Source organism: Pseudarthrobacter sp. PvP004 (assembly GCF_017876035.1).
Classification (GTDB): Bacteria; Actinomycetota; Actinomycetes; order Actinomycetales; family Micrococcaceae; genus Arthrobacter; species Arthrobacter aurescens_A.
This window is the reverse complement of the sequence record NZ_JAGINL010000001.1, coordinates 4,063,727-4,119,478: the sequence shown is the minus strand read 5'-3', so window position 1 is coordinate 4,119,478 and position 55,752 is coordinate 4,063,727. Positions and strand designations below refer to the sequence as shown.

57 protein-coding genes, 1 tRNA gene and 1 pseudogene (2 of these 59 only partly in view) are annotated in these 55,752 nt (G+C 61.0%); 31 read left to right on the top strand and 28 right to left on the bottom strand.

Annotated elements, in window-relative coordinates:
- Window positions 1-966 carry the 5' portion of a GDP-mannose 4,6-dehydratase gene (gene gmd / locus J3A64_RS18715; RefSeq protein WP_210065321.1) on the bottom strand. It extends 72 nt beyond the left edge of the window, so the window shows 966 of its 1,038 coding nt (coding positions 1-966); it begins with the start codon at window positions 964-966; its stop codon lies off the left edge, out of view.
- 45 nt (window positions 967-1,011) lie between these two features.
- Window positions 1,012-2,238 carry a glycosyltransferase family 4 protein gene (locus J3A64_RS18710; protein ID WP_210065319.1) on the bottom strand — a complete coding sequence of 409 codons (1,227 nt, stop codon included), beginning with the start codon at window positions 2,236-2,238 and terminating at the stop codon, window positions 1,012-1,014.
- 1,328 nt (window positions 2,239-3,566) lie between these two features.
- Between J3A64_RS18710 and J3A64_RS18705 the strand changes: the two genes are divergently transcribed.
- From J3A64_RS18705 to J3A64_RS18655, 11 genes are all read left to right on the top strand, one after another.
- Window positions 3,567-4,001, top strand: a complete 435-nt coding sequence (locus tag J3A64_RS18705) for a DapH/DapD/GlmU-related protein (RefSeq protein WP_307807210.1) — start codon at window positions 3,567-3,569, stop codon at window positions 3,999-4,001.
- A complete protein-coding gene (locus J3A64_RS18700; RefSeq protein ID WP_210065316.1) occupies window positions 3,998-5,332 on the top strand; it encodes a hypothetical protein in 1,335 nt (444 codons plus the stop codon). The genes J3A64_RS18705 and J3A64_RS18700 overlap by 4 nt, the downstream gene beginning before the upstream one ends.
- Window positions 5,333-5,340: 8 nt before the next feature.
- Window positions 5,341-6,693: a lipopolysaccharide biosynthesis protein gene (locus J3A64_RS18695; RefSeq protein ID WP_286176397.1), complete on the top strand. Its 1,353-nt coding sequence runs from the start codon at window positions 5,341-5,343 to the stop codon at window positions 6,691-6,693.
- A 136-nt stretch (window positions 6,694-6,829) separates the two neighbouring features.
- Complete coding sequence (locus J3A64_RS18690; protein ID WP_210065312.1) at window positions 6,830-7,573, top strand: hypothetical protein; 744 nt, start codon at window positions 6,830-6,832, stop codon at window positions 7,571-7,573.
- 32 nt (window positions 7,574-7,605) lie between these two features.
- On the top strand, window positions 7,606-8,853 hold the full coding sequence (locus tag J3A64_RS18685; protein WP_210065310.1) for a glycosyltransferase family 4 protein: 1,248 nt from the start codon (window positions 7,606-7,608) through the stop codon (window positions 8,851-8,853).
- Window positions 8,843-9,940, top strand: coding sequence for a glycosyltransferase family 4 protein (locus tag J3A64_RS18680; RefSeq protein WP_210065308.1), 1,098 nt, complete (start codon window positions 8,843-8,845; stop codon window positions 9,938-9,940). Before J3A64_RS18685 ends, J3A64_RS18680 begins: the two co-directional genes overlap by 11 nt.
- On the top strand, window positions 9,937-10,512 hold the full coding sequence (locus J3A64_RS18675; RefSeq protein WP_210065306.1) for a glycosyltransferase: 576 nt from the start codon (window positions 9,937-9,939) through the stop codon (window positions 10,510-10,512). Before J3A64_RS18680 ends, J3A64_RS18675 begins: the two co-directional genes overlap by 4 nt.
- Window positions 10,509-11,120, top strand: a complete 612-nt coding sequence (locus tag J3A64_RS18670) for a glycosyltransferase (RefSeq protein ID WP_210065304.1) — start codon at window positions 10,509-10,511, stop codon at window positions 11,118-11,120. The genes J3A64_RS18675 and J3A64_RS18670 overlap by 4 nt, the downstream gene beginning before the upstream one ends.
- 229 nt (window positions 11,121-11,349) lie before the next feature.
- A complete protein-coding gene (locus tag J3A64_RS18665; RefSeq protein WP_210065301.1) occupies window positions 11,350-11,622 on the top strand; it encodes a PqqD family protein in 273 nt (90 codons plus the stop codon).
- A 155-nt stretch (window positions 11,623-11,777) separates the two neighbouring features.
- Window positions 11,778-13,352: a polysaccharide biosynthesis tyrosine autokinase gene (locus tag J3A64_RS18660; protein WP_210065299.1), complete on the top strand. Its 1,575-nt coding sequence runs from the start codon at window positions 11,778-11,780 to the stop codon at window positions 13,350-13,352.
- 255 nt (window positions 13,353-13,607) lie between these two features.
- The gene (locus tag J3A64_RS18655; RefSeq protein WP_210065297.1) at window positions 13,608-15,122 is read left to right on the top strand and encodes a hypothetical protein; all 1,515 of its coding nucleotides are present in this window, start codon (window positions 13,608-13,610) and stop codon (window positions 15,120-15,122) included.
- A 173-nt stretch (window positions 15,123-15,295) separates the two neighbouring features.
- On the opposite strand, the gene J3A64_RS18650 is transcribed toward J3A64_RS18655, so the two are convergent.
- From J3A64_RS18650 to J3A64_RS18620, 7 genes are all read right to left on the bottom strand, one after another.
- On the bottom strand, window positions 15,296-16,774 hold the full coding sequence (locus J3A64_RS18650) for a sugar transferase (RefSeq protein ID WP_286176396.1): 1,479 nt from the start codon (window positions 16,772-16,774) through the stop codon (window positions 15,296-15,298).
- A 2,181-nt stretch (window positions 16,775-18,955) separates the two neighbouring features.
- Window positions 18,956-19,507 (bottom strand): hypothetical protein, encoded by a 552-nt coding sequence (locus J3A64_RS18645; protein ID WP_014923283.1) that lies wholly within the window; start codon window positions 19,505-19,507, stop codon window positions 18,956-18,958.
- A gap of 234 nt (window positions 19,508-19,741) precedes the next feature.
- Window positions 19,742-20,995, bottom strand: coding sequence for an ATP-binding protein (locus tag J3A64_RS18640; protein ID WP_014923284.1), 1,254 nt, complete (start codon window positions 20,993-20,995; stop codon window positions 19,742-19,744).
- A gap of 358 nt (window positions 20,996-21,353) precedes the next feature.
- Window positions 21,354-22,007: a GntR family transcriptional regulator gene (locus tag J3A64_RS18635; RefSeq protein WP_014923285.1), complete on the bottom strand. Its 654-nt coding sequence runs from the start codon at window positions 22,005-22,007 to the stop codon at window positions 21,354-21,356.
- Window positions 22,008-22,126: 119 nt separating this feature from the next.
- Window positions 22,127-23,122, bottom strand: a complete 996-nt coding sequence (locus J3A64_RS18630) for a transketolase family protein (protein ID WP_210065295.1) — start codon at window positions 23,120-23,122, stop codon at window positions 22,127-22,129.
- Window positions 23,119-24,012 (bottom strand): transketolase, encoded by an 894-nt coding sequence (locus J3A64_RS18625; protein ID WP_210065294.1) that lies wholly within the window; start codon window positions 24,010-24,012, stop codon window positions 23,119-23,121. The genes J3A64_RS18630 and J3A64_RS18625 overlap by 4 nt, the downstream gene beginning before the upstream one ends.
- Window positions 24,013-24,074: 62 nt before the next feature.
- A complete protein-coding gene (locus J3A64_RS18620; protein ID WP_014923288.1) occupies window positions 24,075-25,412 on the bottom strand; it encodes an MFS transporter in 1,338 nt (445 codons plus the stop codon).
- A gap of 203 nt (window positions 25,413-25,615) precedes the next feature.
- Between J3A64_RS18620 and J3A64_RS18615 the strand changes: the two genes are divergently transcribed.
- The 5 genes from J3A64_RS18615 to J3A64_RS18595 all read left to right on the top strand — a co-directional run bounded on the left by J3A64_RS18615 (window position 25,616) and on the right by J3A64_RS18595 (window position 29,969).
- Window positions 25,616-26,458, top strand: a complete 843-nt coding sequence (locus J3A64_RS18615) for a sugar phosphate isomerase/epimerase (RefSeq protein WP_210065293.1) — start codon at window positions 25,616-25,618, stop codon at window positions 26,456-26,458.
- A 29-nt stretch (window positions 26,459-26,487) separates the two neighbouring features.
- Window positions 26,488-27,261 (top strand): SDR family NAD(P)-dependent oxidoreductase, encoded by a 774-nt coding sequence (locus J3A64_RS18610; RefSeq protein WP_210065292.1) that lies wholly within the window; start codon window positions 26,488-26,490, stop codon window positions 27,259-27,261.
- Window positions 27,262-27,294: 33 nt separating this feature from the next.
- Window positions 27,295-29,031: a dihydroxyacetone kinase family protein gene (locus tag J3A64_RS18605; RefSeq protein WP_210065291.1), complete on the top strand. Its 1,737-nt coding sequence runs from the start codon at window positions 27,295-27,297 to the stop codon at window positions 29,029-29,031.
- A 10-nt stretch (window positions 29,032-29,041) separates the two neighbouring features.
- Complete coding sequence (locus J3A64_RS18600) at window positions 29,042-29,500, top strand: ribose-5-phosphate isomerase (RefSeq protein WP_014923292.1); 459 nt, start codon at window positions 29,042-29,044, stop codon at window positions 29,498-29,500.
- A gap of 85 nt (window positions 29,501-29,585) precedes the next feature.
- Window positions 29,586-29,969 (top strand): DUF1304 family protein, encoded by a 384-nt coding sequence (locus tag J3A64_RS18595; protein ID WP_014923293.1) that lies wholly within the window; start codon window positions 29,586-29,588, stop codon window positions 29,967-29,969.
- A gap of 259 nt (window positions 29,970-30,228) precedes the next feature.
- Here J3A64_RS18595 and J3A64_RS18590 read toward each other — a convergent pair whose 3' ends face one another.
- Both J3A64_RS18590 and dnaB read right to left on the bottom strand, forming a co-directional pair.
- Window positions 30,229-30,951 carry a hypothetical protein gene (locus J3A64_RS18590; protein WP_210065289.1) on the bottom strand — a complete coding sequence of 241 codons (723 nt, stop codon included), beginning with the start codon at window positions 30,949-30,951 and terminating at the stop codon, window positions 30,229-30,231.
- Between the two features lie 99 nt (window positions 30,952-31,050).
- Window positions 31,051-32,439 carry a replicative DNA helicase gene (gene dnaB / locus J3A64_RS18585; protein WP_011776730.1) on the bottom strand — a complete coding sequence of 463 codons (1,389 nt, stop codon included), beginning with the start codon at window positions 32,437-32,439 and terminating at the stop codon, window positions 31,051-31,053.
- A gap of 592 nt (window positions 32,440-33,031) precedes the next feature.
- Here dnaB and J3A64_RS18580 point away from each other — a divergent pair.
- Genes J3A64_RS18580 through J3A64_RS18570 form a run of 3 tightly spaced genes read left to right on the top strand, consistent with a single transcriptional unit; the run spans window position 33,032 to window position 34,543 of the window.
- Complete coding sequence (locus J3A64_RS18580) at window positions 33,032-33,505, top strand: hypothetical protein (protein ID WP_210066246.1); 474 nt, start codon at window positions 33,032-33,034, stop codon at window positions 33,503-33,505.
- Between the two features lie 7 nt (window positions 33,506-33,512).
- The gene (locus J3A64_RS18575) at window positions 33,513-34,088 is read left to right on the top strand and encodes a hypothetical protein (RefSeq protein WP_014923298.1); all 576 of its coding nucleotides are present in this window, start codon (window positions 33,513-33,515) and stop codon (window positions 34,086-34,088) included.
- Window positions 34,089-34,117: 29 nt separating this feature from the next.
- Window positions 34,118-34,543 carry a thioesterase family protein gene (locus J3A64_RS18570; protein ID WP_210065287.1) on the top strand — a complete coding sequence of 142 codons (426 nt, stop codon included), beginning with the start codon at window positions 34,118-34,120 and terminating at the stop codon, window positions 34,541-34,543.
- Between the two features lie 52 nt (window positions 34,544-34,595).
- On the opposite strand, the gene J3A64_RS18565 is transcribed toward J3A64_RS18570, so the two are convergent.
- Window positions 34,596-34,952, bottom strand: coding sequence for a zf-TFIIB domain-containing protein (locus J3A64_RS18565; RefSeq protein ID WP_286139956.1), 357 nt, complete (start codon window positions 34,950-34,952; stop codon window positions 34,596-34,598).
- Window positions 34,953-34,962: 10 nt separating this feature from the next.
- Here J3A64_RS18565 and J3A64_RS18560 point away from each other — a divergent pair, with 10 nt between their 5' ends.
- Window positions 34,963-35,538: a MepB family protein gene (locus J3A64_RS18560; RefSeq protein WP_210065285.1), complete on the top strand. Its 576-nt coding sequence runs from the start codon at window positions 34,963-34,965 to the stop codon at window positions 35,536-35,538.
- Here the strand turns inward: J3A64_RS18560 and J3A64_RS18555 are convergent.
- From J3A64_RS18555 to J3A64_RS18545, 3 genes are all read right to left on the bottom strand, one after another.
- Window positions 35,524-36,150 carry an FMN reductase gene (locus J3A64_RS18555; RefSeq protein WP_043470896.1) on the bottom strand — a complete coding sequence of 209 codons (627 nt, stop codon included), beginning with the start codon at window positions 36,148-36,150 and terminating at the stop codon, window positions 35,524-35,526. The genes J3A64_RS18560 and J3A64_RS18555 overlap by 15 nt on opposite strands.
- A gap of 111 nt (window positions 36,151-36,261) precedes the next feature.
- Window positions 36,262-36,588 (bottom strand): alpha/beta hydrolase, encoded by a 327-nt coding sequence (locus J3A64_RS23780; RefSeq protein ID WP_307807209.1) that lies wholly within the window; start codon window positions 36,586-36,588, stop codon window positions 36,262-36,264.
- Window positions 36,589-36,693: 105 nt separating this feature from the next.
- Window positions 36,694-37,770 carry an alpha/beta hydrolase gene (locus J3A64_RS18545; protein ID WP_210065284.1) on the bottom strand — a complete coding sequence of 359 codons (1,077 nt, stop codon included), beginning with the start codon at window positions 37,768-37,770 and terminating at the stop codon, window positions 36,694-36,696.
- 228 nt (window positions 37,771-37,998) lie between these two features.
- Between J3A64_RS18545 and J3A64_RS18540 the strand changes: the two genes are divergently transcribed.
- The 5 genes from J3A64_RS18540 to J3A64_RS18520 are packed head-to-tail and all read left to right on the top strand — an operon-like array spanning window position 37,999 to window position 43,669.
- Complete coding sequence (locus J3A64_RS18540) at window positions 37,999-39,441, top strand: GntP family permease (protein ID WP_043470899.1); 1,443 nt, start codon at window positions 37,999-38,001, stop codon at window positions 39,439-39,441.
- A 43-nt stretch (window positions 39,442-39,484) separates the two neighbouring features.
- Window positions 39,485-40,735, top strand: a complete 1,251-nt coding sequence (locus tag J3A64_RS18535; protein ID WP_011776738.1) for a CaiB/BaiF CoA-transferase family protein — start codon at window positions 39,485-39,487, stop codon at window positions 40,733-40,735.
- Window positions 40,732-41,709 carry a hydroxymethylglutaryl-CoA lyase gene (locus tag J3A64_RS18530; protein WP_011776739.1) on the top strand — a complete coding sequence of 326 codons (978 nt, stop codon included), beginning with the start codon at window positions 40,732-40,734 and terminating at the stop codon, window positions 41,707-41,709. Before J3A64_RS18535 ends, J3A64_RS18530 begins: the two co-directional genes overlap by 4 nt.
- Before the next feature lie 2 nt (window positions 41,710-41,711).
- A complete protein-coding gene (locus tag J3A64_RS18525) occupies window positions 41,712-42,701 on the top strand; it encodes a D-glycerate dehydrogenase (RefSeq protein ID WP_210065282.1) in 990 nt (329 codons plus the stop codon).
- Window positions 42,698-43,669: a glycerate kinase gene (locus J3A64_RS18520; RefSeq protein ID WP_210065280.1), complete on the top strand. Its 972-nt coding sequence runs from the start codon at window positions 42,698-42,700 to the stop codon at window positions 43,667-43,669. Before J3A64_RS18525 ends, J3A64_RS18520 begins: the two co-directional genes overlap by 4 nt.
- A 9-nt stretch (window positions 43,670-43,678) precedes the next feature.
- Here J3A64_RS18520 and J3A64_RS18515 read toward each other — a convergent pair whose 3' ends face one another.
- Both J3A64_RS18515 and J3A64_RS18510 read right to left on the bottom strand, forming a co-directional pair.
- Window positions 43,679-44,128, bottom strand: coding sequence for an SRPBCC family protein (locus J3A64_RS18515; protein WP_011776742.1), 450 nt, complete (start codon window positions 44,126-44,128; stop codon window positions 43,679-43,681).
- A gap of 80 nt (window positions 44,129-44,208) precedes the next feature.
- On the bottom strand, window positions 44,209-44,502 hold the full coding sequence (locus tag J3A64_RS18510; RefSeq protein ID WP_011776743.1) for a DUF4287 domain-containing protein: 294 nt from the start codon (window positions 44,500-44,502) through the stop codon (window positions 44,209-44,211).
- Between the two features lie 158 nt (window positions 44,503-44,660).
- Between J3A64_RS18510 and J3A64_RS18505 the strand changes: the two genes are divergently transcribed.
- The gene (locus J3A64_RS18505) at window positions 44,661-45,512 is read left to right on the top strand and encodes a hypothetical protein (protein ID WP_210065278.1); all 852 of its coding nucleotides are present in this window, start codon (window positions 44,661-44,663) and stop codon (window positions 45,510-45,512) included.
- Between the two features lie 6 nt (window positions 45,513-45,518).
- Here J3A64_RS18505 and J3A64_RS18500 read toward each other — a convergent pair whose 3' ends face one another.
- The 4 genes from J3A64_RS18500 to J3A64_RS18485 are packed head-to-tail and all read right to left on the bottom strand — an operon-like array spanning window position 45,519 to window position 48,192.
- Window positions 45,519-46,418 carry a diacylglycerol kinase family protein gene (locus J3A64_RS18500; RefSeq protein ID WP_210065277.1) on the bottom strand — a complete coding sequence of 300 codons (900 nt, stop codon included), beginning with the start codon at window positions 46,416-46,418 and terminating at the stop codon, window positions 45,519-45,521.
- Window positions 46,419-46,450: 32 nt separating this feature from the next.
- Window positions 46,451-47,206: a class I SAM-dependent methyltransferase gene (locus J3A64_RS18495; protein ID WP_210065275.1), complete on the bottom strand. Its 756-nt coding sequence runs from the start codon at window positions 47,204-47,206 to the stop codon at window positions 46,451-46,453.
- Complete coding sequence (locus J3A64_RS18490) at window positions 47,206-47,376, bottom strand: hypothetical protein (RefSeq protein WP_014923310.1); 171 nt, start codon at window positions 47,374-47,376, stop codon at window positions 47,206-47,208. Before J3A64_RS18490 ends, J3A64_RS18495 begins: the two co-directional genes overlap by 1 nt.
- 24 nt (window positions 47,377-47,400) lie before the next feature.
- Window positions 47,401-48,192, bottom strand: coding sequence for an IclR family transcriptional regulator (locus tag J3A64_RS18485; RefSeq protein WP_011776748.1), 792 nt, complete (start codon window positions 48,190-48,192; stop codon window positions 47,401-47,403).
- 58 nt (window positions 48,193-48,250) lie between these two features.
- Between J3A64_RS18485 and J3A64_RS18480 the strand changes: the two genes are divergently transcribed.
- Both J3A64_RS18480 and J3A64_RS18475 read left to right on the top strand, forming a co-directional pair.
- Complete coding sequence (locus tag J3A64_RS18480; RefSeq protein WP_014923312.1) at window positions 48,251-48,928, top strand: ABC transporter ATP-binding protein; 678 nt, start codon at window positions 48,251-48,253, stop codon at window positions 48,926-48,928.
- A gap of 1 nt (window position 48,929) precedes the next feature.
- Entirely contained in the window at window positions 48,930-50,462 is a 1,533-nt protein-coding gene (locus tag J3A64_RS18475) for a DUF6297 family protein (RefSeq protein WP_210065273.1), read from the top strand.
- Between the two features lie 6 nt (window positions 50,463-50,468).
- On the opposite strand, the pseudogene J3A64_RS18470 reads toward J3A64_RS18475, so the two are convergent.
- Window positions 50,469-51,320 (bottom strand): annotated as a pseudogene (locus J3A64_RS18470) (PhzF family phenazine biosynthesis protein).
- Between the two features lie 58 nt (window positions 51,321-51,378).
- Here J3A64_RS18470 and J3A64_RS18465 point away from each other — a divergent pair.
- A complete protein-coding gene (locus tag J3A64_RS18465; protein WP_210065271.1) occupies window positions 51,379-51,801 on the top strand; it encodes a DUF1801 domain-containing protein in 423 nt (140 codons plus the stop codon).
- A gap of 77 nt (window positions 51,802-51,878) precedes the next feature.
- Here J3A64_RS18465 and rplI read toward each other — a convergent pair whose 3' ends face one another.
- The 4 genes from rplI to rpsF form a co-directional block, all read right to left on the bottom strand.
- Window positions 51,879-52,331: a 50S ribosomal protein L9 gene (rplI, locus tag J3A64_RS18460; RefSeq protein ID WP_011776753.1), complete on the bottom strand. Its 453-nt coding sequence runs from the start codon at window positions 52,329-52,331 to the stop codon at window positions 51,879-51,881.
- Window positions 52,332-52,349: 18 nt separating this feature from the next.
- On the bottom strand, window positions 52,350-52,589 hold the full coding sequence (rpsR, locus tag J3A64_RS18455; RefSeq protein WP_003800144.1) for a 30S ribosomal protein S18: 240 nt from the start codon (window positions 52,587-52,589) through the stop codon (window positions 52,350-52,352).
- A 128-nt stretch (window positions 52,590-52,717) separates the two neighbouring features.
- Window positions 52,718-53,299 (bottom strand): single-stranded DNA-binding protein, encoded by a 582-nt coding sequence (locus tag J3A64_RS18450; protein WP_011776754.1) that lies wholly within the window; start codon window positions 53,297-53,299, stop codon window positions 52,718-52,720.
- A 50-nt stretch (window positions 53,300-53,349) separates the two neighbouring features.
- Window positions 53,350-53,655: a 30S ribosomal protein S6 gene (rpsF, locus tag J3A64_RS18445; protein WP_011776755.1), complete on the bottom strand. Its 306-nt coding sequence runs from the start codon at window positions 53,653-53,655 to the stop codon at window positions 53,350-53,352.
- Between the two features lie 232 nt (window positions 53,656-53,887).
- Between rpsF and J3A64_RS18440 the strand changes: the two genes are divergently transcribed.
- Window positions 53,888-54,226, top strand: coding sequence for a YnfA family protein (locus tag J3A64_RS18440; RefSeq protein ID WP_014923317.1), 339 nt, complete (start codon window positions 53,888-53,890; stop codon window positions 54,224-54,226).
- A gap of 94 nt (window positions 54,227-54,320) precedes the next feature.
- Here J3A64_RS18440 and J3A64_RS18435 read toward each other — a convergent pair.
- Window positions 54,321-54,403: transfer RNA gene (locus J3A64_RS18435), tRNA-Leu, on the bottom strand.
- Window positions 54,404-54,521: 118 nt separating this feature from the next.
- On the opposite strand from J3A64_RS18435, the gene J3A64_RS18430 reads away from it, so the two are divergent.
- Window positions 54,522-54,668 carry a hypothetical protein gene (locus J3A64_RS18430; protein ID WP_210065269.1) on the top strand — a complete coding sequence of 49 codons (147 nt, stop codon included), beginning with the start codon at window positions 54,522-54,524 and terminating at the stop codon, window positions 54,666-54,668.
- A gap of 66 nt (window positions 54,669-54,734) precedes the next feature.
- Here the strand turns inward: J3A64_RS18430 and J3A64_RS18425 are convergent, their stop codons facing one another.
- Window positions 54,735-55,752, bottom strand: partial view of an amino acid permease gene (locus tag J3A64_RS18425; protein WP_210065267.1) — the 3' portion only. The gene runs 389 nt beyond the window's last position; the window shows 1,018 of its 1,407 coding nt (coding positions 390-1,407); its start codon lies beyond the right edge, outside the window; its stop codon occupies window positions 54,735-54,737.

The following is a 55,752-nucleotide window of genomic DNA, read 5'->3' as shown; positions in this document are numbered from 1 at the left end:
TTTGATATCAGCATCCACCATGAGGCGAGCCAGTTCCGGTGTCTTGACCGTCGGTTCCCAGTCCAGCTTTTCCTTGGCCTTCGAATAATCACCGATGAGTGCTTCAACCTCCGTCGGCCGAAGGTAACGCTCGTCAAAACGGACGTAGTTTTCCCAATTCAAACCGACGTGTTCAAACGCGTTCTCAAGAAAATCCTTGACGGTGTAACCCTCGTTTGTTGCCAGAACATAATCATCAGGCTCATCCACCTGAAGCATGCGCCACATACCCTCGACGTACTCAGCCGCGTAACCCCAGTCGCGGACGGCCTGCAGGTTACCCATGTACAGCTCTGACTGCTTTCCAGCCTTTATGGCCGCGACAGCACGCGTGATTTTGCGAGTCACGAACGTCTCGCCACGGCGGGGCGATTCGTGGTTGAAAAGGATGCCGTTGACGGCAAACATGCCGTAGGCCTCCCGATAGTTCTTGGTCATCCAGTAGCTGTAGACCTTGGCCGCCCCATACGGAGAACGGGGATAGAAAGGAGTTGCCTCATCCTGTGGCGGCGGGGTAGCGCCGAACATCTCGGACGAGGATGCTTGGTAGAAGCGGGTTTCAATACCGGCCATGCGCACAGCTTCCAGAAGCCGGGTAGTGCCAATTCCAGTCGTGTTGCCGGTGTGCTCCGGTTCGTCAAAGGAAACCCTGACGTGCGACTGGGCCCCCAGGTTATAGACTTCGTCCGGGCGGATTTCAGCCAACAAGGTCACCAGCCGGGCGCCGTCGGAAAGGTCCCCATAGTGGAGGAAAAGGCGCGCTTCGCTGTTATGCGGGTCCACGTAGAGGTGATCGATGCGGGACGTATTAAAGGTCGAGGAGCGACGGATCAGACCGTGAACCTCATAGCCTTTTGAGAGCAAAAGTTCGGCGAGGTACGAGCCGTCCTGCCCCGTGATTCCTGTGATTAGCGCTTTCTTGGCCAAAGTTTCTTCCTTCTTGTCGTACAGATAAATGTGGCAAATCTCGTATCAGCGCGATTGCTTCCGTGACGCCAGACCGCCCAACCAGTCGAGGTAGCTCTCGACTGCCACCTCTTCGGTAAGAACTCGCTCGCTGTACTGCTGGCCGGCTACTCCGAAGTCCTTGGCAGAATCAGGGTCCTCGCGGAGACGCTCAATGGCGGCCACCAGGTCCACTGGCGATCCGGAGTCTGCACGGATCCCGGCCCCTGCTGCAGACAATTCGTGTGCTGTCGCACTGTCTTCCTCCGTGGCGGCAATGATCGGAAGACCTGTCACGAAGTAACTTGTCAGCTTGCTCGGCACCGACATTTCTCTTACACCTGGACGCTCGTTGACGAGCAGAACATCGGCCGATCGGAGCGCCTCTGAGTAGTCTCGGTCCGGAAGCGGCTCCAGGAACTGCAGCCTGTCGATACCCGCCCCCTTGGATTCGAGGATGCGCCGCTGGTTGCCATTGCCCAGCAGGACGACACGAACATCGCTTCCGCTACGCCCTGCCAGGTGCGCGGTATCAATCAGGTTCTCCAGCCCCTGTTTGACCCCCATATTGCCCGCATGGAGCGCAACGAAATCAGTGGGGGCCCAGCCAAGCCGTTTGCGAGCCGCCGATCTGTCGAAAGAGTGGTGGTGTTGAACGTGGGTCCAATTTCGAATCACACGGACACGGTGTGCGGGCACCCCGAGGTCATTGACAACGTGGTCGCGGAAACGTTCGTGAATCACGCTTACTCCGTCCGCGGCACTTAGGATCGCGGATTCCATGCGCTTCATGACTGAAGCTAGCGGGGAACGTGCATGGCCCGTTTCCTCGATTCCTTTGCTGTACAGATCCTGAACCCAGATTCCTACCGGGATGCCGAAAATACGTGCTCGCAGAATGGTGAACGCCGCCGAGAACAGGGCGGGACTAACAACGAGAACCACATCGGGCCGCTCCCAACGCTCAAGCATTGCGCGGACCCCGAAGGTGATTTCCATGATGAAACGACCGAGTCCGTTGGGCCGTCGTGGGACCGTCGAGCGTAGTCGTTTGACGGGCACGCCGCCAAGACTCTCCTCCATGGAAAAGCCCTTGTAGCCGTCCGCGATCTTCCATTCCGGATAGTGGGGGTATCCGGTCAGAACTTTGACAACGACCCCGCGGCCCGCCAGCCCTTGCGAGAGTTTGCTCGTGTACGGAGCGTTTCCGCTGGGTTCCGGGGCATAATTCAGGCCAACAATCAGTGCTTTCATGCGTCGTCACCGATCAGACGGAAGCTCACTGCCCGTGCGCACTTTTGGTTCGGCAAATAGTTAAACGTCACGGATCTATTCGTCACAGGGGGACCACTGGCCATCGGCCAAGCAGCAACGGCCCAAACAGGGTGACAACGTGTCCCAAGACGATGCCCGCAATCAGTGCGATCCGTCGTCCCTTTTCGTTAACCCTGAGATGAGGTTCATCCGCAATTTCTCGTCCAGTGTGATGAACCAAGCTTTGAGCCACCTGTTGGTGTTCCAAGGCATGGGCATGGCCTGTACGTGATGGTGAACATGCCAGCGCCCTCGTCGTGGTCTCCATTTGTCCTCAGCATTCTGTCATTCGGGTACCAGTCGATTGTGGTTGGGGCTTACACCCCCTAGGGCCGAAAGGCTGCGCTTCCTAAGTGGTGGGGGCGGCAGAAGGACGGTCAGAATGGGACGGCTGTCATTGCGAGCCGAGGAACTCCGAGACCGCTTCTGCCCAGAGAGCGAAACCGGTCACCGCGCCTGATCGAAGCAGGTCAAAACGTTCGAAGGAAACTGCCCGCTTTGCGCCGTCGTCGCCCGCCAACGGTTTCCAAAGGCATCCGACAAGCGGGCGACTCTGCTTTGTCGGCGGCTCCGCTGAGCCTCGTCCGAAATTCCCTCTTATTCCCGTTCCTCCGTGGAGGTTCACCCGGTATTACGTGTGACAGCCGAGGCCATCTGCGTATGGGGGCAAAGAAAAGACGGCGAAGTCCGGCCCAAGGCGCTGATTAGGGAGGCGCTGCTGATCGTGCGCAATGCGTCAGCGGGCGCCAGTTGAAGCGCCCCAAAGGCATCCTTTTCCTGATACGCAGGTGGTCCAAGCATCCATACGTAATACCGGGTGGACCTCCACGGAGGATCCGTAAAACAACAGTCCTTCGGTCTGCCCTCCGTGAGAAGTGCTGAGCAGCTTCCCTGTTCGAAGGGAGTGCTCGTGGAGGCGCCGGATGCCGCCGCGAATTGTCATTCTTTGTTAGCACAGCGGCTGGTCTCACCACTGAGAAAGCGGGACCTTTCGGATCTAGGGGGTGTGAGCCCCAACCACAATCGAGAGGTATCCGAATGACAGAATGCTGAGGACAAATGAACACCACGATGCGGGCGCTGGCATGTTCAGCATCAATTGCGGGCCTCGTCTATGCCCTGGAACACCACCTAGGATGAGTCGGCTGGATCTTGCTGGGTTTACTGGCGCCGGCTACGACAAAGGACGAGGACTACTCTGGCAAGCCGCCTGGTTCACCGCTCAGAATCTGGTTTTCCGCGCCTGGTGGTGCCCATCATCACTGCGTGTGCGCATTCTCAGGGCCTTTGGTGCATCCATCGGTCAAGGCGTAAAGATCCGCCATGGAGTCAATATTCATTGGCCGTGGAAGCTAACCCTGGGTGACAACGTGTGGATCGGCGTCGATGCTTGGATCCTTAATCTTGAGCCGGTCACCATAGGTTCCGATTGCTGCATCTCGCAAGGCGTCCTTCTTTGCACGGGTAGCCACTCATTCGACTCCCCCACTTTCGAGTTCGATAACGCGCCAATTGTGATTGGTGACGGTAGTTGGATTGGTGCTCGCGCAACGGTGCTGCGGGGCGTGAACGTCGGCGATGCTTGCCTGGTGGGAGCTTCGGCTTTAGTGGTTAAGGACGTACCACCTGGGGCGCGTCTCCTGGCGTCCATAGGAACCAGCAGGCCTGCGCAGACGGCCAAGGCAGGCGGGGAGCCGCTTTGAGCACGCTGATCATCTGGATAGGACTCAGCCTGGTCGTCAGCGTCGTCTTTGTTCGCCGCATGCATGTGGTTTTGGCTGCCGTCATCGTGGTGAGAATCTTGGTTCCCGGTGTGGTTCAGAACGAAATCATGCCCGGGCTTCATCCGTCGACATACCTGTTTCTCTGCTTTGTCCTCGTTCAGCTGGCATTTGCTCCAAGCATCTTCGGTCGGGTGATCCGTTCTGCCGGCGTTTGGCCTCAAGCAATTCTTGGTGGGATCGCAGCAGTCATGATGACCGACGTCGGAAACCCGGGCAGCGCAGGATTGTTGGATACAACCATGTTCGTCCTTGGCATCGTGTGGGCGCCATATTACGTCTTTGTGTTTATGCGATATTCACTTCGCTCAATACCGGGAGCAGGAAGAGTTTTCCTGGTGACATTTACGCTTCTGGCACTCGTGGAAGCAGCGCTATCGCAATTGCAAGTGGCTACGGGCCGGACCATCGTGTGGGAAAGCGATTTTTCGAAAATCACCTATTTGACCGGCAAGCTATCCGAGCTTGGTTCCGCCATTGGCACCTTTGGGCACGGCATCCAAGTTGGTGTCTTTTTTGCCGCCACCATACCCCTTCTTTCCCTGATCAGATCAATGCTCCTGCGCTTCACGCTGGCGGCAGTCCTCCTGGTGACTGTGCCGCTTGCCTATGGCCGCATGGGCCTCATTCTCACCGTCATCGGGTTCGTCTTCCTTGTCATCAGTGGAGGCCGCAAGGTACTTCGAACCGTTCTTTTTGCCATGGTCGTATCCATAGCACTTTTGGCCAGTATCCAAGGAATAGCCGGTGAGAAACTCCTACAAAAGTTCGAAGACGACAACGGCTCCGCGGCTCTGAGAGTGGCCGCCTTCGACTGGTTTTGGGAACACACAGGAGAGTTCCTCGTCGGTGGCTATCCGGGAAGTCGGGACCTCAAGGGAGAAGGCACCTTGGGTTCCAGCCTGGAGAACGGCAACTTCATGATGGCTCTCATGTTTGGAATTCTTGTTGTAGCAGCGTTCTTCATCTTCATGGTTTACCTCCTTCTTAGCCAGATAGACATCAAGGAAAGGGAAAGCTGGCCGGCAGTCGCTGCTGCTGTCCTCATCCTCGTCTCGATTAACGGCTACAGCTCCGTGGGTGCGAACTCCATAGACATTCATCTCTTTTGGTTTGTACTCGCCATGGCGAGCTATCGTTCCTCCCGCCGCAATCCTCATGTGAAGGGCGATCCCCCCGGGGACTTATCGGCTCGTCATGTGTCCCCGAGCGGTTCACCTACCTTTCCTGCACGGCGGGTACTCACTAGGTGAGAGCTCGGATGAGCCCTAAGACGGGCACGAACGTTGATCAAAAGCCAAGCCACGGCAGCCAAATCTTCTATGCAGTGGCAGGCACGGCAGTGACTCCTCTCATTTCATTGGCAACGGCTCCCATCCTGGCCCAAACCCTCGGTGTTGAAGGACGCGGAACTCTTGCTGCCGGCATGGCTCCAATGCTCTTCGCCGTCGCTGTCGGAGCGCTGGGCATGCCGGAGGCACTGACGTTTTATGTTGCACGGCAGGCAAGAGGCGCCCGCAGGGCAGTACGGCGGGCGTTTGGCATCTTGACGTTGCTGGGCGCCGTCGCAGCGGTAGTCGTAGTGCTGAGTGCCCCGATCCTCTCTGATGGCAATACCGAAGTCGAGCAGCTCATCATGCTGACGGCGATACTGACTATTCCCACGTTCTGGGCTTCCATTCCGAACAGCGTCCTAGCCGGTACGCATGCTTGGAAGCGATCAGCTCTGATGGATTTCGCTCTCTCCGCATTGCGGCTGATTCTCTTGTCCGCCTTGGCCATGTCTGGTCTTCTGGTCCCCTTGACAGCAACAGTTGTCATGCTGGGGATTCCCTTGCTGAAGGGACTCCTCAGTGTGCCGTACCTCATCGAATACCGGCGGGGATCCTGGAATGCCACCGCGAAGAGAGTCCGTCTGTTCAGTTACGGGAGTCGGCTTTGGGTCGGCTCGTTGGCCGGCGTTGTGCTTTTGCGGCTCGACCAACTGTTGATGATTCCACTTGCGGGCCCGGCGCAGTTGGGCCTCTATGCCGTTGCGGTCAGTTTGGGCGAGATCCCCGCTGTGCTCGCCGGGGCGGTGCGCAACGTCGTGTTTTCCTCGGACGCGGGAAGCTCCCACGATCGCGAGGACACGAGCCGTCTCCAACAGACGGCACGTCTAACATCAGCGGCGGCAGGCTTGACGAGTATCGGCATCGGTATCCTCCTCCCGTGGGCAATCCCGGTGCTTTTCGGGGCAACGTTTGGCAGCGCGGTCGCCGTCACCTGGGTAATCCTTGCGGGGGTCACCCTAGGTACCCCCGGCTCAGTAGCAGGCGCTGGACTGAGCGCCCGCGGACGCCCGGGCCTCCGGAGCTGGGGAATGGTCATCGGGGCGGTAGCAAACACAGTCATCCTCATCATCACGGTACCCGTGCTGGGTGCAATGGGAGCCGCCTTGTCCACCCTCGCGGGAAACGTTGTTGCCGGGACCATGAATGTCGTATGGCTGCGTACCCACTTCGGGATGGGGATCCGAGGCTTCTATGGGCTTAGATCCCAGGACTTTCAGCTGGTCCTTAAAACGCTAGTAAAAATGACAGGAAAGAAGAACGTAAATGCCGTTTCCAACTAGTCCCGGGCGTCACCTCGCTCTGGACAGTGCGCTCCCCAGAGTGCCTCGCCTGGTATACAAAACAACGCTTATCGCCGGCCTACGCCTCCGGAATCGCTTCTCCCGGCGAGCATTGACAGGACCTGCGGGAGTCGCCGTGAGCATGACCTCATATGGGCGCCGATTGGGAATCGTCGCCCATGCTCTGGAATCCATTGCGGCCGGCTCGGTGCTTCCGTCCCGAATGATCCTTTGGGTGGACGAGCCGGACTTCGACGTATCCGCGTATCCCATGCTCAAGCGTCTGGAACGCCGCGGATTGGAAATCCTGCGTTGCGAGGACCTAGGACCGCACAAGAAGTACTTCCCGTATTGCCGCGATTTCGCTGACCATGGCCTGTCGCTCGCTCTTGCCGACGATGACGTGATGTACCCGCGCCGTTGGCTTGAAGGCCTCATCAGCGCCGCCGGACAGGAACAAATCCCAAGCTACCGGGCGCACAGAATCACCACCGATCCCACCTCCGGCGGCATAACGCCCTACAACACATGGCAACCGGCACCGGTGGATTCAGCCAGCCACGCGAACTTCGTGACCGGGGTGGCAGGGATGCTCCTGCCACCCGGATTTCAAAGGGTGCTGAGGGACTCCGGGACTTCATTCCTGAAGCTGGCCCCTCGCGCGGACGATATCTGGCTGAATGCTTTGGCGATCCGCAGCGGTTTCCGACGGCGGGTGGTTGACGCTGCCGGGCAACATCTCACGATATACCCCCGATCACAGGAGCAGGCCCTGCACAACGAGAACGTGACCGAAGGCAGGAACGACACCCAATTGGCTGCGGTCTTTGGACCTGCTGACATCTCCGCCGTCGCCACCGACGTCACCAACACGCCATGATGGGAACCACGCCAAGCGCACCTTCCGGTCCCATGAAAACCGTCCTAGTACACCCCTTCGGGAACGAGAACGTCCGCCAAACCCTGACCGCGCTCAGCGAACACCGCCTATTGTCGGCTTTTATCACCGCGATCGGCTGGACAGAGCCTGAGGCGTTGTCCTGGCTCCCGCCCGCAAGGTCACTGGTTGAGCGACGGCTGTTTCCCATGATCGAAAACCACCACCTGCACGTCACACCCACGAGTGAACTGGTCCGCAATCTTCTCCTGCGTGCGCAGCCGGCAGCTTTAAGACGACTTGGCTCAGCATCGGGTCCGCTCTCCGCGCACTGGGTTGCCGAGCAAGTGGAGACCAAGGCGATAAAGACCCTCGATCGACTGGGTCAACCTGAAGCCGTCTACGGATACTCAACCTTCGCCTCACGAGTGTTCATTGCGGCCAGAGAACGCAACATGGAGAACATCTTGGAGGTTCCCCATGTGCACTGGGCTACCACCAGGCACTGGGCCGAGCAACTGGCAGGCTTGGCACCCGGATGGGCAATCACGGCGCGCCAGGACCTCACCCGTAGCAAAGTCCATGGCATGGAAGACCTTGAGCTTGCCTTGGCAACCCGGTTGATCTCGCCATCGGCGCAGGTCACGGAGAGCCTGCGGGCGGCAGGCGTAAAGGGCCACATCAAGGAAATTCCCTACGGCTGCCCTCAGGTTAGCCCCGGGCAGGCCCCTTTGACATGGGATGGCAACGGGCCGCTCAAGGTCTTGTTCGTGGGCCGCATTGTTGGAATGAAGGGGATCGCGGACGTGGTGTCCGCGGCAAAGGCCCTCTCTTCCGCCGTGCGCGTTACGGCCATTGGCCAATTGCCTGGCGAGACTTTCCCCGCCCTTGAGGACATGCTCGGAGCGGTGGATTACCGCGGGACCATGCCGAGGAGCGAAATTCTCGTGGAAATGCGAAAGCACCATGTGCTGTTGCTACCAAGCATTGTTGAAGGACGTTCCCTCGCGGCTTTGGAGGGACTGAGCCAGGGCCTACCCGCGGTGGTCACGGCCGGAAGCGGCGTTGACGACCTTGTGGCCCAAGGTGCCGGAGCCGTAGTGGATCGGTTTGCGCCAGACCAGATCGCTGCCGAACTCCAACGATTCCTGGATGAGCCTGGACTTGTTGAAGAGCGGAGTGCCAAAGCGTTGGAAATCGCCTCAGCATCGGGCTGGGGGCCTTTTCGCGAAGGAATTGCGCAATTCCTTCGCGAAATGGGGAGTGGTGTTCGTGGCCAATAGCCCTAAAGCACTGCAACAGCGGCTGAGAATCGCTTTGGTGGCGCACGTGTTCTATCCGAGCGTCGGCGGAGTGGAGATTACCTCTGACATTCTTGCGCGTGGATTCATGAGGCATGGTGCTGAAGTAACAGTCATCACCAACACAGCAGAGCCCGATGACACCCGGACTTTCCCCTACGAAGTCGTCAGGCGGCCGTCCCCACGCCACCTTTTCACCTTGATGAACAGTGCGGACGTCGTCTTTCACAACAACCCGGCTATCTCGCTTTGGTGGCCCCTGGCGTTGATGCGTAAGCCCTGGATGGTCACCCTGAGGATGTGGGTCACCATGCCCGGGCAGACACTGTCCCGCCTCCAGCGGGTCAAGTATGCCGCTAAGTACCGAATAATCAGGCGGGCTGATGTCATTGTGGCAAACAGCAAGGTTCTTGCGAGTCATGTTGAAGGTGACGTTGAGGTCATTCCCAACAGCTACCGGGATGAATTCTTCTCGGTTCTCGACGGCGAGGTTCGGGACCCGTTGGGAATCGTCTATCTAGGCCGTCTCAGTCAAGACAAAGGCGTTGACCTGCTCATCGAAGCAGCAGCGGATCTGGTCGGAGACATCGACGGCGTCTCACTCACCATCGTGGGTGATGGAACTGAACGTGAGCACCTAGAAAAGCTCGCCGAATTGAGCGGCTTGGGCAACGCGGTGAAGTTCCTGGGTTCCCAAGGCCCGGAGGAGTCCAACCGGGTTCTGAACCGGAACTCCATCGTCGTTATCCCCAGCCGGATGCCCGAGCCTTTCGGAACCGTGGCCCTTGAGGCTGCAGCTGCGGGGTGCGTTGTGGTCTACGCAAATCATGGCGGGCTTCCTGATGCGGCGGGCGAGCAAGCAGTGGGCTTCACGCCACTCGATTCGACGTCGTTGGAGGGCCACCTCCGTGCACTGCTGAGCAACCCAGAGGACGTCGCGGCACGGCGAAGAGGCGCATTAGCCCATGCGGAGAGGCATAAAGAAGACGTCATGGTGGACCGCTACTACGCGGCGATTGAGCGCACGCTAACGGAGTCCGGTCGTGCAGGAACTAGAGGAATTCAATGAGAATCATCCAGGTAGTTACGTTGGTCAGTCCGGACGGAGCCTACGGCGGGCCCGTCCGGGTCGCGCAAAACCAAGCCACGGAACTTTCAAAGCGCGGACATCATGTCCAAATATTCGCTGGTTCACGCGGAACTGTGGATCCGTCGTACTTCGGTCCAGGTGTGCAGACCCGACTTTTCAAGGCCCGCCGCATCATCCCCGGTACTGGGTTTGCGGGCCTTTCCGCACCGGCAATGTTGCCGTCGCTGTGGCAAGCGCTGGACGACGCAGATGTTGTTCACCTGCATCTTGCCCGCGACTTAGTGATGCTTCCGGCCGCCCTCCTTTGCGTGATTAGACGCAAACCTTTCGTGGTCCAAACGCACGGGATGATCGACGAATCCGATAAGAAGCTTGCGAAGATCCTGGACAGGCTGGTAACACTCAGGGTGCTGCGAGCCAGTAAGCGTTGCTTTTGGCTGACGCCAGAGGAGCAGACATCTCTGGGAGGGCTTCTGGGCGATAGCCACGGAACGCTCGAACGGCTCGTCAATGGAGTCCCACCGGCAGACGTGACAGTGGGTAGGATATGACGTCCTTCGAATTCCTGTATTTGGCACGGCTACACCGACGAAAACGGCCCACCATCCTTGTGGAAGCCGCCGCTCTGCTCGCCCAGACAATCGATAAGCCCATAAAGGTGGCTTTCGTCGGGCCGGACGAAGGCGAGGAGTCTGAAGTTCGCCGGCAGATTCGAGCCTCGGGATCGTCTAAGTGGATTCGGGTTGAGGGGCCGCTGGAGCCCGGCAGCACTCTTCAACGGATGAGAAGGGCGTCCGTGTACGTATTGCCGTCAGTTGACGAACCGTTCCCCATGAGCGTCCTTGAAGCGATGTCCGTCGGCGTCCCGGTAATCGTGACCGACAGTTGCGGGCTTGCTCCGTTCATTGCGGAGTCCGGAGCGGGGATCGTTTGCGACTCAAGTGTCGAGGGCCTTTCCGCGGCCTTGCGCCGTTTTATTGAAGAACCAGGCCTACTAGCCTCCACGTCGGCAGCCGCCGTCGGACTGGCGAGGGAAAAATTCTCCATGGACGGTGTCACCAAGCAGCTCGAGGACGTCTATCGAAGCCTGAGCAGCTACACCGCCGGGCGGCCTTCCTCCAGGGAGCATTCGGTCGAGGGACCTGGGGATTCCCCATAGATACTGACAATGCCGAGGACAACTACGGAGAGCCATCTGACCAAGGACACGGAACTGGCATTGATCAGCTGCCCTCAAAGCAGCCCCTGTCAAAGAGTTCTCTGTGCTCCCTGTCCGGATTGACTACAAGCGCGGGCCAGGGAGCGGTTGAAGCGCGTCCCCGGGTGAGCCCCGGATTCCAAGGAACAGGTGCAACGAAGTGAATCAGTTCTGGCACAGGGCTAACGCCGTGGCTGAAGTCCCGACGTTCGGCGAAGAGCGCTTGGCCATCTTGAATCTGGAACGAGGCTCGCCCCTCGTCCTTCTGGGGTCGGCTGCTGCGATCTGGGAACTCATCGATGGAACACGTACCGAAACCGACATTCTCAAGGAGTTGACCAGCGTCTACTTGGGAGCGAATGCACATGCCATGGCAGAGCAGGTTCGGAACTTCCTGTCCGAACTTTCCGCCCATGGCCTTGCCGAGGGCAGTGACAATCCCATCGGCGACCCTCCGCGGTAATGACAGGCGATATCCAGGTACGGAGCCTCGCCGCCTTCGAGGCTCTCAGTGCTCCGTGCCATTACCGAGACTGAAAGTGTACGTCTTGGAATAGTACGCACCTGGCATGCATGGAGAGGACCACACAATTGCTGCAGGACGATAAACCTCAAGGGATGTCAGGCAATGACCTCCTTTCCGTAGTCCGCTCACATTGGCTCGGGATCCTGCTCATCACGGTGTTGATGGTAGGAGGCTCGTTGGGGTGGTATGTCCTTCAGCCCAAGGTCTACGCAGCTGAATCAAGCGGCATAGTGGTCACAGCGGGGGCCGAAAACCTCGGCATGTCCCTTGCAGGTGACAGCCTCGCCAAGTCCAAAGCCAAGGGCTACCAGTCCGTTGGAGAGTCCATTTTGGTTGCTGAAAGCGTCATCAAGACCTTGGCGTTGCAGCAGTCGGCCTCTGACATCACAAGATCAATCAGCGTGAGTGTTCCTCTCGATTCAGTTGAGATCCGGATCACCGCACGATCATCTGATCCCCAGACCGCCCAGAATGTAGCTGATGCGTGGGTCGCTGCATTGGCGGCGCAGGTCTACGAACTGGACAAAGAAAATGCGAGTCCCGGGACAGAGCCTGTCACCAAGATCGTCCCGTTGGCCAAGGCCACCCTGCCTTCGGCCCCAATTTCGCCGCTTCTTACAGCCACCCTGGGAATTGGACTGGCTGCAGGGTTGCTCATTGGCCTGGGCTACGCCCTCGCCCGAAACCACTTCGACCGCAGGATTCGCGCTTCCGGCGAAATCGAGCGGCTCTTCGGCCTGGCCGTTGTGGGTACCTTGCCGCTGGACAAACGGCTCAGTCAAAAATCGAGCGTACTCGAAAACACGTCGGGAATTCACCGCGTTCCTGGCGGCCATGCCATGGCGGAAGCGCTGAGGGAACTGCGCACCAATTTGACCTTCATTGATGTGGACAACCCTCCCCGCATCCTGCTGATTACCAGTTCCCTGCCTTCCGAGGGCAAGAGCACAGTGACCAGCAATCTTGCTGCGACCATCGCCGCCGCCGGCAATGACGTCATTGTTATCGATGCAGACCTTCGCCGCCCCACGGTTCATCAAGTTTTCGGTGTTCTGCCGGACGTTGGTGTGACGGATGTTCTCTCAGGCCGGGCGTCCATCGATGACGTACTTCAGGAGTGGGGTCCCAATCCGCGCCTCCGGATCCTCACTGCGGGTCGTATACCCCCGAATCCGTCCGAGCTACTTGGTTCGCGGGCCATGGAACACCTGCTCAAGGATCTGTCCCAACGGGCCATCGTTCTCATCGACGCGCCGCCGCTGCTCCCTGTCACAGACGCAGCCGTACTTTCCCGCGTCGCAGACGGCACGCTTGTGGTTGCCAGGGCGCGCAAGACAACCCGGGACACCCTGTACAGGGCACTCGGCAACCTCACGCGTGTTCGCGGACGCGTGCTGGGGGTCATTCTCAACTGCGTGGCTACCAATGGACCAGGCGATCTCAACTACGGCTACTACGGAGCATATGGGAGCGCCGAAGACCCTCAGGACCACCAACCCCCGGTGCCAGGTAACGCCGCGACATCAGCTTCGCGCAGGACTCTGGACACTTACGCAGTGAATCCCGTGCCCGACAGTCGTGAGGCTTCAACATTCCTGGACTCCGTCAGCAAATGGCGTGCTCCCCAGGACGGCTCCAGAGGCCGGCGTTCGGCCCCTCCCAGCTAGTCCTACTGCCCCAAGGGGGTCGGTTGAGGCCGTGTGAGGACAAGACGTGAGATCCGTCGTGATGCAAGGCCTTCAGGTTCGGGGCGGATCTGATTTTGAATCGCTGGACCGCCAGGAGGCGTCCGCGTCGCACGCTACCGGCATGGGTCCACCGGCAATGCCGACTCGATCACCTCTCCACATCACTAAGAAGCCCTCTCCAAGCCGGGGAAGGCTTACGCCTATTTAGCATGACGACATGGCAAGGAGAGCACGATGGAATCAACGATTCGCCGGCGAGCACTTATCGCTAGTGGAGGGTTTGCTTTGGCGGCCGGGGCAGCTTTCGCCGGGACGGCGCCAGCGGCAGCGGCGACGGCTGTGACGAAGAGCGCCAGAAGGGTTTACTACGCATCCGACTTCGGGATCCTGCCGAAAGCCACCATGCCGTCCACAACCGATTCGGACGGCCGGAAATACAGTGCTGGCAAGCAGGGCCTACCGAATGTCCAGGCGGTGGGCGCTCCGGGGACGGCGGCGACAGACCAGTCTGAGGAGATCAATGCTTTTCTCCAACAAATCGCCAACCTCGGTGGCGGCATTGCTGTCTTTGAAGGCAACGCGAACCAGCTCATCGGCTATGGCGTAAAGAAGCCCATCGTCATGCTGAGTGAGGTGGCAATTTGGGGGCTGGGTTGGAACAAGACCACTTTCATGTTGTTAGACGCAGCAAATTGTTCAGTCTTCGTCAATAAACCGATGAGCAATCTTCACGATGTCCGCGATTTGAGGATCAACGGAAACCGCTGGGGCCAGAGTTTCACAGACGGTTTGAGCTATACGGGTGCTGGAGCCCTGTTGACCGGTAGACATCCTGCAAACCCCGACAACTGGCAGTTCAATTCGCACGGGATACTCATGGTCCCTGACTACACCAACCCTTCTGTCTCCATGTATGGCGACACTTACTCCACCTTTGAGAACATTTTCGTGTTGAATCCCTACGGCAGCGCGGTGATGACGAACAAGATTGGTGGTGAGATCCGTTTTCGCAAGATCATTTCCATGCAGGCCGGGGGAAACGGATTCACCGCCGGTCACGACACGTCCCTCAGCGACGTCACCGTGGCCAACTCCGAATATCACGGGTTTATGCAACAGAGCGGATCGACAAAATTCTCAAATACTAAAGCCTTTTGGTGCGGCCAGGTGCTTGAGAGGTGGCAAGTCGGTGGGGGTGGCGCGAAAATGAGGCGAGCCGCGGCCGGCTACAAAATTGTGAATGGCATCTGCGAGTTTTCATCGGCCGAAGCGCAGAATTGCGGGGCTGAAGGCTTCCTCCTAGACGGCGCCGAGAGTGTCAACGGGCAGATCGCTGCGTTGGCCAACAACATGCTGGCCGACGCGAGTGCGGCGTCGAACGGAGACGGGTGGGGGGCCATTCCCGACAACTACGCCAACGACTCTGTCTGGAAAGGCCAATCCTCCGCGCCGGAGCCAACGCCCGAAGACCATCCGGGTGTGAAATTGAAGGGAAAGTCCAAGTACAACAATCTCTCCATAACTTCGAGGGCCGCTGGGCCGCAGGCAGGGGGGCTCGGCCAGCAGGGCTATGCCCTTGAGATCGACTACGCCAATGGCTCGATCGAGAACAACATCTCCGTGACTCATTCCGACGGGTACAACGGACAGCGCGTCAAAGGAATACTGACACCCGCTACGCCGCAGGGAGCGATTTCGAGCAACTGGATTCTTGCCAATGGCAAACCGTTGAGCGAGGCTCCGCGCTAGATGCCACCCCACTACGAATGCCGTGGATCGCTGGTCAGTGAGAGCTGGAGCCTGGTTCATGAGCTGGTGCCCCGGTCTGCGGTTCGGGCCGGGATGCGGGTGTACTGGATGCACCATTTCGGCGGCGTCGCTTCCTAGCGCCGCATCACACCGCGTCCAGTAGAGCCGACTGCTTAGTAGGCACCGTCTTTGGCAAAGACTGCTCTAACGGTTCGCAGGAGATAGATCATGTCTTGAAACATCGACCAGTTCTCCACGTAGTAGAGGTCCAAGCGAATTGAATCATCCCAGGAGAGATCGCTGCGCCCGCTGACCTGCCATGGGCCCGTGAGACCGGGTTTGACCAAGAGTCGGCGGTGGGCAAACTCATCGTAGGTTTCCACTTCCATTGGAAGTGGCGGACGGGGACCCACCAAACTCATGTCGCCCATGAGCACGTTGAAGAGTTGGGGCAGCTCATCAATGGAGTACCTACGGATGAATCGGCCCACTTTGGTGACCCGAGGATCATCCTTCATCTTGAAGAGGACGCCGTTTCCCTGATTCAGTTCGGTGAGCCGGGCCAGTTGCTGTTCGGCATCGACCACCATGGATCGAAACTTCAACATACTGAAGACTTCACCGGAACGACCTATGCGCGTCTGGCGGAACATTGCCGCCCCTGAGCTATCGAGCTTGACCAACATTGCAACGACGCACATCGGAATCGCCAAGATAATGAGTAGAGCCAACGACGCGCAGATATCGAATCCGCGTTTGGCTACTGCTTTCAGGCCCTCAAGGTTGGGCGTGGTCACGTGGATCAGGGGCAGTCCGGCCAACTGCTGCATATGGATGCGGGGGCCGGCAACGTCGGTAAGGGCAGGTGCCATAAACATGCCGATGTCGCGGGCGGTAAGCGTCCACCCGAGTTGCCGCAGCGTGGGAGGGTCGACGTCGGCGCCGGATATGGCCACAGAGTCCGCGGCAGCAGCTTCCACCGCTGCCAGGATTCCCTCCAAGTCCTTGCCCTTTCCAATGACAGGCAGCTGGAGGTCTTCTGGCCAGGGCTCAGTAGCATCGGAGGTGGTTAGATACGCTGCAACAGGCTGATAACCCGCAGCTGGATAGGCCCCGAGTTGCCGAGCAAGATGGGCTGCACTTTGGGCCCCTCCAACCACAAGGACACGGCGCAGATGCTGGCCGGACTTCCGCCGATGAATCAAGTCTTTCCGCAAGGCCCAACGGCCGATGAGCAGGCTTACGATGCCCAACGGCAGGGCCACCGCCACGTAGCCTCTGGCTGTATCAAGCTGGAACACGTACGAGACGAGGGCTATGCCTCCGAACAACCATAGTGAGGCTGTGGTCACCCTCCGGTACTCCTCAGTGCCGAAGCCCTGTATTCGAGGTTGTCGGGTCCCTAGGGCGCCCAGGCCAACCCACCATAAGACGTCAAGAACCACACTGACCAGAGGATAAGGCGTCGCCACCGACCCAATGTCCAAAGATTGGCCATCCAGTCCGAAGCGAAGGAGCTCGGCGATAGCAACAGCCCAGGTGATGCAAAGAAAATCAACGAGCAGCACCCTCACCCGTCCGTCATGCTCAAGCACGTCCAGCTTGTCATTGGCCTGCCGTGAAGGGCTCACACTGTGGGTGGGTTTATTCATCAATGTCAACACCAAAGAATCTCATGAGGCTAGCTGATAGTTCCGGTAGAAGTGAGGTCCCGGGTTCCGTTTGAACCACCACTGCAGGAGCCCAAACGGGCATGTACACGCTGCACCATTGCCAACGGAAAGACGCCTGAAGACGCAAGGGAGGTTGCCATAGTGGCCTCTCGTACTCGGTGATTCCGTACTTCTGACAACAGCGGGGTTGCTCCGCCTGTCTGATTATGGAAGGGCCCGCGACACGAGGCGATCTGACTGCTCCCAAAGTACTAGGGGTGGGGAACCAAGGTCAGTGTGGTCACGGCGCGCTCTTGCCCCTCGCTCCAACACTGAGCCCGCGCATTAGGGGCCACTGATAGGGCGCCGGAGCGGGCTAGTTTACTCATGTGTCAGATCAACATCACCTTACGGCTGGCGCGGGAGAAACCTGGGCTTGTGCATCGAACGGGGGCAAATTGGGAGCTGTTGCATACACCTTTGATGTCGATTTCGTCCACAGAAATCCGATCCTCTCCACGGCAATAATGTCCGAGTGGAAGACCAGTACCGAAGCCGCAACGCTGGGGAAGTTCTATAGCTCGTGGTCAGCCTTTTCGCTTGATCACCCAAGAGCTGCTCACTGGATAGCCCTGGATGCTTTTTTTGATGATGAGGTGCCCCTTCCACTTAAGGTTCGCACCATCGCGGCAACCGGCCGACGCTGCATTGTGTTGGGAAGGGTTAGCCCGGTTCAACGATCTGCGCTATCCGCAGAGGGTGCCGTTGCAATTCTGGATGATGACTGGACAGCTGCTGAGATTCCCGGGCAGATTGAAGCCATTGTGGTTGGGGCAGTACCCGTCCTTCCAGCACAGTCAAGCATCGGAAGTAGGCTCACCGACCGTGAAATCCAAGTACTGGAGCTCTTCGCGCAACGCAGGGCTTTGACAGCTTCGTCTTTGGCCGCAGCACTTGGACTCCGTACCACCACCGTGCGAGGTCATCTCTTCCGCGGCCGTAGGAAGCTCACTGCGGCCGGCCTCAAGTGTGCCACGCGTGGAGAACTTGCCAACGCACTTCAGGAAATTGGGTACAGCCACACGGACGCTCAGTGGCATGCCGCTGGGAGATGGTGAACCAGCAAGGGACGCTGGTGAGCCAGGACAATGGCGAACAATCCACATGGTTCCCTGGTGGAGCTCAAGGTCGGCTTCCAGATGTGCGCACTGATCGCAACAGGCGGTAACAACCTGCCACTTAGATGTCTGGCCATCTACCCTTAGACCGTCGCAGCAGCCTAACCGATCTCAGGATTCCTTTGACGCGCTTTCCGTCGTTTCCGTCGGAAGGTGTGACCGATATGTTGTTCTCAGTGGAGCCATCCGCAAAGTCAACCCCGAGGCATAGGCCTGTAGGTTCTGCTTGCCAGCACCGTATTTTCGCCCCTCCGAATTGCGGCCGTCTACTCGTCAGTGGGACGGAGGCACCGATCGCGGCGCCGGCATTCGCAACTTGACCCACTTGCCATTCAAATGCCGGGGCTGGGTTGGGGGCCCTGTCAGGCATCCACTCGAGCCGGTCTCTGCGGCCGGAAACCTGTTAGGACGGCCTCGTCGGATGCTTCAGGCAGCTGCGGGTCACAGCGGAGGCTATCGCCAACTACGAGCAATCAGATGTGCGGTGACACGCTGATGGTGCAGCAGCTTCATCGGATCAGTGCTGGATGTCAGCGCAAAGCCGCTGAGAGGAATGCGCTTGGAAGGGCGTCGCGTAGACAATCCCGCGGCAGGGGTCTTCAGGACTCGCGGATCTACGGCAATAGCAGCGAGTAGCGGCATCGGCTCTTGGGCGGCGGAGTCCTTAATGCATTTCAGCTATGCCCTGGCGGAATCCAGGCTGAGGGGAACTTATGGGCTGATGTGGGCGGCTGATTAAGAATGCGCGCAGTAAAATCCACATGGCTTGATGGTGCGGAATAGCGGACTGCACATGGCCCGCGTTCGCGGGGTCGAACTTCCCATCCGGCGCGAATACCGAGACTCGGACCTGTGGGTGGAGAACGCGACCCACGGGTTCGACACGTGGGGGGAACCCGTAGGTACGCTCTCTTCCAATTCAGGGGCAATAACTATCCCCTTGACCCGGCATGGTCAATTGAAAGCGTCCACTGACCAAACCGGGGGACTATCGTTTCAACTTCTAGTCGCTTGAGTTCAGAACTACCTTGATGACAGACACCGTGGTGGTGCCGTTGTAGGTCACCGTCACGGTCATGGTAGCGGTAGATGGCACTTCATCAGAGCTCAGGTTCTGTGTACTCACTGCAAAGAGTGCAACACCATCAGCGCCCGTGACACTCGATGCATTCCGGCTCTGATCTTCCTCGGGGCCGTCATTATCCGGCGCCGGGTACTCGTAGATACCCAGGACGTCGCCGTCCTCATTCTGACCTGAGACCTGGACGGTGACGCTGGCCCCGACAATGGGGTTGCCGTTTGCGTCCGTTACCGTGACGGGGAAGTCGTACGCCCTCTGATCCGCATCTTCTTCATTGCTCCCATAGTGGTGGTCACCCTTCCAATCAGTGATGACGGTTCCGGGTCCAGGCGTCACTACGACAGGAGCGAGTGAGGCGGCGACCGCCGGAGTTGCGGCAGCTACTGCAATCAGTGGAATGCTCCAAGCCGTGCCGATAACAACCTTACGTCGGTCGATATCCGGATTTTTTATCTTGCCTTTATCCAAGGTCATCGTTTGCTCCTTCAAGCCAGTCAGCGCGCTAGCCGACTGAAGTAAATTTGAGGTGGAAATATTGGTGCAAACGGAACTTATCATTGTGCTCATTTGGCACAGTTTTCACTGCTTGGAATGTACTACACGATGTTCTGGTGGATAACGCACAACTGCTCCCGGCGTCGTTCCGGCTTAGCGGCCGCCCTCGGCACCGCCACAACATGCGAGGGGGTTACCCGCCGGGCCCAACCACTAGGCGGCTATCAGAAGGCCATGGGCCTGAAGTTCCTCCACACTACTCAGCAAATGGGACTCGTAACCGGTTGGGAGTCCTATCCGGGGCGCGATCCGCATGGCAAGGCCGTCGATGTCGCAGGGAGTTGCGAGTGCGTGCCAGATCGCCGGCCCTACACCGGATAGCCGGACTACCCCTTCGCCGGTCATGACAATCAGTTCTGATCCATCTCCATCTGCCAGCGGAATCTCAACGGCGTCTACCAGCTCGGCTCTCTTGAGAAGCGCGGGGCGATCACCGTCGTCGCACCCATGTCGTTCGGGCGGCTGCGTCCCCTCCCCCAGGACTGACGTCCACGTCTTGGAGATGGCTGGCCGCTCAAGGAGCGCGGGCAAAAGGACTGCCAAGTCTCCCGCCTCGCGGTAAGTCACCCTGACAGCGCCACCCGTGGCGTCAAGGATCTCGCATAGACGTCTCAGCGGCTGGTGGACGTCACCCAACGATGAGGTGTGCGGTGCCAATTCGATAATCGCTTCCGCATGACCCAGCGCGGTGACCGTGGGCACGCTGGCGTCCGGATTTCGGTCCAACAGGACCACTGACGCCAGCGTCGGCTTGGCCGGCGCCACGAGTAACCCAAGTTCGTCGGGGCCGATCTGATGCTTGGGAGCGGCCAGATCTTCGACTATCACGGAGAGTGGCTTCGCGTACGGAACGATCACGTCCGAGCCATCAACAGCAACGGTCTCATCTGTGACGTAGCCCAGAGCAGCGCCGAGGCGTCTTGTCGCGGTGGTCTTTCCCATGCCCGAACGGCCTACGAGGGCAACGGAACGGCCGGTTTTCCGATCAGCCAGTGCCGCGGCATGCAACATGACCAAGTCACCCCGGCCGGCGGTGATGCCCGCTAAGGTAACGGCGCTTGTCAGTTCCGATGCGAATTCCTTGAATGTACGGCCGGTTACGATGGCGGCGCCAACAGCCGAGGAGACCGTTGCCCGAAATGGACGTTCTCCCGAGTGGGCCAAAACTGCCGTCGGGATTTTCTCGGGACGCGGCATCGACTCGCCCGGAAGATCGAGGCAGCGGGACCAGGCACGCCGCAGCTCCGTTTGAAGGTCCTCGGTCACTCCCGCATGCAGCACCACGGAGACCTCTGCCCCCAGGACACGGAGATTTAATTCCCCCTGTATCGCATCCTTGGCTTGTTTTCCTGCCAACTCGACCCCTGCAATTATTTCGTGATTGCTCTCCGCCGACCCTGTAGTCATCGTGGTCCTCCTCTTCCTGGAAGTGGCCCTTTACTGAGGGCTTCAGCCCAGAGACCACTTACGGCGCACGCGCGGCGCAGTCAAACAGTACATCGGCCTCTTTGATTGCTTGCAATCAATATCACCAAATGATGCTGGCTGCATGGAAATCACTCAGCAAGGGCATTAGTCGGGACCACGTAGAAGCGAAAGGAACCTTCCACTGATAGACGGTATGGGCCGCATATAGTCAGGTTCTGGATTCAATCAAACGGCCTGCTACTTTAATTTCCAAAAGGGCACACATTTTTCCAGTGCAGCTTTTAGTTCACATAGATCAAATCAAGACAAGCATGTCTTTCAGCGAACCAGGGTAAATCTAGCCGACCAGGTTTTCGGCCGCGACGTCCATGTGGGCGATGATCGTCTCCCGCGCTTTCGCAGCGTTCCCGGTCTCGATGGCGGCCACAATGTCGTGATGCCGCCCGACGCTCATGTTCCGGGTGGCGCGTTCCAACCCGGCGAACATGATGGACATCCGGATGGAGCCCTCCAGTGATTCCCACGAGTGCAGGAGGGTTTCGTTTCCGGACAGGCGGCAGAGCGTGCGGTGGAACTCCAGGTCGGATTCGATCCGCTCCTCCAGCGAGGACTTGGCAGCCTTTTCCATAGTATCGACGGCGGCACGCAACTCTGCGAGCGCGGCGTCCTTGTCCGGCATGTCACTGAGGGTCCTGGCGGCCAACGATTCCAGAACCCCGCGGACTGCGAAGATGTCCCGGATTTCCTTGACGTCCAGATGCCGGACGGACATACGGCCCCGTGCTCCCGCGGAGATCAGACCTTCTTGTTCCAGCTGGCGCAGGGCTTCACGAAGGGTGCCGCGGCTGATTTGCAGCATGTCCGAGAGCTCGGTTTCCACGAGGTGCCGCCCGGGTTCGAGTTCACCGCTGGTGATCGCGGTCCGCAGCGCTGCGAGTGCTTGTTCACGCAGGCTCTTCTTCTCAAGTCCCAGCAGGGATGCGGTGGCCATGATGTGTCCTCGGTTCTAGGGGCAACTGCTGACAGTCCGGTGTTAACAGTTGATACTACGGGCAGGAGTGCGGGAGGAGCATTACATCCCCTCCCGCACTCCGGCCGGAAAATATAAGCTCAGCCGAGTTCCGCCAGCACCTTGGCCACTATCCGGTCCACGGACAGTCCGTAGCGCTCGTGCAGCGTCGGCAGCGCACCGGCGTCGAGGAATTGGTCCGGAAGCGCGATGGGAACCACGCGCATGCCGAGACCGGCGGTGACGACGGCGGACGCAACAGTTTCGAACAGACCGCCGACAACGGTGTGGTTCTCCAGCGTGACAGCAAGCCGGTCGGTGTTCAGCTCCGTGAGTACGGTGGCCGAGTCGAAGGGTTTGATGGTGGGCGTGTGCACCACGGCCACATCCACGTTATGGGCAGCCAACGCATCCGCGGCCTGCAGCGCACGCATGGTCATCAGGCCGGAGGAAACGAACACCACATCGTTGCCGCCACGGAGGACTTTGGCTTTGCCGAGCTCGAATGTGTAGTCGTACTCATCCAGGACCGTGGGCACGTTGCCGCGCAGCAAGCGCAGGTACGTGGGCCCATCGGAGGCCGCAAGCTGGGGAACAGCCTGCTCGATGTCCACGGAGTCACAGGGGTCCACGATGGTGAGGTTAGGCATGCCGCGGAAGATCGCCATGTCCTCGGTGGCCTGGTGGCTGGGTCCGTAGCCGGTGGTCAGGCCTGGGAGCCCGCCGATGATATTGACGTTCAGATTGGGCTCGGCGATGTCGAGGCACAGGAAGTCATACGCACGCCGGGCCGCGAACACCGAGTACGTGGAAGCGAACGGGATCAGCCCGGTCTCGGCCATGCCTGCGGCCGCACCGAACAGGAGCTGCTCGGCCATTCCCATCTGGAAGAACCGTTCCGGGAAGGCCTTGGCGAAGATGTGCATGTCCGTGTACTTGCCGAGGTCCGCGGTCAGGCCCACGATCCGGGAATCAGCCTCGGCGGCTTTGACCAGCGCATGCCCAAAGGGAGCGGAGGTGGTCTTTTGGCCGGGATCAGCGAAGGACGCGATCATGGCAGAGGTCTTGAGCTTTGCTTTGGTGGTAACTGTGCTCATGCTGAAGCCGTCCCTTCGTATCCTGCGGTCAGCTGTTCGCGGCAAATCTGCCACTCGTGTTCTTCGATGCGCATGAAGTGCGCCTTTTCACGGGTTTCCAGCAACGGCACGCCGCGCCCAACCTTGGTGTCGCAGAGGATCACGGACGGCTGTCCGGAAGCAGCCGAGCGCGCCGCGATGTTGTCGAATGCTGCCAGCAGCGCACCGACGTCGTTCCCGTCCACGCGCTGGGTGTACCAGCCGAACGATTCCCACTTCTCGGTGACCGGTTCGGTACGGAGCACGGTGTCCGTGGCGCCGTCGGCCTGGAGGGCGTTGATGTCCACCATGGCCGTCAGGTTGCCGAGCTGGTGGTGGTGCGCACCCATGGCGGCCTCCCATGTTGAACCCTCGTCGAGTTCGCCGTCGGAAAGGAAGTTGATCACGCGGGACGCAGAGCCCTGAAGACGCAGGCCAAGAGCCATGCCGACGGCGATGGTCAGGCCGTGGCCCAGCGAGCCGCCGGAGATTTCCATTCCGGGGGTGTACGTGGACATGCCTGACATCGGCAGGCGGGAATCGTCGGAACCGTAGGTTTCCAGCTCGGCTACCGGAACGATTCCGGCTTCGGCCAGTGCCGCGTAGTGCCCGATTGCGTAGTGCCCGGTGGAGAGCAAGAAGCGGTCGCGGCCCTCCCAGTGCGGGTCTTCAGCACGATATGTGAGCTGGTCGGCGTAGACGGCGGCCAGCATGTCTGCGGCGCCGAGCGCCTGGCCAACGTAACCCTGGCCTTGGACCTCGCCCATGGTCAGGGCGTAGTGGCGGATTCGGTAAGCGGCGGCGCGGATGCGGTCGACGCGCTCGGGCGTGGGAGCGGCCACGGGTGCCGCTTCAACTGATGAGAGAGTCACTGGTTTCCTTCCGGAGTCCGGCGCGTACCGATGGGGAGAACGCGCCGACGTCGAGGGGTGCTTTAGGCGTTTATGGTCTGGGGAGTTTTGCTGGCGGCTTCTACGGCAAGCTCACGCTCACGCTTGCCCCAGGTTTCCCGGGTGATGAGTGCGGCCCACAGGCCGATGGCTGCGTAGATGCTGAACAGCAGGGCCGGTCCCATCCAACCCATGCTGACGAACAGCAGGGTGGTGATGAAGGGGGTGAAGCCGGAGACCATGGCGGAGATCTGGTAGGACAGCGAGGCGCCGGAGGAGCGGGTCTTAGCTTGGAAGAGCTCAGGGAACCATGCACCTTGGGCGCCGGCCAGGGAATTCTGGCAGACAGCGTAGGCGATGACGATGGTGGCGATGATCAGGAGGAACATTCCGGTGTTGACCAGCATGAACATTGGGATGCCGAACACCACCGCGAAGGCCGTGGACCAGATGTAAACAGGGCGGCGACCCACGCGGTCCGTCAGTTTGCCCCAGTAGTAGGTGGCGAAGATTCCGATGCCCGCGGCGATGCAGAGTGCCACCAGGGTTTCGGTCTTGTCGGCCAAATTGTTGGTGTGCAGGTAAGAGATCATGTAGGTCACGGACACGGCGTAGCCGGCAGTTTCAGCGATGCGGAGGCCGATGCCCCGGACGATGTTGCGCCAGTCAGTCTTGATGACCTCAACGATGGGGGACTTCACGATGTCGCCCTTGGCCTTGACGTCCTCAAACACAGGGGACTCGGGAACCTTGGAACGGATGATGAGGCCGACTGCCACCAACACGATGCTGGCGAGGAACGGTACACGCCAGGCCCATTCGCTGCCGAGCCCCACGCTGCTGAGGAAGACGAGGTTGGCGAGCAGGAGGCCAACGGGGAAGCCGGCCTGCACGATGCCCGTGAACTGCCCCTTCTTCCGCCATGGTGCGTGCTCGTAGCTCATCAGGATGGCACCGCCCCATTCAGCACCGAAGGCCAGGCCTTGGATGATGCGGACCAGGACTAGGAGTGCTGGAGCGAGCAGCCCCACTTGGGAGTAGGTGGGGAGGAGGCCGATGGCGAAGGTTGCCAGCCCCATGAGGATGAGCGATGCCACGAGGACGGGTTTGCGGCCGAGCTTGTCGCCGAGGTGGCCACCGATGATGCCACCCAGTGGACGGGCAGCGAAGCCGACGCCGAGGGTCGCGAAGGAGGCCAGGGTGCCAGTCACCGGGTCAGCACCCGGGAAGAACGCTGTACCGAAGTACAGAGCGGCGGCGGTGCCGAAACCGATGAAGTCGTAGGTTTCAATGACTGCGCCAACGCCGGAACCGACGGCGACGCGCTTTGCTTCCTTGGTTCCATGAACCGGACCACGCATGGTCAGAGCTTCATTGCTCATAGTGTCTTTCCCTTTCAAAAGTGCGGCGCATCTTCGGCCACCCCACTGTCGACAGTCAACATAATACGTCAACTGTGACCGAGGACACCAGTAATGTCAACAGTCAACTTCAAAGGTTGACTGTTGACAGTCAACGCCGATAACGTGGTGTCCATCACTAAGGTCCCTCTCTGGCGAGGGCCCCAACTTGAGGATCAACGACGATGTTTCATCAACGACTGGGCTGCTCGTCCATCAGCTTCCGCCACCAGGATCTACCCACCGCCCTGCACACCATGCGCGGCCTCGGCTTCGAGGAAATCGATCTCGGCGCGCTCCCGGGCGTCTGCGACCATGTGCCGTACGTACTGGACGCCGAGGCAGTGAAGGCGGTCGCCGCCGTCGTCAATAACTCAGGACTGCGCGTTCGTTCGGTCAACGGCGACATCGGGAACCTGAACGCAACGCTCGACGCCGGTGCGCAGGAAGCGCGCGAACGGCACCTCGAGATGCTGCTCACCTTGGCGGCCAAGACTGGCGCTGACGCGCTGGTACTCCCGTGCGGCGCTATCGACCACGATCCCTTGCAGAGCCTGGAAGAAGACATCGACGTTGTAGCAGCCCAACTGATTCATGCCTCTGTTCGCGCCAAAGAGTTCGGCGTCGAGCTGTGGACCGAATCCCTGCACTACTACCGGCTGTGCTGGAACACCGAACGCGCGCAGCTGCTCGCCGACCGGCTTGCCGGCTCCGACGTGGGAATCGTCATGGACTTCAGCCACATCGTCGCCTCCGGCGGCGACCCCGTGGACTTCGTGGACCGCTTCGCCGCGCGCGTAAAGCACGTCCACCTGCGGGACGCCGTGCCAGCCACTGACAACGAGCCGGGAAACATCAACCTCAGCATCGGCAACGGCAAGGCCGATTTCACTGCCGGACTCGCAGCGCTGAGGGACATGGGCTACACCGGCCACTTCTCCCTGGAACTCGAAACCCGGGACGTCACCCACGAAGAGCGCCCCGCGGCCGCGGCAAAAGCCGCCAGCTTCATCACAGACCTCATCTAAACCTCGTCATCTCAAATTCAAGGAGCACCATGACTACCATCCAGCGCACCGCCGTCCTCACCGGAGCTACCTCCGATCGCGGCATTGGCCTGACCACCGCCCGCCGCTACGCCAACCAGGGCTGGGGCATCGTGATCCTGGACCTCGACGGCGAGAAGTCCGCCAAGGTTGCCGCCGAGATCGCCAACGAATTCAACGTTCCGGCCTTCGGCTACGAGATCGATGTTGCCAACGAAGCGTCCGTCACCACAGCCCAGGCCGCGGTCGCAGCAGAAGTTGCCGCCGCAAACCTCCCGCCCGTTGGGGCCCTGGCAAACATCGCCGGCATCACCTCCCCCGTTCCGTTCCTGGAGACCACGCTTGAGCTCTGGCACAAGGTCATGGACGTCAACGCCACGGGCACCTACCTGGTTACCAAGGCCTTCCTGCCGGACATGATCGCCAACGGCTGGGGCCGGATCGTGAACATGTCCTCAGTCTCCGCCCAGCGAGGCGGCGGCGTGTTCGGCAAAGTTCCCTACTCCGCAGCCAAGGCCGCCATCCTCGGCTTCACCAAGGCACTCGCCCGGGAAATCGGCGAGACCGGCGTGACCGTCAACGCCATCACGCCCGGCGCCGTGGACACCAACATCCGCGTCGGCAGCACCGAAGAACAGGAAGCCGCCATCAACGCAGGCATCCCCTTGGGCCGCAACGCCACCACCGAGGAAGTAGCCGCCGTTATCACGTTCCTCTCCTCCGAGGACTCCGCGTACCTGACCGGCACCACCATCGACATCAACGGCGGCAGCCACATCCACTAATTCGAGCTGCTCGAAGGAAATCCAGGACCCACCATGACCAGAATCTTCAACGATCCCGCCGACTTCGCTGACGAAGCCCTCGCCGGTTTCTGTGACGCGCACTCGGACCTTGTCCGCCACGTGGAAGGCGGTGCAGTCCGCCGCGGCCGCGCAGCAACTCCGAAGGTCGCCGTCATCACCGGCGGCGGCTCGGGACACTACCCGGCATTTGCCGGCATCATCGGACAGGGCTTCGCCGACGGTGCCGTGGTGGGCAACATCTTCACCTCACCCTCGGCCCAGCAGGCCTACTCTGTGGCCAAGGCCGCCAACTCCGGAGCCGGCGTCGTGTTCAGCTACGGCAACTACGCCGGGGATGTCATGAACTTCGGCATGGCCAGCGAACGCCTGAATGCTGAGGGCATCCCGACGGAGAACGTGCTGGTCACAGACGACATCGCCAGCGCCTCCCCCGAGGAGATCGAGAAGCGCCGCGGCATTGCCGGGGACTTCGTGGTTTTCAAAGTCATGGGTGCTGCTGCCGAAGCCGGGCTGGACCTCCACTCCGTGGTTCGTTTGGGGCGCAAGGCGAATGAGTTCACGCGAACCATCGGCACGGCATTCAGCGGCTGCACCTTCCCCGGCGCCGAGCAGCCCTTGTTCCGCCTTCCCGAAGGACAGATGGGCCTGGGCCTGGGTATCCACGGCGAGCCTGGACTGTTCGATACCGAGCTGCCGTCCGCCGTCGAGCTCGGCCAGGAACTGGTCCGACGGGTGCTGGCGGAACCTCCTGCGAGCGATTCAACGCGGCTGGCCGTGATCCTCAACGGGTTGGGTTCCACCAAGCACGAGGAACTGTTTGTCCTCTGGCGTACCGTGGCCCCGCTGCTTCGCGAGGCCGGCTACACGCTAGTGATGCCGGAAGTGGGAGAGCTGGTGACCAGCCTGGACATGGCCGGGGCCTCGCTGACGCTGACGTGGTTGGACGAGGAACTGGAGCAGTACTGGACCGCTCCCGCCCTGACACCGGCATACCGCAGGGGTGCGGTTGGTTTTGACGTGGCATCCGCTGACGCGGATGAAGCTGACGTGGACGCCCTCACCGCTGCCGACTACTCCTCAACAGAGGCCTCGCGTGCCTACGCCGCACAGTGCCTGCGAGCCGTGGACACCACGACGGCCTTGTTGCGTGACTCCGAATCGCTGCTGGGCGACATGGATGCGATCGCCGGAGACGGCGACCACGGCCGAGGCATGGTCCGCGGATCCGCGGCAGCACTCGAGGCCGCGGCTGTTGCTTTTGAACGCGGCGCCGGCGCTGGTTCGCTACTGGCCGCTGCCGGCGATGCGTGGGCGGATAAGGCCGGCGGCACGTCGGGCGTCCTCTGGGGTGCCGGACTGCGCGCCTTTGGCGAACGGTTGGGAGACGCAGAAACCCCGACGCCGGACGTCCTCGCCCAGGCTGTTCGAGCCTTCGCGGACCGCATCGCGAGCCTCGGGAAAGCCGAAATCGGCGACAAGACCATGATGGATGCACTGCTTCCCTTCGCGTCCTCACTGGAGGACCGCATCTCCTCCGGCACTGTTGCGGAGGACGCTTGGGCAGCTGCCGCAGCCGAAGCCACAACGGCTGCTGCGTCCACCGCGGAACTTCGCCCGCTCAAGGGCCGTGCCCGGCCGCTGGCCGAAAAGAGCATCGGCACGCCGGATCCCGGGGCGACGTCGCTCGCCATGGTGTTCGCCGCCGTCGGGCCCCATTTCACAGCCGTTCCTGTCCCCGCTACCAACTAGGAGAATTTTCATGCGCATCATTGTGGGCGCCGACGAAGCCGGCGTTGATTACAAAGACCGAATCATGGCCGATCTTGAGGCCGACTCCAGGATCACCGAAGTGATCGACATCGGAGTGAACCGCGCGGATGAGGACTTCACCAGGCCCTACCCCTACGTGGGCATCGCCGCCGGTGAAATGATCCGGGACGGCAAGGCTGACCGGGCCATCCTTTTCTGCGGCACGGGAATCGGCGTGGCAATCGCGGCCAACAAGGTTCCGGGCATCAGGGCCACGGCAGCCCATGATTCGTTCTCCGTGGAGAGGTCCATCCTGTCCAACGACTGCCAGGTCCTCACCATGGGCCAACGCGTTGTGGGCGTGGAACTGGCCCGTCGCTTGGCCAAGGAGTGGATCGGCTACGCCTTCGATCCCTCCTCGGGGTCGGCCGCCAAGGTGAAGGTGCTCAGCGACTTCGAGGGCTGCTAGAGCCTCTTGAACGGCGCTGCCTCGTCGGCGTATTCTCCACAAACAGGCATTGGGGTTTACTGGCTCCGATCTGGAGGGCGCGCTCATGAATCTACTGAGCCAGATTTTCGCCGGGGGCACTGCCCTGGCCCTGATCAGCGTGGGCTTGTTGGAGATATTCCGGCACGGCGATCAGCGACTCCACCGGATTTTCCTGATCGAACCTGATGATGTTCGGGCCGTACGCATGTGGGCAATGAACGTTGGCGCCTACAACATGGCCTTCGGACTGGGGATCGCCACCGGACTGTGGATGGTGAACGTCGGTGGGCAAACGGCCGGCGGCTCGGCGATTGTGATCTTCTGCTGCGCCAGCCATATCTTTCTAGGTTTCTGGCTGTGGGTCACGGAGAAACGCCTGCTCATCAGCGCCGTTGGACAGGCGCTCTTTCCAGGCCTGGCAGTGATCTTCTATATGTTGTTCGGCTAACCGAACCCTAGCCTCGGTTGGGAGGAAGATTTCCAGGCCACAGGAAACTTGGTTCGCCCGATTGCGCTCGGCATGGCTACCACGCATCTGGCGGCCGGACATTCTGTGATCATGCCGCAGTTTCTCGACGCCGAGGACGAAGTCTTGTTGTTTCGGCGTGCTACTACAGGGGCAGGCGCCGGCTTTAGCCACTTCGTCGGGCACCAAAAAGGGCTCTACTGGCGGATGAATTTACGCCGGTAGAGCCGTCTTGGGTGTACTACTTGATGAGCGCGGCTGCCTGGTCCAGGAGTGCGCCGGCTGCTTCCGGCCCACCGACTGCACCTTCTGTACCGGATGAGGTTGCAGAGATCAGGACACCGTCTTTGATCACGTGCGCGGTGTAGATTGCTCCTGTTTTTCCATCAGGAGTGACCATGAGGGTCTTGAAAGCAGCCGTGCCTGGCACGCTTCCCACGCCATCTACCTTCTCGGTGGAAGTGGTGACTGACTGACCTTCCGCGGTGAATGTCACTTTCTTGCATGCCTCTGCCTGAGATTTGCGTGTGTCCACGTTCTCCTGCAGGAGCGCGACGTCCACGCCTGAGGTAAGCGACACGTTGCTGAAGAAATCGTTGGTTTTGGTCCGTGCCGTGCCGGCAGTGGTCGATCCTGCTACAGGCTGGGGCACTCCTAGGTTGCCGAGGTCCTTGCACCCGGCCGGTTCGACCGCCACTTTGCCAAAGGTGTCCGTGATCGGGTCGAACTGATCCAGAAGCTCCTCACCGGAAAGGACAGCAGGGCTGCTGCCGTCGGAAGCCTTGATCTGCTTGACCAACGCCACGAGCTCTTCATCGGTGTACTGCTTAGCAGGCGTGGGCGTAGCTGTGGCAGTTTCGCTTGCCGGGGCCGACGCTGGTGCTGCCGCGGTACCCCCACCACATGCGGTCAACGCCACGACCATCAGTGTCGATGCCCCAAGTCCGATCAGCGAATACTTCATGTGTGTTCCCCCAAATTAGTTTCATTGATGCGCCCGCAGACACGGACTAAACAACACTACTGGCCTGACTCCTCCCATGAGGGCAGGCCACGCAGCCTGCTAGAAGCCGCCGCCACCAGCACTCGTTTCGCCCGCCATGTTGGCAAAGCGCGAGTAGTGGCCCTGGAACGCCACAACGATGTCCTTGGTTGGACCGTTACGGTGCTTGGCGATAAGGATGTCGGCCTCGCCGGCGCGGGGTGATTCTTTGTCGTACACGTCTTCGCGGTGCAACAGGATCACCATGTCGGCGTCCTGCTCGATGGAGCCGGATTCACGGAGGTCAGAAACCATCGGGCGCTTGTCCTGGCGCTGCTCGGAACCACGGTTCAGCTGTGACAGGGCGATGACGGGAACCTGCAACTCCTTGGCCAGTAGCTTGAGGGCACGCGAAAACTCGGAGACTTCCTGCTGGCGGGATTCCACCTTTTTGCCGGAGCTCATGAGCTGGAGGTAGTCGAGGATGACGAGTTTGAGGTCGTGCTGCTGCTTCAGGCGGCGGCACTTGGCCCGGATCTCCATGAGGGACATGTTGGGGCTGTCATCGATGAACAGCGGAGCGTCGTTCATGCGGCCCATGGTGGTGGCGATCTTGGACCATTGCTCGTCCTTGATGGTGCCCTTACGGAGGTCCTGCAGACCGATCGTGGCTTCTGCGGAAAGAAGGCGCATGGCGATCTCGTTCCGGCCCATTTCCAAAGAGAACATGACGGTGGCCAGGTTGTTCTTGATGGCGGCCGAACGCGCGAAGTCCAATGCGAAGGTGGACTTACCAACGGCCGGGCGTGCCGCGATGACAATCATCTGGCCCGGGTGCAGGCCGTGCGTCAGCTCGTCCAGCTCGTAGAAACCGGTGGGAACGCCGGTCATGCCCTCGCCGCGGTGGCCGGAGGCCTCGATCTCATCCACGGTGGATTCCATGACGTCCTTCAACGCCACGTAGTCTTCCGCCGTACGCTTTTCAGCCACCGCGTACACCTCGGCCTGGGCCTGGTTGACGAGGTCTTCCACTTCGCCGTCTTGGCCGTAGCCCATCTGGACAATTTTGGTTCCGGCGTTGACAAGGCGGCGCAGCACTGCGCGTTCCGCAACAATCTCGGCGTAGTAACCGGCGTTGGCAGCAGTAGGGACTGTTTGGATGAGCTCGTGGAGGTAGGCAGGGCCTCCGATCCGGTTGATCTCGCCACGCTTGGTCAGTTCATCCGAAACGGTAACGGCGTCGGCGGGTTCGCCACGGCCGTAGAGATCGATGATGGACTCATAGATGGTCTCGTGTGCGGGCCGGTAGAAGTCGTGCCCGCGAACGATCTCAACCACATCGGCGATCGCGTCCTTGGAGAGCATCATGCCGCCGAGTACTGACTGTTCAGCAGGGATGTCCTGGGGAGGTTTCCGGCTCGAGTCCGAAGCGCGTGAGCCCTCGATTGAGTCCAAGTGCGTAACTGACAAAGCCGTCCTCCATTTGTGTACCGCTGCAGAGATGTGTTCCCTGGCGGCCCGTAAAGCGCAGTGCGTGGGCTACGGGTCCGTCTGGTGCATCTGACGATGGCAGGCAGGTCCGACAGAATAAGCCGTATCCACAAGTTATCCACAGTCGAATCCGTGGACCCGCTATAAGCACTGACTTTTTTGGAGTCCAAGAAACTCATCGCGGGCTATTCGTGCCCAAAATGGACACTTCAGACACGTTACAGCAGGCGGCTGACACCCCCTGTGGAAAAGCTGTGGAATACCAGTCCCACGTTGTGCACAGACTGTGCGTTACCCTGTGGATAGAGAAATTCTTTTCGAGGAAAATAGGCTCTGACCTGCGCAAACGTTCTTCACACGCTGTGGACTGGAGAAAGTTTTGGAGGGAATTAATCCACAGAGGCCACAGCTGATGGGGTCATTCCAGTGGGCGAAATCATGTTAAACATGCCGCAGATGTGATGCACCTTACATGGAGCGCCTTAATTTGACACAGGCCTCTCAGAAGCCTATGCCGGAAGTGGAATGTGCTGTGGATAACCAACTTCTGGCATAAGCTCTAATCATGGGGATGAACTTTGGTGACGTACTGACGATTGTCCTTCCGCTCCTTGTCTTAGTGGGCTTGCTGTGGGCGCTCACGGCGGCCTTCAAACCGCGCGACACAGGCGTCTCGGACGCTGAGAGGTATCAGCGCGAGCTGGCGGCACGTTCCGCTGCGCACCAAGCTTCCCAGGTGCAGGAGGCGCTGGCTCTCCGCGCGCGGATCGAAGCCACCACCAAGCCGAGCCAGAACGAGGCCAGCCATAGGGAACAGGCGGAGAACACCAGGACGGCCATCCAGGCACAAGCGGCACGGTCTCACGCTGCCGGCCAAACGGGACACCAGCCCGCCATACTTCCCAATGGTCAACTGAACCCTCAACTCGCCTTCGAGCTGCAGAACCTGGTTCGCAGTGGGAAAAAGATCGAGGCCATTAAGGTCCTGCGCCAGGCCACCCACTCAGATTTGCTTACCGCCAAGAACTACGTAGATCGGCTCTGACAACGCCATGGACTCCATCCTCATCCCGCTCCTGATCCTCATTGCGGTCATTGCGGGCGTGCTCCTGCTTATTCGCTCGTTCACCAAGCGCTCGGCGGAAAGCAAAGCCGACATCGCAGCAGCGAATGCCCCCAAGGACCCGGTGGAGCTGGCCAGGGAGTCTGCGGCAAAGCTCAACCAGGAACAGCACCGGCAGCTTTACTCGCTCATTGCCCAGGGGCAGGGCATGGCGGCCATCAAGCTTTACTTGCAGGCCACCGGCGAGGGCCTGCGGGCTTCGCGTAACGCCGTAGGCGCGCTGGCGGCGCACCCGCAGCCATTCACACCGGAAGCTCCGGCCAAAGATTTGCTTGCCGACGATGACGACGAACCCGAACGTTTCCCCTACAGGTACCGGGCAATCGTCAGCAAAGGCGACGTCACCCGCGAAGTGAGCAGCAACATGCTCAACGACGAGATCTACGGACGTATCCGAACGCTGGCAAAAAGCGGTGACGTTGAGGGCGCGGCACTTGCGCTGACGCGCCACTCAGACATCAACATTAAGCAGGCCCGCGAGTTCATTGAACTTTTGGACGACTGACGTAGAGGAAGCCGTCGAGGGAGAGCTGAATGCCGGGGGCACCGATTGTTTACAAGAGCACACACCGGGTCAAGTTCTCAGAGCTCGATCCGTATAACCACGTGAACACGGGCGTCTACGCGTCGTACTACGCAGATCACCGGATGGAGGGCCTACGGGACTATGTTGGCTGGGATCTGGAGACCCTGGGCAAGCTGCCATTCATGGTCTGGGTCCGGAGAATGGAGATCGATTTTCTGCAGCCTGTCCGGGGCGATCAGGAGATTGTCATCACGTCGTTCGTGCGTGAGTTCCGCGGTTCCAGTGCATTTATCGAGTGCTCCATGACCGACGCCCGCGGAAATCCGGTGTCGCGCTGCCTCATGACCGTCGCCTACGTCGACAAGGAAACGAGACGCGCGACGGACTGGCCTGCCGACGTTATGGCGCTGTTCTTCGAGAAAGAAACGTCCTGAGCGCATTCCCTGCCCGCCGTAGCGGAAACCACTTCCGGCCCGTCCACGGAAACTAAAAGTCGAACAGATCCCCCAGGAAGCCTTCCTTCTTCTTGCGCTTGCGGCCGTACTGGTCACGATTGCCCCCGTCGCGGCGATCGTAGTCCCTTCGGTCATAGTCGCGCCGGTCCCTATCGTCGTACCGCGGCTGCTGAGGCCGGGACTCGAAGGGGTTGTAGATAGGTGGCGGCGCGATGGGCGGCTGTGACGGCGCGGCGGCGGGCCGGGCAGGCGCGGGGATGGTTTCAGCCGCGACGCGATCAATGATCTTGTCCAGCTCCCCACGGTCCAGCCACACACCCCTGCACTGCGGGCAGTAGTCGATCTCCACGCCGCTTCGTTCGCTCATCACCAGGTCAATGGAATCCACAGGACACTTCATGTTTGCCCCAACGATCGGACCGGGCAATAAGTTCGGCCTGTCCAAGGTCCGGGATTCAGGAGGTGGGAAGCCCCGCATGCATACTGAACGGATGATGCATCCGGACGTCGTCGAAGCGCAGCGGCTTGTACAAATGCTTGGGAGGGAGTGTTCCCCGCCATCTCCCGAGGCAGACAACGCTGAATACGGAGCCGCAACCGCCACCAGCGGCCCAGGGCTGATCCGCTTCCGGGTTGGAAAGGTCACCCCCACCAAGGTGGGCTTGTTCGTTGCGGTGTGGCGTCGCGCAGCGGCCGGAGGAACGGAACCTTTCCCGGCGGACGGCCCTTCCGCGCACGACACAGACATTCTGGTGGTCTCAGTCCGGGAATCGGAGAACTCCGGTCATTTCCTCTTTCCCCGGTCCGCCTTGGTCACTCATGGAATTTGTTCCGTTAATGGCAGCGGCGGGAAGCGCGGGTTCCGCGTTTATCCTCCGTGGTCGGTGACGCCGAATCGCCAAGCACAAGTGACCCAAGAGTGGCAGGGCGCATTCTTCCACCACTCCCCCGCACGCCCCCTACCTGCCTGCTGAGATCCCGGCGAGCAACTGCTCGAACGGCAGCGACTCAAGTGCGTCATTCTTGCGGTGCGGCTGGGGGCCGCTGAGCAGCTGCACGAGTTCACCCGCGGCCCGGTCCACGCGCGCCGAGAGGGGCGACCCGCCGTCGTCGGTGTTTCCCCAGTCCTGGGGCCCTGCAAAGACGCCGGTAGCCGCGATCCTGGTGCGCAAGTAGCTGAACAGGGGACGCAAGGCGTAGTCGAGGACCATCTGATGGCGGTCAGTTCCGCCCGTGGCACCCAGCAGAACGGCTTTGCCCTCCAGCGACTTCGGGTCCAGGACATCGATAAATGACTTGAACAGTCCGCTGTAGGAGGCGCTGAAGACGGGACTGACGGCGATGATGGCGTCGGAATTCTCGACGCCGGCAATCACGTCCGCGAGGCGCGGTGCGGCATAGCCCGTGACGAAGTTGTTGGCGATGTCCACGGCGAGGTCCCGCAGTTCGACGATGTCGATCGTCGCTTGGTACCCTGCCGCGCGCAGCTGCCGCTCGGCCGAGGCAGCCAGCTGGTCGGCCAGCAAGCGGCTCGACGACGGTACGCCGAGTCCGGCGGAAAGGACGGTGATGCGGCGGGTTTCCATGGCATTCTCCTGTTTCTCGTTCATCCAGCTTACATGCATTTGCATCTAAATCTATGAACAGGGGTATGCTCCGAAGTATTCCCGGGGGCAGTTAGGGAGTCCCGAGCTGCCTCAAGAACGCCACCGTGGCGGCAGAAATCTGCTCTTTCGCCACCTCGCGGTCCACCGTCGCTTCGCCGTCACCCGGCTGCGGGACTCCAAGGGATAGGAGCCATAGAGGAGCAAGCCGCTCACGGCCGAGTGGTCCAACGCGAAGGTGCTCGCGCTGACTCCGCCCAGCGAGTGACCTCCCACTGCCCAATTAGTGACGCCGGGGTGCTCGGTGATGACGCCGAGAGCCTGACGTCCGTCCAGCAGGCTGAGGTTCAGCGGAGTCTTCAGGATGACAACAAGGAATCCGGCATCCACGAGGGAATCAGTAGCGTTGCTGCGGCACACACTGCGGATGCCCAGAAGAGGGTTGGCCTGCGCGGCGCGGGAAGCGCCTCAGGGGTGGAAGTCATACGTCAGATACTTTGAATCACCCTGCTTGGCGGCCCCTGACTACTGCCGTAGAGCGTGCGTGGACAGGAAATCGAACGTCCTGTCCCGCGCCTCGCGGGCCTCGTCAAAGTTCAGGTGGAACTGGTACTCGTGCGGCAACTCAGGCTCATGGGTGGCAGGCCAGAAGAGCTCGGTAACGGGAACCCCGGCATCCTTCAAGCGGTTGCTGTAGGGCACGGATTGCAACCACGTGAGGCCGTCACCATTACCACCGCTGATGAACGTTGGCGGGAAGTCCTCGGTCACGAAGTCAATGGTGGACATGGTGGCACCGGCGTAGGTAGCGGACCAGTCCTTGGTGCCCGTATAGGCCCAGAGTGACGTCTTGAAACCCCAGGCTACGATTCCGCTGAGGTCCGCCATGGCGCGGAGGTCGTAGACACCGCAGTGAAGGATGGTGGCCGCGAGATCCGACTTCTGAAGGGCGGGCTGGATTCCCATCAGATTCGCATACTCAGGGTTCACGGTGAGTGTGGTCATCTGGCTCGCGAGCTGCGCGCCGGCAGAGTCCCCGGCCAAGACGATGCGGCTGGTGTCCACGTTCAACTCAGTGGCGTTGGCTTTGATGTAGGCAAGTGCGTCGTTGATGTCCCGCACCGCCGTAGGATAAGTGGCCTCAGGAGCGATCGGATAACTCATGCCAATAGTGGTGTAGCCCTCAGCCGCGAGTATCTGAAGATACGGATTCACGTCGCGTTGGGCCCCGGAAATCCAGGCGCCCCCGTGAATCCACACCACAGTGGGTAGCGGCGCGGCAGTCCCTGCAGGACTAAAGACATCGAAAGTTGAACCGGGCTTGTAGGCGACACCCATCTCCGTTTGCAACGGCGTGTCCGGAACGTACGGCGTCATCTCGTCGATGGTCGCCTGTGCCCCGCGTTCAAAGACGCTTCGAATCAACATCGCGGAAGGCCACGGCGTAGCGGAAAGCGCCAGGAGGACTACCAGCACCAGCAGGATCGCCAGGTCCAGCTTCCGCAGCCGTGAGGATCGTTTTCGTGGAGGACGTGAACCTGAACCAGTAACCACTGATTCGCCCTGCTTCGTGCTGGCTTGGATCGATTCCAACGGTCTCATCACACACTCCCCCGGTCGGTGTACCTGTGGACCATGCTAAGGCCGCAGGTTCGTTTCAGACGTCAGCCCCTTCCCAGCGCAGCGCAACCGCACAAAGAATCCACTTAGTTTCGGAATAAGCTTGCAATATGAGTTCAAACTCATAATATGGGATTAGTGATGTGGCCTGCCTCACGGTGCGCATCAGATTCCAGCCTTCAGTGCGGAAGGCCCAACGATCGGATTCCCATGTCAGACATTGCTGTTCTGATCAACACAGCTGTCGCAGTTCTAGCGGCTGTCCTGTTGATCGTCCGCTTCCGGGTCAACCCGGTGATTTCCCTGATCCTCGCTTCCGTTTATCTCGGTCTGGCGGTGGGCCTCGGCGTCGAGAAAACCGTCAAAACCATCACCGGCGGCTTCGGCGAGATCATGGTGGACGTCGGCCTGCTCATCGCCTTCGGCGTCCTGATGGGCTCCATCCTCAACCAGAGCGGCGCGATCCGGCGCCTCGTGGAGCACCTTCTCAAGACCTTCGGGCCCAAGCGACTCCCCTACACCATGGGCTTGGCCATCGGAACGGTCCTGCAGTCGATCTTCCTGGACGTCTTGCTGGTCATCTCAGCACCACTTGCCCGCAAGCTGGCCCCGAAAATCGGTAAGCTCGGCACGGCCCGAATGGCTACCGCCATGGCCATCGCGCTGGAGTGCGGCATCGTGTTCACCGTTCCCGGCGTCGCCTCACTAGCCTTGGCCGGCTTGCTGAACGTCCCGCTTGGCAAAATGCTCCTCTTCGGTTTGCTCCTTGTGATCCCCACGATCATCATCTCGATTGCCATCATGACCTTCCTGTTCCGCCGCGGATTCTGGAACGAGGCAAAGGACGAGGACCACACGTTCGTTGCCGAGGAAGACAGCGAAGGCGAGGAACCCACAGACGGTGGCGCAGCAACTGTCCCGCCCACGGCAAACAGTGAGCGTGGCACGGCTGCATCCAGCGCCCAACCCGCCGGCGGAAGCGTCGCCGTCGTCGAACGCGAACGCAAAGAAGCCCCACTGATCCTGCTCTTCGCACCGTTGCTGACGTCCCTGCTCCTCATCGGCGCCGGGGCAATCCTTGAAATCCTTGAGATCTCAATGCCTTGGCTGCAGCTCCTCGGCGAGCCAGTGATCGCCCTCCTTATCGGTCTCATCGGGACCTGCTTGGTGACCCGTGCTGCCATCGGTCAGAAGAAGGTTGAGGAGGCCATCGCTGTTGGCTTCAAGGAAAGCGGTCAAATCCTCATCCTCACCGGCGTCGGCGGCTCGCTCGCCGCGACAGTTGCGGCAGCTGGCTTGGGTGACATTCTGGGCGGATTCTTCTCCGCCAGCACGGTGGCTCCGCTGCTGGTGGTCTGGGCCATCGCAGCAGTGCTGCACATCGCCGTCGGGTCCGTGACATTGTCCGCCATCACGGCTGCAGGGCTGCTGGCACCCATCGCTCCGGCCATTGGCCTTGATCCGGTACTGCTGGCACTCGCTGCCGGCGCGGGATCGCTCTTCATGGTTCACGTCACCAGCAACACGTTCTGGCTCCTGCAGTCACTTTTGGGTCAGAGTGTGAGGGGTGCACTCAAATCGGTCACGGTGGGAGTGTCCGTAGCCTCCGTGGTGGCGATCCTGCTGATCCTGCCCATGAGCCTGCTGTTCTGACCGACCCCGCCAACCGTCTACCCACCACGCACGAAAGAAGACCATGACACACCAAACAATCGCCCCTCTGGACGGCGTCCGGGTCCTGGAACTCGGCAATTACATTGCCGCACCTACGGCCGGCCGGCTACTCGCCGACTTCGGAGCTGAGGTCATCAAGGTGGAACGGCCGGGAACCGGCGACGAACTACGCAACTGGCGCCTGCACAAAGGCAACACGTCCATGCTGTACCGCACCCTGAACCGCAACAAAAAGTCAGTGGTCCTTGATCTCCGGACCGAGGCCGGCAAGCAGGCAGTGCTGGAGCTCGTGGCCAAGTGCGACATCCTTTTGGAAAACTTCCGCCCCGGCACCCTGGAAAAGTGGGGCCTGGGCCCCGAAGTCCTCAACGAAGCGAACCCGGACCTCATCGTTACCCGCATCTCTGCCTTCGGGCAGACGGGCCCGCTGTCCGAGCGGCCCGGTTTCGCCGCCGTCGCCGAAGCCTACGGAGGGTTCCGGAACCTGGTGGGTGACCCGGACCGCGCGCCGGTTCGCGTGGGCGTCTCGATTGGAGACTCGATTGCGGGCTTGTATGCCGCCTTCGGTTCCATGATGAGCCTGTACCAGCGTGAAGCACGACGCCGGGACTCGGCTGGTGCTGTTCCGCTCACCGAGCGCATCATCGACGTCGCGCTGAATGAGGCCATGTTCTCCATGATGGAATCGCTGATTCCGGACTACCAGGCCTACGGCGTGGACCGGCAACGTGTGGGTGGCCGGATGGAGGGCATCGCTCCTTCCAACGCGTACGTGTGCAAGGACGGTGCGAGCATCGTGGTGGCCGGGAACGGTGACTCGATCTACCAGCGGTACATGCAAACCATCGGCCGTCCGGACTTGGCGGAAGACCCTTCCCTGCAGACAAATGCCGGGCGCTGGGCCAAGCGTGAAGAACTGGATCAGGCCATCGGCGAATGGGCCGCCACGCTTTCCGGCGCCGAAGCCCTTGCATCCCTCGAAGCCGCCGGTGTTCCCGCAGGACCCATCTACACCGCGGCGGACATCAGCACGGACAGCCAGTACGCCGCCCGCAACATGATCCAGAAGTTCGACGTTTCCACTGGCGAGGAAATCCTTCCCGGCGTCGGATTCCCCGGCATTGTTCCAGTGATCGGGGACCAGTCCCTGCCCATCCGGAACCTGGGCCCGGACTTGGGCGAAAACACGCAAGAAATCCTTGGCGGGCTCCTGAACATGGATGCCACGCAGATCAATGCGGCCTCAGGCCGCGAGGAGGCCCTCCGACCATGAACCGCTTTGAAAGCCCCCTTGCTGCCACGCTGGGCAACGCCATCCTCAGGGACGTCACCCTGCGTGACGGACTCCAACTGACCGGCAAACTCCTGCCCACTGAGCAGAAGATCGAGACAGTCCGTGAGCTGCTGCGCCTGGGCGTGCCGGCCATCGAGCTCGGCTCCATGGCCCGCGCGGACTTGGTCCCCACCATGGCGAACACGCTGGAAGTGGTCCAAGCCCTCACCCCCGAGGAACTGGACAAGTGCTGGATCTGGGTAGCCACTCCCGGTCACGTCGCGAAGGCATCAGCCGCTGGTGCCCGCAACTTCCAGTACTGCCTGTCCGCCTCGGATTCGCACAACAAGGCGAACATCGGGCGCACCACTGATGAGAGCCTGGCCGCCTTGCCCGAGGCTATTGAGTACACCCGCGCAGTAAATGGCCAGATCCAGCTGTGCATTGCAACCTCCTTCACGTGCCCGTTCGAGGGTTACGTTCCGGAGGAGCGCATTCTTTCGATCGCCAACGATCCCCGCACTGAGGGCACCACGGACATCGTCATCTGCGACACCCTTGGACAGGCAGTGCCAGCGCAGGTATCCCGGCTAATCACCCGGGTCCGGGACGAGTCCCCTGCACGCCGGATCGTGTATCACGGCCACGACACCTGGGGCCTGGGCGTGGCCAACACTCTTGCCGCCATCCAGGCCGGTGCCGCAATGGTGGACGGTGCCCTCGGTGGACTGGGCGGCTGCCCGTTCGCACCCGGCGCGAGCGGCAACACCTCCAGCGAAGACATTCTTTTCGCAACACGTCCCGAGTGGCTGACCCCGGATGTCTTCGGCGAACTTGTAGTGCTTTCGGAAAAACTGTTGGCGGAACTGGGCGAACCGAACCGCTCCAAGGCTGCCCAAGGCGCGCGTTCCAAGGCTGAGGCCTTTGACTGGGTCATGCCATCCGCCCAGCCTTCCGCCACAGGAGGCAACTAGGCATGGGGAACCACTACCTGGTCACCACAGCCATTCCCGAGCCCGGCCTGCAGTTGCTGTCCGACGCCGGTCAGGTGACCGTACTGCCGGAGCCACCGGACTACGCGACGCTCGCCGCGCTGTGCGCCTCCGGCGATTACGACGTAGTGCTCACCCAGTTGCGCGACGTCATTGACGAACCGCTGCTGGCGAACGCCCGGGTGAAGGGTGTTTCCAACTACGCAGTGGGCTACAACAATATCGACGTGGACGCCGCCACCCGGCACGGCATCCTGGTGGGCAACACCCCGGGTGTCCTGACAGATGCGACGGCGGACGTTGCCATGCTGCTGATCCTCGGCACCGCACGCCGCGTGGTGGAATCGGACCGTGTGGTCCGCGATGGGAAATTCCTTGGGTGGGAACCTGAGTTCATGCTGGGCCGGGACGTTTCCGGTGCTGTGCTTGGCTTGGCCGGATTCGGCAGGATCGCCCGCGCCGTTGCCCGACGCGCCCTGGGCTTCGGCATGGAAGTGCTCTTCTCACCACGGCCGCCCGGCGACCGGCCGGTTAGCGATGAGGAACTCGGCGAATTCGCGGGCACGGTCCGGCAGGTACCGTGGGATTCTCTGGTGGAGCGCAGCGATTTCCTGTCCCTGCACGTCCCCCTCAACGAGCAGACCCGGCACCTGGTGGACGCAGATGTTTTGGGCCGCATGAAGTCCGACGCCATCCTCATAAACACCGCCCGCGGCCCTGTGGTGGACGAGTCGGCGCTGGTTGAAGCCTTGCGCAACGGAGTGATCGGCGGGGCTGGTTTGGATGTGTTCGAGGACGAGCCTCGACTCGCGGCCGGCCTTGCCGAACTCCCCAACACGGTCCTCCTGCCTCACGTGGGCAGCGCAACCGTGCCGGTCCGCGCCGAAATGGCCAGGCTCAGCGCCCTCAACGCGATCGCCATCGCCGAAGGCCGCTTGCCGCTCCATCCCGTCGACCCGCTTTCGCGAGCATGACCATACTGGTGGCCCCGGACAGTTTCAAGGGAACATACACGGCAGCAGAGGTGGCGGCGGCCATCGCGGCAGGAATTCACGACGGCGGCGGCTCGGCTACGCAGCTTCCCGTCGCCGACGGCGGCGAGGGGACTTTCGAGGCGCTCTGCCGCAGCCTTCGCGCCTCTCCGGTGAGTGTCGACGTCGTCAATTCCTGGGGTGAGCCGCTGCGTGCCATACTTGGGCTGGCCGCGGACGGAACCGCCGTCGTCGAGGTTGCGCAGGCTAGCGGGTTGTCGGCCGCGCGCACTACTCCGCAGGACGCGATGTCGGCCAGCACCTATGGCACCGGGCTCCTGATCTCCGCGGCAGTCAACCTCGGAGCAAAGCACATCCTGGTGGCTGCGGGTGGTTCGGCAACCACCGACGGAGGTACAGGCGCTGTGCGGGCAATCACCGAAAACGGTGGGCTTGGCGACGCCCGCCTGACCGTTCTTTCGGACGTCACCACTACGTTCTTGGAGGCCGCGCGGGTCTTCGGGCCGCAGAAGGGCGCGGATCCAGCCACGGTCCTTTTGTTGGAGGAGCGCTTGGAGCGCCTGGCTCCCTCACTTCCGCGCAACCCTTCCGGCGTCCCCCGTACCGGCGCTGCGGGTGGGCTGTCCGGCGGGCTGTGGGCGCACTTCAACGCCGAACTGGTATCCGGCGCCGGCGCCGTGTTGGATGCCGCCAACTTCGATTCCTTGCTGGGTACTGCCGAAATCGTGGTGGTGGGTGAGGGACGTTTAGACTCGCAGACAGGAGAGGGAAAGATCATTTCGGCCATCTTGGAGCGTGTGCGTCAATCAGGACGGGAAGTTCCGGTGGTGGCAGTGGTGGGGTCTGTTCACGAGGACCTAGGCAGTTATGCACTGAACTTCGCGGACGTCATGGTGGCAACCGACGTTGACGCCATGCGGGCTGCGGGCACGGCAATCGCGTCGCTTTAGTTCTGGTTGTTAGTTTGTCCTTCCGGCCCCGCCCGCAGCCATGAGTTCCAGGCGCCTGAGGGTCTCGCGGTTTCGTACCGAGATCATGGGATCCCGCAGGGCTTTGGGGACCACTTTTCCCGGGCCGCGCACTGCGTCTTCGGCAATGGAGACGCGGCATTGGGAGCCTCCAAGGTCCTCCAGCGTGATCAGCACCTTGGCCTCGCCCATGGGCCAGCCCCGGGCAAGCAGCTCCAGCTTTCGGCCCGCTTCCATGGCGGTGACGCTGGTGCTGTCATCGATAAGGAAAGGCCACGAGCCTACGGAATGGTGCAGCTTTGAGCCCACTTGTGGCCATTGGTCGTCCACGGCGCGGATCCTCGAGGCACCCACAACCCAGCCCGGATAGAGCCAGCCGTCTTCGATGACCTTCCAGATGTCAGTGGCGGGGGATTTGAACAGCTGCGTCACGGTGGACATGGTATTCCTCTCAGCGTGCTCATCTGGAAGTAACTTAAGACCAAGCTAAGCATGCTTAGTGTTGGCCCGCCACTCTCGCATCAAGTAGCCGGTTTGCTGGCCTTGCCGTCCAACCAAAGCGTGTCCGACTCATCCCGGTGCGTCCCATCCGTTCCTACATGCTTACTGTCGATCTTGGGGCCCTTCTTGATGACATGCACAAGCGCCATACCGTGGCCACGGCCAAGATCGTAATCGGCTTTGAGCCATTCAAGAATGGTCCCCGCCTTCACCGACGGGTCCTTGAAGCCCTTGGCGTCCGCGATTTCAACCAGTTGCCGCGGGGTAAGCCCGGTTTTGTCTTCAATGGCGTCAAGGTAGGCCTGGAAGGACATCAGTGTTGCCTTTCGCTTTTTCTTTCATGGGCGGATCTAATAATTGGTGACTCTACGTGATGGGGCCGACATCAAAAACGCTTCGGGTACCGGCTGCTTGCCTGCGCCCCTACACTGATCGCATGGTGTGCCGAGGGTGGCGTTCTTTCGCGGTAGGCATGGCCGTCGTTCTCGCCCTGCCGCTCCTTGCTGGGTGTAATTCACCTGACTCAGAACCGCAACCCACCACCGGAAATGCAGGCCCCATCACTGTTGAGATCAATCAGTCCAGGGACCAATACGGCAAGCAAGCCATCCAGATTCAGCTCACCAACACTACGGATTCGCCACTGACCGTGACCGGGGCCCGACTGCGCTCCACGCTGTTTGAAGGCGACATCACCTGGGAGCCCACGGAGGGCAGCCTTGAGTTGCCACCCCGCCAGCCCAAGAGCCTTTCTGCGGCCTTGCCGACTGCGGCATGTGGGACGTCATCTACAGATTCGAGCCGAGAAGCGGAGGCCCGGATCAGGTACTCAGAACCGGGCAAGGAACTCGCGGAGGAGTACGCCAGCGCTTCCGATCCCTTCGGCGTCCTGACCAGGAACGCCAGCGAGCTGTGCACCGCAACGGAAGCAACCGCCGTCGCCACCATAGTTTTGGACCCGGAACTGGAAGTGGCCGGAGACGGTCGCACCGCCGTCGTGCGCCTTGTCATCACGCCACGCACGGGAGGGGCGGCTCAAAGCCTGACCATTGAATCGATCGACGGAACCACGTTACTGGCGGAATCCCCCACTGCCCCTTGGCCCAGGAACGTCGCGGTGGGCATGGTGAAGCAGGAACTGCCGCTGACCATCCGACCAGCCCGCTGTGATCCTCATGCTGTGGCTGAAGACAAGGTGGGAACCCTCCTGCCGTTGAGGATCACTGTGGGCGAACGGCAAGGCGTGCTGAAGATTGCGGCGTCGAATGAGTTGCGAGGCAAGATCTACGACTTCGTCACCTCAGCCTGCGCCGGGGCGGGCTAAGCGGGCCTAACCAAGGGTAGCCAAGGCTTGAGGAGCGCTCTCCACAGTGACCTTGACGTTGGCTTCCACGCTCTTCACCTCGCCGTCCATTTGGTACGGCAGCGGCTTGAGCGTGGTGAATTCGTAGCTGCTCACGCTCGGCTGATCGCCCAGCCCCTGCGTAGTGGCTTTGAGGGCCGTCAAAAGAACGCGCCACTTGGGCATGTGCGGAAAGACGATGACTTCAAACTTTCCGTCAGACGGGTGGTCCTCTGCTTCACTGAGCGTGGCGTACTTAGCCATCTCATTGATGTTGGCGAAGACAAGGCCGTCGAACTTGCGGCGCTTCCCATCAGACTGGCGAATGGCGAAGGGCTGGAACTCGGAGAAGGACTTGATGACCGTCACCATCTCCTTCAGCGCGCCCTTGCTGCCCTTTTCAAGCTCAGTGGCCACCACCGGGGTGAGGCCAAATCCGATATAAGAATGTGCGTATTCAAGGGGCTCATTCTCTTTTTGGCCCGTATGAATGCGGAGAAGGTCAATGTTGTGAACCCGGCCTTCGGCAATGGCCTCTTCAAGGGGCTTGGTGCCGATAATCCGGCTATGGTCATTGGCATTGCCCGCGGCCAGTACTGCTGCGACGGCCCGCGGGTTGTCGGCCTGCATCACACCGTTGACAACCTCGTTGTAGCCGCCATCTCCACTCACGGAAACCACAAGAACATCGCCGCCCTTTGAGGCCGCTTCCCGCGCCAAGTCCACCGCATGCCCGGCGTGCTCCGTGGGCTGGAGGGTGATTTCGGGCTGGTACGTGAGCAGCTCCTTGAGCTTGCCATGCAACTGCTGCGCCAGCTCAGGCGCGTCCCCGGTGCTGTTGGGATTGAAGATGATGACAATCGACTCGAAAGTCCGTGCAGAATCCATACGTGCTCCTCCTAGGTGCGCCCTTTTAACCTCTACCCAATTCGCTGGGCGTCAATCAGGTGCCGGGTGGAGTGAGCGATGAAGGGGCGGCCAGCTCTCATCTGTTCATCCAACTCCTTGAGTCTGTCACGATAGCCCTCCACGGAGAAGTCGGGCACCCACCACACACACTTGCGCAGGATCCACACCACAGCGCCAACGTCGAAAAACTCCATCCGGCACCGGGCCGTGCGGAGGTCAGTTATGGTCAGGCCGGCAGCTTCCGCTGCCGCTGACTCGGCCTGCGGGTCGCGGCCCTTCCGTTGTTGCGGCAGCGGACCGAGGAAGTGCTCAATGAGTTCAAACGCCGACGCCGGGCCAACATGTTGGGCGAAATAGTGGCCGCCGGGGGCCAACACTCGGTGGATCTCATCCCAGTCCGGGCGAACGGGGTGCCGGGCTGTGACCAACTCGAATGACTCGTCAGGGAACGGCAACGGTGCGTCCGCGGTCACCTCAACCACCTCAACCCCGCGTGGACCGAGCCTTTCAACAGCGCGCCGTGCGTTGGGCGGCCATCCCTCAGTGGCAGACATACGTTCGGGAAATTCGCCGGCCTCCGAGAGGACCTCTCCCCCACCGGTATCAAGATCAAGGGCGCTCCGGACTGTGGCAAGTCGACCGGCCAGCAATTTTGCGAATCCCCAAGGCGGCCTTTCTTCGGTGGCCCTCCCATCCAGCCAGTGGAATCCCCAGCCTGTCACGTCGGCTTCGGCAGCCTCGTTCACCAAGGTTTCGAAGTCCCTCATCAGTGCCTCATCTTTTTCTCTGCTGCGAGTTGTGCAGCAACTTTGCCCATCAGGCTGTACGGAATCGGCTTGGCCAGTGGAAACTTCAGCGTCCCCTCCTGGAGGACCTGCTGAGTTGGCTCAGGCTGCGCTGAGATATAAGCATCCACGGTGGGATGTTTCTCAGACATTGCATTCTCCCTACGGTTGTAGATTCAGCTCTCGCCGGGGAACCGGCCACCAATCAGCCTTGTCATGTGCTCAGCTGTCGCCAGAAGGGGTTCAACCCAGGCCTCGCACGTCTCCAATGGCATTCTCAGCGTCGGTCCACTGATGGTCACGGCCCCCACCAAGCCCGCGGCGGAGTCGAAAACCGGTGCGGACAGGCCGGACGCGCCGTCTTCCCGCTCACCCACCGTGATGGCGAAACCATCCGCGTGGGTCTTCTTGACGGCTGCCTCAAGTTCCTCGGAGCTGGTGATGGTGTAGTCAGTGATGGATTCCAAGGGGTCCCGCAGGACAGCTTCCATCAGCTCCGGGGACCAAGCGAGCAGTACCCTGCCCGCTGAACCTGCGTGGAGCGGCACGATCTTGCCCAGATGCATCTCGCGACGCAGCGCGTGATGGGTATCGGCCATGGCGACGCACACCCGGTAGTGCTGCTCGGCTTTGAAGAAGCAGGCCGTTTCGCCCGTGGTATCCCTCAGGGTCTTGAGCAAAGGACTCAGGATGTCCACAACCTCCATGCCCCGGGTTGCAGGAGCCGCCCAGTACGCCATCCGCATGCCGATGCGGTAGGCGTCGCCCTCGCGGTCAAGGAAACCCTGCGATGTCAGATTCGTGACCAGCCGCTGCACTGTGGACGTGGGCATGCCGGTGAACTCTCGGATATCAGCCAACTGCAGCACCGGCTTGGACAAGGAAAAGGCATCCAAGATGGAGGTGATCTTGCCCAGGACAAGCAAAGGGTTGCCGTTGGCCTTCGCGGAAGCATCGGATACTGACATAGGACTCACGCTAAACGCTGCAGTGGGGTGGCGCCAATCCCGCCGGTAGGGTTGCACCATGGGGACAGTTCTGGAGGCCGAAGGCCTGTTGGTTGGGTATGCCGGGGCTCCGGTCTGCGGCGAAGTTTCTGCGTCGGTGGACGCGGGTGAAGTCTTGGGAATTGTGGGCGTGAACGGAGCAGGAAAGTCCACGGTAGCCCGGACCATCGCTGGACGGCAGGCCTCTCTGGCAGGAGACGTGAAGGTCCATGGTCTCCTCATCGATCCGGACGCCGTACCGTTCCGCCGGCAGGTCTCCGCTGTCTTCGATGATGATCTCTTCTTTCCGTCCCTCACTGTTCGGGAACACCTGCTCCTCATCGCCCGTGGGCACTCCCTGGAGGACCCAGAGGCGCGCGTTGAAGAAGAGCTGGAGTTCTTCGGGCTCCTGGGCAGGGCCCATGCGATCCCCGATGCTTTGTCTTCCGGCCAGCGCCGCAGGTTGCTGCTTGCCGCCGGACTGATCCGCCCGTCGTCGCTCCTGATTCTGGACGAGCCCGAACAGCGGCTCGACCCGCGGATGCGGGTAGCCATGGGCGAACGCATAGCGGACCACGCCAAGGACGGCGGCGCAGTAGTGCTGGTCACCCATGATCCCCAGCTGCTGCTGGCTACGGCCACCACGTGTTTGGTCATTGACGAGGAAGTTCTGGAGTTCGATCCAGAGCAGGGGGCTTCGATCATTGCCGGGTCCTGACATGCTCACCCGTGAACTTTCCCCGCAGCACCGGGAATTGGCCTCCGAGATTGTCCGGTTCACCCGCCGGAGCGCCAAAAGGTACAAACGCAGCCGGACCTCGTGGGGAGACCTCTTTGTTGATGCCTACAGTTGGGCGCTCGGCATTGGTGTATCCCTGACCATTGCGGCCTCGTTCGTCCTGGCGTTGCGCAACGAGATTGCTCAACGGGCATCAACGGCCAACAGCATCATCCGCGCACAATGGCTCGTCCTGCCGGAAGCGGTGTTGTGGACATCCGTGACGTTCGCGGTCCTCCTGGTCATCGGCAACCTTGCACGGAAGCTTGGACCGATGACCGTGAACGGAGCAGAGAGCACCTGGTGGCTGACGCTTCCCGTTGACCGCCGCCCCATGGTCCTGCCACCCTTCGCTCGCAAGGTGGCGCTGACGGCGGCCGGCTCTGGCGTTATCTACCTGCCCTTCAGCATGGTGACCGCTGTTGACCGCGCACCCATGGAACACGTCTTCGCTTCGCTCACCTTCGGCGCAGCCGGAGCAATAGCGGTAGCCATGGCAGGGATCCAGCAACTTGCTTTACTGGGTCCACGACTTGGCAAGGCAATTGCGACGGCTGCGCTTCTTGCATGCTCTGTCCTTCCAGCGATGCCATCCTCCCCGTGGCCGGCAGCGCTGGTGGGCGTCGCCGCCGTCGCACTCTTTGCCGTAGTTGCGCCGCGAGCCGGTCAGGTCAAGGGTGACGAGCTGGTTCGCGGCGGCGCCGTGGCCGGTCACGCGGGCGCGTCACTTTTCATGATGGACTCCAATGAGGTGCTGCGTGCGCTTGGTGGCAACCGCAAAAGGGTCGACGGCGGCAGGGCAGCCAGCTTCTACGCCCAGCCTGCGCGCGGCCCGCTGTGGGCGCTGATCCGCGCCGATGCGGTGGCCTTCCTCAGGCTCAATCCCCCGCTGACGCCGCCCATTCTTTGGCTCGCTGCCTGCAACGCAATACTTCTCGTGGAAGGCGGACTGCCCGAGTTCGCACAGTTGGCCGTCATAGTGATCGCCGGATGCGCCACGGCTTCGGGCTTGGGGAGCGTAGCCCGCAAGACGGCGCTGGTTCCTGAGCTCGACGCGCTGCTGCCGCTGCATCCGGCGCTGGTAAGGACAAGCCGGACACTCATGCCTTGCTTGGCAATGGCTGTGTGGATGGCCGTGCTTAGCGGGCTTTTGGTTCTCCTGGGCGCGGCGAATCCTTGGCTGATAGGAGTCGGTGCCCTGGCGGGTGTCGGCATGGGCGCTGGGACGCTCCGCGCAGCCACGAGGACCCCGCCGGATTGGACCGCACCTCCGGTGGAAACGCCGTTCGGCCCGGTTCCGCGGGCCCAGCTGGGCTCCCTGATGCGCGGGCTGGACGTCACCGTCCTGGCCATGGTTCCGCTGCTGCTGGCGCTGTACCTCGGCTATGTGCCGGCGTCCCTGGTCATCATTCAGGCGGTCCTCAGTGCCGGAATCTTCCTGGTGGTGGTGCTGACACGCCCCAAGCGAATCTAGCCGTGGTTAGAGGAGGACCGTGCCTTCGATGCAGGTAGCCGACGCTCCACCAACCCAGATCTCGCCAGCTTAAGCCTTGACGTGAATACGCCCGGCCCTGCCCAGGACGGTACCTTGAGCGGCAAGATACTCATCAGGCGCCCGGCCGCTGCCAATCAGCCACTGGGCCGCGCCGGCATTGAAGCTGCCCGTCACCGGGTCCTCCACCATGGCATCGCCCGGAATGAACGTACGGACTTCAAAGTCGACGGCGGCACCCGGCTCATGTGGGCCAATCACCCCCACCTTGAGGTCACCCATGGCAACGAGGTCCGGCTCAATGGCCAGGACTTGTTCCGCTGAACCCAGAAGCACGCCGATCCACGTGGGTCCGTTGACCAGCCACGACGCATCCAGCAGGACATCCTCGGGCAGCCGCAGGCCGGCAACGAGTTGCGCCCGGACATCGTCGTCCACAGGGCCGAAGCGCGTCAGCGGCGGCGCAGCGAAAGCCAAGCGGCCGGCGTCGTGCTTTACCCGCACCAAACCCGCGCCGCACTCCTGAACCAGGACGCCGTCAGTCTTAGGCACTCCCCCGGCCTGCAGCCACGTGTGCGCGGAGCCCAGCGTGGGGTGTCCGGCGAAGGGGAACTCCTCGCTGCCCGTGAAGATCCGAACCTTATAGTCCGCTTCGGGGTGGGTGGGAGGGAGCAGGAACGTGGTCTCGGAGAGGTTGGTCCAGTTGGCGAAGTGCTGCATCGTTTCCGTGCTGAGGCCTTCAGCATCCACCACCACAGCGAGCGGATTGCCGAGATACGGGAACTCGGAGAAGACGTCCACTTGGTGGAAGGGCCGGATGCGCGGGGGTTCTGAAGTCACCGCAGAAGGCTATCACCGGGTGCTGGCAGGCCCGCTCCGCGTCTGCGAAACTACCCGTATGGCAGAGAACAAGACCCAGCCCACGGACGTCTCCGTGGAAGAATTCCTGGCCGCGGTGGAGCACCCCAAGCGGCGCGAGGACGGCTTTGAGCTGCTGGACATGATGCGCAACATCACCGGCAAGGAAGCCGTCATGTGGGGCCCGTCCATCGTCGGTTTCGGCAGCTATCACTACAAGTACCACAGCGGTCGCGAAGGTGACGCCGCCGCCGTCGGCTTTTCACCGCGCAAGGCCAGCCTGGTGCTGTACGGGCTCACCGAGGGTCCGGACGCGGACCGCCTGCTCCCGGAATTGGGCAAGCACAAGGCCAGTGCCGCGTGCCTGTATGTGAACAAGCTGGACGACGTGGACCGCGAGATCCTGGCCGAGATGATCCGTGCTGGCTACAAGCACGTTATGGAGGAGTTTCACACCCCGTAGATCTCGCGCCCAGATGGCAGCAAAAAGACCCCCACCACCGGAATCCGGTAGCGGGGGTCTTCAGGTGCAGTCAGAGACTACTTTGCTGCAACGACCTCGAGGTCGATAACAGCGGAAACATCCTCGTGCAGGCGAACGTTGGCCGTGTACGAACCGACAGACTTGATGTGGTTCGGCAGTTCAACGTTGCGCTTGTCGATGGCGCCGAGGCCAGCAGCCTCAACAGCAGCAGCGACATCAGCAGGCTTGACGGTGCCGAAGAGACGACCGGACTCGCCGGCCTTCACCTCGAGCTTGACCTTCTTGGAGGACAGAGCCTGGGCCTGGGCCTGGGCAGCTTCAACAGAAGCGTGCGCACGAGCGGCGCGGGCAGCCTTGATGGACTCAACCTGCTTCTCGCCACCCTTGGTCCAGGTCAGAGCGAAGCCGCGGGGCAGCAGGAAGTTACGTGCGTAACCGTCCTTAACCTCCACAACGTCGCCAGCAGCACCGAGACCGGTTACTTCGTGGGTCAGAATGAGCTTTGCCATGTTAGTTAATCCCTTCCCTTAGCCGCGGCCAGCGCCGGAGTAAGGCAGCAGAGCAACTTCGCGGGCGTTCTTGATTGCCTGGGCGATCTTGCGCTGTTCCTGAACGGTAACGCCAGTGACGCGACGAGCGCGGATCTTTCCGCGGTCGGAGATGAACTTGCGCAGCAATGCTACGTCCTTGTAGTCGATGACAGTGATGTCAGCGGCCTTCAAGGGGTTGGACTTTGGTTTGGGCTTACGGAGTTCAGCCTTAGCCATCGTGGAGCTCCTTTTCTATGGAGCCCGTGGATATTGATCCACGGGATGGTGGTGTTCGACGGCGGTTGTCACCATGGTGCCTTTCGGCAGTTCCGGTGAGCGTCCGGCGTCGGACGTTTATTTGGTGTTTAGAAGGGAGGTTCGGAATCCGGGCCGTTTCCCCAACCGCCAGCATTGCTGACACCGGGCGTAGCCCAAGGGTCATCCTGCTGCTGTGCGGGCTGGTTGCCGCCCCAGGTTCCACCGGAGTTGCCGCCACCCTGGTTTCCACCAGGAGCGCCACCTCCAAAGCCACCGGAATTACCGGCGTTACCGCCGCCGAAGCCACCCTGGCCACCGCCGGAGCGCTGGGTACGGTTGACCTTGGCGTTTGCGTAACGCAGGCTGGGGCCGATTTCGTCGACCTCAAGCTCAATAACGGTGCGCTTTTCGCCTTCTTTTGTTTCGTAAGAACGGCTCTTCAAACGGCCGGAAACGATGACGCGCATGCCCTTTGTGAGGGACTCGGCCACGTTCTCGGCTGCTTCGCGCCATACCGATGCGCGGAGGAACAGGGTTTCCCCGTCCTTCCACTCATTGGACTGGCGGTCAAAGGTCCGGGGAGTAGAAGCGATGGTGAAGTTCGCTACTGCTGAGCCAGACGGGGTGAACCGCAGCTCGGGGTCATTGGTGAGATTACCGATGACCGTAATAGTGGTTTCGCCTGCCATCTACTGCCTCCTTGTTCGTTCCTGCGGGGTAAAGACCTGAAAGGGGCTGATTACTCAGCAACGACCTTCTGGTCTTCAGGGCGGATGATCTTGGTGCGCATGATCGTCTCGTTGAGAGACAGCTGGCGATCAAGTTCCTTGGCGGTAGCCGGTGCTGCGGTGAAGTTCACCACGGCGTAGATACCTTCGGACTTCTTCTTGATGTCGTACGCCAGACGGCGACGGCCCCAGATGTCTACCTTTTCGATGGTTCCACCATCGGTGGTGATGACATTGAGGAACTTCTGAAGCGACGACTCTACGGTACGCTCTTCGACCTCGGGGTCGATGATTACCATCAATTCGTAAGGACGCATATGTGAACCCACCTCCTTTGGGCTAAGCGGTTACGGTATTTCCGTAACAGGAGGTTCATTTGCGATGCTGCGTTGGCGCTCCCCGGCCGAAAACACGGCAAGAGGGCGTAACACAGACTTCAATATCTTAGTGCATCTCCTGCACTCAAAGCTATTCGGCGGGATCCGTGGGAGGAACCAGCCAGATTACGTATGTGGATAACCTGGTGGGGCAGCACGGAATACTGGGGCTATGACCGTTCTGAAGACCACCATTCTCTTCGTTTTGGCAGCCGTCGCAGAGATCGGCGGAGCTTGGCTGATCTGGCAGGCCGTGCGCGAAGGCAAAGCGTGGTGGTGGGCAGGACTCGGCGTGGTGGCGCTGGGAATCTACGGTTTCTTCGCGGCCTTCCAACCCGACGCGCACTTTGGCCGGGTCCTCGCGGCTTACGGCGGCGTGTTCATTGCCGGATCACTCGGCTGGGGAATGCTGATGGACGGCTTCCGGCCGGATCGCTGGGACGTGATCGGCGCCGCCATCTGCATCGTGGGCGTAGGCGTCATCATGTTCGCGCCGCGGCCGGGCGGCTGAGTGCTGGCGGCTGAGGGCTGGCCGCCCCGGGCCGGGCGGCTAGTACCCAGGAACGACAAAACCCCCGGAAGATCAACTTCCGGGGGTTTCTTTGTGCGCGGAGGGGGACTTGAACCCCCACCCCCTTTCGAGGACTAGCACCTCAAGCTAGCGCGTCTGCCATTCCGCCACCCGCGCAAGGTGATCAGGAGAACATGTTTCCATTTTCTCCTTGACAGCGTCAAAGACACTAACACGAAGAATGGCAATCCGTGGATTCCTGAGGCCGTGAAAGCCTCCCGCTAGGGTTGGGGCCATGGATGCAACACCCTTGAATGCCCTGGTTCTGAGGGTCGTCTTCTCGGCGATCGCCCTCTATTTTCTGTACTTCGTGGTTCGTGCAGGCGTCCAGGACGGCATCCTGCAGGCCGACAAGAAGCGCCCTGAGCAAGCCAAACAATAAAGCGAAGCGGGACAGCCGCCGTCGAGCAATGACGGCGGCTGTCCCGCTGCAGAAAGGCGACGGCGGTCAGGAACCGATCTTGGCGCGCTCGACTTCCCCGCCAAGCACCGGAGTGGCGGGCGTGTTGCCTTTATTGCGGTAGCGAAGCACGCCGATGCCCACTACAACCGCGGCCAACGCCAGCGACAGGAACAGCGATTCGCGGGTGGATTCGATGATGACCATGCCGATGATGAGTGCCACGATGGCGCCGATGGCAATCCATGTGAGGTACGGGAAGAACCACATCTTGAGGTCGAGCTCCTTGGCGGCTGCACCCATTCGCTTGCGCAGTATGAGCTGGGACGTCGCGATGACCAACCACACGAAGAGCGCGATGGCACCCGAGGTATTCACGAGGAACAGGAACACCGAGTCCGGGGCAATGTAGTTCGCGCCAACGGTGAGGAACCCCACCACGGTGGAAGCGAGCACGGCCGCGGCCGGAACCCCACGCTTGGAGATCTTCATCCAGGACTTGGGAGCGTCGCCGCGCTGCGAGAGCGAGAACAGCATGCGGCTGGCGGTGTACAAGCCCGAGTTGAGGCAGGAGAGCACCGAGGTGAGGACAACAATGTCCATGATGGTGCCGGCACCCGGGATTCCGTAGAGCTCGATGACAGCAACATAGGGGCTCTTGGCCACGGAGGCGTCGTTCCAAGGCAGCAGGGTCACCACGATGGCAATGGAGCCGATGTAGAAGATCAGGATGCGCCACACAGTGGACTTCACGGCCTTCTTGACGGCGTCCACCGGGTTCTCGGACTCGCCGGCGGCAATGGTGGCTATTTCGGCGCCAAAGAAGGAGAAGACCACCACGAGGATGCCCGCAAGAACTGCGCCGGGACCGTTTGGCATGAAGCCACCCTGATCCAGCAGGTTGGCGACGCCGGGTGCCGAAACGCCCGGCATGAAGCCAAGGATGGCAACGATTCCGGCCAGCAGGAAAATGACGATTGCGGCCACCTTGATGGATGCGAACCAGAACTCGAACTCACCGTAGGACTTCACGGAGCCGAGGTTGGTCAGCGTCAGGAGCACCATG

Bases quoted from the DNA above. Each gene is read 5' to 3' on its own strand.
- rpsF (WP_011776755.1), bottom strand. From the start codon at position 53,655: ATGCGTCCTTACGAATTGATGGTAATCATCGACCCCGAGGTCGAAGAG.
- J3A64_RS18525 (WP_210065282.1), top strand. From the start codon at position 41,712: ATGGGGAACCACTACCTGGTCACCACAGCCATTCCCGAGCCCGGCCTG.
- J3A64_RS18450 (WP_011776754.1), bottom strand. From the start codon at position 53,299: ATGGCAGGCGAAACCACTATTACGGTCATCGGTAATCTCACCAATGAC.
- J3A64_RS18510 (WP_011776743.1), bottom strand. From the start codon at position 44,502: ATGTCCTTCCAGGCCTACCTTGACGCCATTGAAGACAAAACCGGGCTT.
- J3A64_RS18480 (WP_014923312.1), top strand. From the start codon at position 48,251: ATGGGGACAGTTCTGGAGGCCGAAGGCCTGTTGGTTGGGTATGCCGGG.
- rplI (WP_011776753.1), bottom strand. From the start codon at position 52,331: ATGGCAAAGCTCATTCTGACCCACGAAGTAACCGGTCTCGGTGCTGCT.
- J3A64_RS18660 (WP_210065299.1), top strand. From the start codon at position 11,778: ATGTCAGGCAATGACCTCCTTTCCGTAGTCCGCTCACATTGGCTCGGG.
- J3A64_RS18610 (WP_210065292.1), top strand. From the start codon at position 26,488: ATGACTACCATCCAGCGCACCGCCGTCCTCACCGGAGCTACCTCCGAT.
- J3A64_RS18555 (WP_043470896.1), bottom strand. From the start codon at position 36,150: ATGGAAACCCGCCGCATCACCGTCCTTTCCGCCGGACTCGGCGTACCG.
- J3A64_RS18485 (WP_011776748.1), bottom strand. From the start codon at position 48,192: ATGTCAGTATCCGATGCTTCCGCGAAGGCCAACGGCAACCCTTTGCTT.
- J3A64_RS18615 (WP_210065293.1), top strand. From the start codon at position 25,616: ATGTTTCATCAACGACTGGGCTGCTCGTCCATCAGCTTCCGCCACCAG.
- J3A64_RS18695 (WP_286176397.1), top strand. From the start codon at position 5,341: ATGAGCCCTAAGACGGGCACGAACGTTGATCAAAAGCCAAGCCACGGC.
- J3A64_RS18545 (WP_210065284.1), bottom strand. From the start codon at position 37,770: ATGAGACCGTTGGAATCGATCCAAGCCAGCACGAAGCAGGGCGAATCA.
- J3A64_RS18655 (WP_210065297.1), top strand. From the start codon at position 13,608: ATGGAATCAACGATTCGCCGGCGAGCACTTATCGCTAGTGGAGGGTTT.
- J3A64_RS18430 (WP_210065269.1), top strand. From the start codon at position 54,522: ATGGATGCAACACCCTTGAATGCCCTGGTTCTGAGGGTCGTCTTCTCG.
- rpsR (WP_003800144.1), bottom strand. From the start codon at position 52,589: ATGGCTAAGGCTGAACTCCGTAAGCCCAAACCAAAGTCCAACCCCTTG.
- J3A64_RS18670 (WP_210065304.1), top strand. From the start codon at position 10,509: ATGACGTCCTTCGAATTCCTGTATTTGGCACGGCTACACCGACGAAAA.
- J3A64_RS18535 (WP_011776738.1), top strand. From the start codon at position 39,485: ATGACACACCAAACAATCGCCCCTCTGGACGGCGTCCGGGTCCTGGAA.
- J3A64_RS18650 (WP_286176396.1), bottom strand. From the start codon at position 16,774: ATGAATAAACCCACCCACAGTGTGAGCCCTTCACGGCAGGCCAATGAC.
- J3A64_RS18575 (WP_014923298.1), top strand. From the start codon at position 33,513: ATGGACTCCATCCTCATCCCGCTCCTGATCCTCATTGCGGTCATTGCG.
- J3A64_RS18645 (WP_014923283.1), bottom strand. From the start codon at position 19,507: ATGACCTTGGATAAAGGCAAGATAAAAAATCCGGATATCGACCGACGT.
- J3A64_RS18605 (WP_210065291.1), top strand. From the start codon at position 27,295: ATGACCAGAATCTTCAACGATCCCGCCGACTTCGCTGACGAAGCCCTC.
- J3A64_RS18490 (WP_014923310.1), bottom strand. From the start codon at position 47,376: ATGTCTGAGAAACATCCCACCGTGGATGCTTATATCTCAGCGCAGCCT.
- J3A64_RS18495 (WP_210065275.1), bottom strand. From the start codon at position 47,206: ATGAGGGACTTCGAAACCTTGGTGAACGAGGCTGCCGAAGCCGACGTG.
- J3A64_RS18675 (WP_210065306.1), top strand. From the start codon at position 9,937: ATGAGAATCATCCAGGTAGTTACGTTGGTCAGTCCGGACGGAGCCTAC.
- J3A64_RS18440 (WP_014923317.1), top strand. From the start codon at position 53,888: ATGACCGTTCTGAAGACCACCATTCTCTTCGTTTTGGCAGCCGTCGCA.
- J3A64_RS18595 (WP_014923293.1), top strand. From the start codon at position 29,586: ATGAATCTACTGAGCCAGATTTTCGCCGGGGGCACTGCCCTGGCCCTG.
- J3A64_RS18530 (WP_011776739.1), top strand. From the start codon at position 40,732: ATGAACCGCTTTGAAAGCCCCCTTGCTGCCACGCTGGGCAACGCCATC.
- J3A64_RS18560 (WP_210065285.1), top strand. From the start codon at position 34,963: ATGTTTGCCCCAACGATCGGACCGGGCAATAAGTTCGGCCTGTCCAAG.
- J3A64_RS18505 (WP_210065278.1), top strand. From the start codon at position 44,661: ATGGCCGTCGTTCTCGCCCTGCCGCTCCTTGCTGGGTGTAATTCACCT.
- J3A64_RS18500 (WP_210065277.1), bottom strand. From the start codon at position 46,418: ATGGATTCTGCACGGACTTTCGAGTCGATTGTCATCATCTTCAATCCC.
- J3A64_RS18635 (WP_014923285.1), bottom strand. From the start codon at position 22,007: ATGGCCACCGCATCCCTGCTGGGACTTGAGAAGAAGAGCCTGCGTGAA.
- J3A64_RS18710 (WP_210065319.1), bottom strand. From the start codon at position 2,238: ATGAAAGCACTGATTGTTGGCCTGAATTATGCCCCGGAACCCAGCGGA.
- J3A64_RS18620 (WP_014923288.1), bottom strand. From the start codon at position 25,412: ATGAGCAATGAAGCTCTGACCATGCGTGGTCCGGTTCATGGAACCAAG.
- J3A64_RS18540 (WP_043470899.1), top strand. From the start codon at position 37,999: ATGTCAGACATTGCTGTTCTGATCAACACAGCTGTCGCAGTTCTAGCG.
- J3A64_RS18520 (WP_210065280.1), top strand. From the start codon at position 42,698: ATGACCATACTGGTGGCCCCGGACAGTTTCAAGGGAACATACACGGCA.
- J3A64_RS18515 (WP_011776742.1), bottom strand. From the start codon at position 44,128: ATGTCCACCGTGACGCAGCTGTTCAAATCCCCCGCCACTGACATCTGG.
- J3A64_RS18570 (WP_210065287.1), top strand. From the start codon at position 34,118: ATGCCGGGGGCACCGATTGTTTACAAGAGCACACACCGGGTCAAGTTC.
- J3A64_RS18600 (WP_014923292.1), top strand. From the start codon at position 29,042: ATGCGCATCATTGTGGGCGCCGACGAAGCCGGCGTTGATTACAAAGAC.
- J3A64_RS18580 (WP_210066246.1), top strand. From the start codon at position 33,032: ATGAACTTTGGTGACGTACTGACGATTGTCCTTCCGCTCCTTGTCTTA.
- J3A64_RS18685 (WP_210065310.1), top strand. From the start codon at position 7,606: ATGAAAACCGTCCTAGTACACCCCTTCGGGAACGAGAACGTCCGCCAA.
- J3A64_RS18630 (WP_210065295.1), bottom strand. From the start codon at position 23,122: ATGAGCACAGTTACCACCAAAGCAAAGCTCAAGACCTCTGCCATGATC.
- J3A64_RS18475 (WP_210065273.1), top strand. From the start codon at position 48,930: ATGCTCACCCGTGAACTTTCCCCGCAGCACCGGGAATTGGCCTCCGAG.
- J3A64_RS18640 (WP_014923284.1), bottom strand. From the start codon at position 20,995: ATGACTACAGGGTCGGCGGAGAGCAATCACGAAATAATTGCAGGGGTC.
- J3A64_RS18465 (WP_210065271.1), top strand. From the start codon at position 51,379: ATGGCAGAGAACAAGACCCAGCCCACGGACGTCTCCGTGGAAGAATTC.
- J3A64_RS18590 (WP_210065289.1), bottom strand. From the start codon at position 30,951: ATGAAGTATTCGCTGATCGGACTTGGGGCATCGACACTGATGGTCGTG.